Source organism: Methylobacterium sp. D48H, from assembly GCF_053345715.1.
In genome coordinates this window covers 111,160-168,830 of sequence record NZ_JBKFAP010000002.1, presented here as the reverse complement: position 1 = coordinate 168,830, position 57,671 = coordinate 111,160, and the positions used below count along the sequence as shown (strand labels likewise).

The following is a 57,671-nucleotide window of genomic DNA, read 5'->3' as shown; positions in this document are numbered from 1 at the left end:
TCGTCCTCCTCGTATCGGACCGCCCGTCCGAACGATCGGCCCTTGAGCGTGCCATCGCGCTGGTGATGAACTGCTGGGCGATCCCGCCCGGCGCGCCGCTACCGTCAGGCCGCCCGCACCTCGTCATCCTCGACCTGCCGCCGGCCCAGACCGCCAAAGTGCAGTCGACCCTCCCCCACCGCGGACCGCCAGTTCCGCGCCTCGTCCTCGTGCGTGGCGAACCCATGCCGGCTACCCGCTATCTGCGTCAGCTGCCGGCCGCCTCGCCCCGGCAACTCGTTCTGGCGAACGTCTTCGCCATGATCGAGGAGGCGACGCGGTCCGCAGAGCTGCGGCAGCGCCGGCTCCTGGAGCGCGTCTCGGGCGCGACCGCCGTCGTCGCCGAGATCTTCGACAGCGCCGCCCTCGGGGCCCGGCTGCAGCGCGCCGACGCGGATCGCGGAACCGAGCTCGTTCTGGCGGCCATCTCCGAGGTCGGGATCTCCGAGTGGCTTGCCGAGGTCTGGCGCCACGAGATCGGCGTCTATCAGCACACCCTAAGCGTCGCGGGCCATGCCGCCACGTTCGGCTCGCAGATCGGGCTCGGTCAGACCGATCTCGCACTGCTGGTGCGGTCGGCGCTCCTGCACGACATCGGCAAGGCGCGCATCCCCGTGGAGATCCTCAACAAGCCGGGGCCGCTCAACGCCGAGGAATTGCGGCTGATGCAGCGCCATCCCGACATCGGCGCCGATCTGCTCCGGGCGCACGGCGATTTCGAGGACGCGGTGATCGACGTAGTCCGCCACCACCACGAGCGTCTGGACGGGAAAGGATATCCCGATCGGCTGTCCGGCCCCGCGATCTCCGACCTCGTGCGGATCGTGACGATCTGCGACGTGTTCTCCGCGCTGACCGAGCGGCGGACCTATCGGCAGCCCGCCTCGCCCGCCGAGGCGCTGTCGATCATGACGGACAGCGCCGGGCATCTGGATCCGGATCTCCTGCGGGCCTTCGCGCCCTCCATGCTCAAAGGCAGCGCCCTGGCGGCCTGAATCCGCAGCTTGAATTCGCGGCCTGATCCGCGGCCAGGCGTGGCTCTGGCGCCACGCCGGTCGGCGGGATCCTGCCGGCGCGCCGCGCGCCGCGCTTTCGCCGCAACCGCGCCGGAGGGAAGCGATCCCGTCTCACGCAACGCCGTTCGGACCGTGCCCAAACTCAGTCGCGCCATCGCCGCCGCCCTCCTGCTGGCCCTCGCCGGGTGCGGCGGTCTCTCCGTCCTGCCCGAGTCCTCTGGCGAGAACGCGACGCACACCGCCGTGCTCGACGAGGTCGCGGCCGCCGCGGCGATCTCGGCCTACCGGGTCCAGCACGGCCTGAGCCCGGTCGTGGTCGATCCGGCTCTCGTGAAGGCGGCGGCCTTCCAGGCCGGTAACAACGCCCGCCGCGGCCAGCTCAGCCACGATGTCGGCGGCAGCTTCACCTCGCGCATGGCGTCGGCCGGTCTCGCGAGATCCTGGGCAGCCGAGAATCTCAGCGCCGGATCCGAGACCCTGGAACAGGTGCTCGCCCGCTGGAAGGCGAGCCCCGAGCACAACAAGAACATGCTGCTACCGCAGATCCGCAGGATCGGGATCGCCCGGGTCGATGCCCCCACGACGCGGTACAAGCGCTTCTGGGCGCTCGTGATGGCCGGGACCTGACGCCGGGGCGTCTCAGGGTTCGGACCGCGCGAGATCGACGATCCGGAGCTGGGCCCGCTCGGCGCCGCGCCAGCGGTCGCAGGACAGGGTCCCGGCCACGTGCATCTCTCGGCCGATCCCGTTCAGGAGGGCGAGGCCGAGCGGCCGTTCGGCCGCGCGGAAGCAGATCGCCCCGACCACCTGACCGTCGCGGCTGCGCAGTCGCGCCCTGACATGGTTCGAGCCGACCACGCCGGCATCGACGAGGCGATGCCGGCCCAGCGCGAAGAGCGGCTCCGGCGCGCCCTGGCCGAACGGGCCGGCCTGCTGCAGCAGCCGGACCGTCTCCGCGGTGGCGCCGCCGGCGCTCAGGCCGCCGTCGATCAGCAGGGCGTCGGCCGCGCGGGCCACCGCGACGCTCGCCCCGAGCAGCATCGCCAGGTGCGCCTCGAAGCGCGGGATGTCGTCGGCCCGCACGGTGACGCCGGCCGCCATGGCGTGGCCGCCGCCCTTGCTGGCGAGCCGGGCCTCGACGCAGGCGCGGACCGCGAGCCCGAGATCCGCGCCCGGGATCGAGCGCCCAGAGCCCGTGGCGGTGCCGTCCGGGCGGATCGCGAACGCGAAGGCCGGGCGGTTGAAGCGCTCCTTCAACCGCGAGGCGATGAGGCCGACGATGCCGGGGTGCCACTCGGCGCTGGCGGTCACCAGCACGGTGCGGGCCGGATCCAGCGTCAGCGCCCGGTCCATCTCGGCCTCGGCCTCCTGGACGGCCTGCGCCTCGATCGCCTGGCGCTCGCGGTTCAGACGATCGAGGTCGGCGGCGATCCGGGCCGCCTCGCTCGGGTCCGCCGTGGTCAGCAGGCGGGCGCCCAGTGCCGAATCGCCGATGCGGCCCCCGGCATTGATGCGCGGCCCGAGGACGAAGCCGAGGTGCCAGGCTTCCGGCGGCTCGCCGAGCGAGGCGGCGTCCAGCAGCGCCGCGAGCCCGGTGCGGCCGCGATGGCGCATCACCGTGAGGCCCTGGGTCACGAAGGCCCGGTTGAGGCCCGTGAGGGGCACGACGTCGGCAACGGTCGCCAGGGCGACGAGATCGAGGGCGTCGGTGAGCTGCGGTTCGGGACGATGGCCGCCGAAGAAGCCGTCCTGCCGCAGGGCGCGGTTCAGCGCGACCAGGGTCAGGAACACGATGCCGGCGGCGCAGAGATGGCCGAGGCCCGAGAGGTCGTCGAGGCGATTCGGGTTGACCACGGCGCGGGCCGGCGGGAGCACCTCGGAGGCCGCGTGGTGGTCGAGGACGATGACGTCCAGGCCGGATTTCTCGGCCTCCTCCAGGGGCGCGTGGCCGCTCGTCCCGCAATCGACGCAGACGAGGAGCGTCGCGCCCTCGGCCGCGAGCGCGGTGATCGCCGCGATGTTGGGTCCGTAGCCCTCGGTGATCCGGTCGGGAATGTGGATCGGCGCGCGCAAACCCAGCTCGCGGAGGTATCCGGCGAGCAGGGCCGCGCTCGCGGCGCCGTCAACGTCGTAATCGCCGAAGACCGCCACGGTCTCCCCGCGCTTCACCGCCCGGACGAGTCGGCGGACGGCCGCCTCCATGTCGAGCAGCGTGTCCGGATCCGGCATCAGGTCCCGCAGGCGCGGCGCGAGGTGGCGGGGCGCCGCCTCCGGTACGATCCCGCGTCCCGCGAGCACCCGGGCCAGCAGTTCCGGCAGGCCGTGGGCCTGGACCATCTTGGCGATGTGATTCTGGACGGCCGCGCCGCCGCAGCGCTCCTGCCAGCGCCGGCCGGTCACGGAGGCGGCCACACCCAGGAAGGGCGGCAATTCGGCGAGGAGCGGAGCGGACGACACGGGGCCACCCTACACCGGCCGGCGCGGGGAATCTTGCGCCCCGCCGCAACAGCGACGGCGAACCCGATCGCCACAACGAGAAAGGGCGGGCATCGCTGCCCGCCCCTCGACGCTGCCGGAGACCTGGGTCTCAGAGCGACTTCAGCACGCTGTCCACGACCTTCTTGGCGTCGCCGAACAGCATCATGGTGTTGTCGCGGAAGAACACCTCGTTCTCGACACCCGCGTAGCCGGAGCCCATGCCGCGCTTGATGAACAGCACGGTCTTGGCCTTCTCCACGTCGAGGATCGGCATGCCGTAGATCGGCGAGGCCTTGTCGGTCTTGGCGGCCGGGTTGGTGACGTCGTTGGCGCCGATCACGAAGGCGACGTCCGCCTGCGGGAACTCACCGTTGATGTCCTCCAGTTCGAAGACCTCGTCGTAGGGCACGTTGGCCTCGGCGAGCAGCACGTTCATGTGGCCCGGCATGCGGCCCGCCACCGGGTGGATGGCGTACTTCACGTCGACGCCCTCCTTCTTCAGCATGTCGGCCATCTCGCGCAGGGAGTGCTGCGCCTGGGCGACCGCCATGCCGTAGCCCGGGACGATGATGACCCGCTCGGCGTTCTTCATGATGTAGGCCGCGTCGTCGGCCGAACCCTGCTTCACGGGCCGGGTCTCGACCTGGCCGGTGCCGGCCGCGGCGGTGTCGCCACCGAAGCCGCCGAGGATCACCGAGATGAACGACCGGTTCATCGCGTGGCACATGATGTAGGACAGAATCGCGCCCGACGAGCCGACCAGCGAGCCGGTGATGATCAGCGCGAGGTTGCCCAGGGTGAAGCCGATGCCGGCCGCCGCCCAGCCCGAGTACGAGTTGAGCATCGACACGACCACCGGCATGTCGGCGCCGCCGATCGGGATGATGATCAGGCCGCCGAGCACCAGCGAGGCGATGACGATCAGCCAGAAGATCGCCTTCGACTCGGTGCCGATGAACAGGGCGATCAGCAGCACGAGGCCGGCGGCCAGCAGCGCGTTGATGAGGTGGCGCTGAGGCAGCATGATCGGCTTGCCGGACATGCGCCCGTCGAGCTTGGCGAAGGCGATCACCGAGCCGGTGAAGGTGATGGCGCCGATGGCCACGCCGAGACCCATCTCGAACAGCGACTGCTTGTGGAAGTGCCCGTTCTCGATGATGCCGAACGCTTGCGGTGCGTAGAGGGCGCCCGCGGCCACGAAGACGGCCGCGAGGCCGACCAGCGAGTGGAAGGCCGCCACGAGCTGCGGCATCGCGGTCATCGGCACGCGCTTGGCGATCACCGCGCCGGCGCCGCCGCCGAGCCCTAAGCCCAGCAGGACGAGGATCCAGGCGCCGGCACCCGCCGGCGGGTGGCCGACCAGCGTGGTCAGGATGGCGAGCCCCATGCCGACCATGCCGTACAGGTTGCCCTGCCGGGAGGTCGTGGGGTGCGAGAGCCCCCGCAGCGCCATGATGAACAGGACGCCGGCGACGATATAGAGAAGGGAGGAGACGTTCTCTGACACCGGCTCAGCCCTTCTTCTTGTACATGCCGAGCATGCGCTGCGTGACGAGGAAGCCGCCGAAGATGTTCACGCTGGCGAGCACGATGCCGATGAAGCCGAAGAACCGGGCGAGGCCCGTGCCCTTCTCGATCAGCGGAACGCCGACCGCCAGGATCGCGCCGACGATGATCACCGACGAGATCGCGTTGGTCACCGACATGAGCGGGGTGTGCAGGGCCGGGGTCACCGACCAGACCACGTAGTAGCCGACGAAGATCGCCAGCACGAAGATCGCGAGCCGGAACACGGTCGGATCGACCGCGCCGCCGGTGGCGGCGCTGAGCCCGTGGCCCATGCCGTCGGCGATGACCTGCGCCTGGTCGGCGGCGTTGCGCGCCACCGCGGCCGCGGCGCGCGCGGCGTCGGCCAGCACGCGGGCCTGATCGGCCGCCTGATCGGGAGGGACGATGACGTTTGCCATTCTGCTACTCCTCTCGGCCAGGCTTCACTGCGCGCCTGCCGGGGTGGCCGCACCGGACGCCTTGCTGGCCTCCGACTTGGCCAGCCCCACGGAGGCGGCTTCCGAGGCTGCGCCATCGGTCTTGGGCTGGAAGGATGCGTGGACGACCGAGCCGTCGCGGGTGAGGTTCGTGGCCTTCACCAGCTCGTCGTCCCAGTTGATGGCCAGCGCCTTCGATTCCTTGTCGATCAGGGTCTCGACGAAGGCGTAGAGGTTGCGCGCGTAGAGGCTCGACGAGGTGGCGGCGAGCCGCCCCGGCACGTTGACGTGGCCGACGATCTTCACGCCGCGATCGTTCGTGACGACCTCGCCGGCCTTGGCGCCGGCGACGTTGCCGCCGCGCTCCACCGCGAGATCGACGAGGACCGAACCCGGCTTCATCGACGCCACCATCTCCTCGGAGACCAGCTTCGGCGCTGGCCGGCCCGGGATCAGCGCGGTGGTGATGACGATGTCCTGCTTGGCGATGTGACCCTTGACCAGCTCCGCCTGCTTCTTCTGGTACTCGGCCGACATCTCCTTGGCGTAACCGCCGGCCGTCTCGGCCTGCTTGAATTCGTCGTCCTCGACGGCGACGAATTTGGCGCCGAGCGATTCGACCTGCTCCTTGGTGGCGGGCCGGACGTCGGTGGCGGTGACGACCGCGCCGAGCCGGCGGGCTGTCGCGATGGCCTGGAGGCCGGCCACGCCGACGCCCATGACGAAGACGCGGGCGGCCGGCACGGTGCCGGCGGCGGTCATCATCATCGGCATGGCCCGCCCGTACTCGGCGGCGCCGTCGACGACCGCGCGGTAGCCGGCGAGATTCGCCTGCGAGGACAGGACGTCCATCACCTGCGCGCGGGTGATGCGCGGCATCAGCTCCATGGCGAAGCCGTCGATCCCGGCCTCGGCCATCGCCTTGAGGGCGTCCTCGTTGCCGTAGGGGTCCATGATCGCGATCACGGTGGCGCCGCGCTTCAGCTGCGGCAGCTCCTCGGCGCTCGGGCGCCGGACCTTGAGCACGAGGTCGGCATCCCCGGCGGCATCGGCGGCGCTCCCGGCGATGCTGGCGCCGGCGGCCTCGTACTCGGAATCCAGGATGCCGGCCTTCTGGCCGGCCCCGGACTGCACCACGACGTCGGCACCGAAAGTCTTGAACTTCTTGACGGTCTCAGGAACCGCGGCGACGCGCGGCTCCGCGGAGTCCGTCTCGGACAGCACAGCAATGCGCATGCGAGGGTTCCCCTGGAAAAGCTCGGCCTTTCGAATGCGCGAACCGGCGCAGCTTTTCGAGAGGCGGATCTACGATACCGCGATGGATGCGGCCGGAATGTAACTTGCGCCCAATTTAATTGCCAACAATGTGTCAGCGTCCCGCTCGGCGAACGCGAGCGGGTTCGTCATCCGCGGCGACGCTCGACGCCGCCGCCCACGGCCCTCTCAGGCGAAGAACAGGTAGAGGACCAGGAGAATGCCGACGACCAGCGGGGCCTTCCACCCCACGGCCGGCGCGAGGGCGCCCACCGCGCCCGCGGCTCCGGAGGCGATCACGCCGACGATGGCCAGCAGCCACGCCTCGCGGATCCCGCCGATGGCGAGGGCCAGCACCCAGCAGATGACGACGCCAGTGGCGATTTCGACGAACCGGACAAATCCGCGATAGGTCTGCTCGTGCGTCGTCGCGTCCATCGCCGGGCTGTAGGTGTGCCCGGCCACCGTGTCACTCTCGGCCATCGTGCGCTCGTTTCCCTAAGACGCGACTTCTTGCGGTCGCGGTCGGATGTAGCTCAAGCGTTTACCTGCCGCAATCGGACGCACGCAAGTTGATCGCTCTCCCGGTGGATCTTCGCGTCGAATCAGGCCGGTTTCGGCAGACCGGCTTCGGTGAGTGCCCGGCCCTGGCGTTTCGTGAGTTCGTCCAGCGAGAAATGCTCGATCTCGGCCTCGAACAACCGGTGGTAGTTGAGCTCAGATCTGAGGTGGAGGAACACGGCGCCCAGCCCCACGGCCGCGCGATCCATGAAGACGAATTCCTGCGGGACAGTCACGGGCCCGCGCTCCTTCAGGGCCTGATGGACCTGGAAGGCCTGTCGGCGACCGTACTCCCCCGGCTTCACGCCGTCGGCGACGGTGCGGGTACGGTCTTCGAGCAGCGGCCCGTAGATGAAGCGGGCCCAGATGTTTAGGATCTCGATCTTCTCCTTGTCGAGATCCTTGAATCCCCAGACCTCGTAGGCGTGGACGATGCGGGCATCGTCGTTCTCCAGCAGGCCGCGGTAGAGATCCACGACGCCGCCGACGAAGCGCGGATGGAAGATCCGGACGCAGCCGTAGTCCAGCAGGTTGATTCCCGCGGCCTCGCCGGCGTCCGAGAACACGGTGTAATTGCCCAGATGCGGGTCGCCGTGGATCACCGCTGCCCGGCTGAACGGGTGCCACCACGCCTTGAACATCGCCTGGGCGATCCGGTTGCGCACCTCGACCGGCTCGTCGGCGAAGCCCAGGATCTTGTCCCCGTCGAGCCAGCCGAGCGTGAGCAGACGCTTCGTCGAGAGCTCCGGAAAGACGCGCGGCACGCGCACCGCCGCGATGTCCTTCAGCACGGCCCCGTAGAGCGCCGCGTGCTTGGCCTCGCGCTCGTAGTCGAGCTCCTCGCGCACCCGGGCGCCGATCTCCTTCGCGATCTCGCGCGTGTCGAGCCACGTGTTCATCCGGCGGTGCAGCGCGAACGCGACCTCCAGCTGCTTCAGGTCGGCCTCCACGGCCGACTGCATGTCCGGGTACTGGAGCTTGCAGGCGAGACGTTCGCCGTCCTTGGTGGTCGCGCGATGGACTTGGCCCAGCGAGGCCGCCGCGGCGGGTTTGAGGTCGAAGCTGCCGAAGCGCTCTTGCCAGCCGGCGCCGAGCTCTGACTGCATCCGGCGCCGGACGAAGGCCGCGCCCATCGGCGGGGCGTCCGCCTGAAGTTTCTGCAGCTCGGTCGCGTATTCGGGCGGGAGCAGGTCCGGAACGGTGGCCAGCAGCTGGGCCACCTTCATGATCGGGCCCTTCAGGCCGCCCAGCGCCTGCGCCAGGGCGGCGGCGTTGGTGGTGCCCTCCTTTCCGAACAGCCGTGCCACGGCCATCCGGGCGGCGACGCCGCCGACGTTGGCGCCCACGCTGGCGTAGCGCCCGGCGCGGGCGGAGAAGCGGTTGGCTTCGCGGTCGGTCTCGGCCATCACTCGATCTGCTTGTCTGACGATGATGCGCAGATAAGCCGCCCCCGGCCGCGAACCAGGGGCGTGGGTCCCTGCGCCGCGGGGGCCGACGGGGTCCGCGGCGCTCGGCTCAGGCCTGTCCTTCCATGCTCTCGAGCTCGACGATCATGCTCTCGATCATGCCGAGCCCGATCTGCCAGAAGCCCGGGTCCTTGGCGTCGAGGCCGAAGGGCGCGAGCAGCTCGCCGTATGGCTTCGAGCCACCGGCCGCGAGCAACGCGAAGTAGCGGTCCACGAAGCCGTCCTCCGCCCGGGCGTAGACGCCGTAGAGCGAGTTCACCAGGCAGTCGCCGAACGCGTACGCGTAGACGTAGAACGGCGAGTGGATGAAGTGCGGGATGTAGGCCCAGAACGGCTCGTAGCCGGAATCCAGCGTGATGGCCGGACCGAGCGATTCTGCCTGGACGGACAGCCACAGCGCGTTGATCTGATCGGTGGTCAGCTCGCCCTTGGCGCGGGCGAGATGGACCTTCCGCTCGAACGAGTAGAAGGCGATCTGGCGCACCACCGTGTTGATCATGTCCTCGACCTTGGCGGCGAGCATGGCCCGGCGCTGGGTCGTGTCCGTGGTCGCGGCGAGGAGCCGACGGAAGGTCAGCATCTCGCCGAAGACGCTCGCCGTCTCGGCCAGCGTCAGGGGCGTCGGCGCCATGAGGGCGCCGTTCGGCCCGGCGAGCACCTGGTGGACGCCGTGGCCCAACTCGTGCGCCAGCGTCATCACGTCCCGCGGCTTGCCCTGGTAGTTGACCAGCACATAGGGGTGGACGGAGGGCACGGTCGGATGCGCGAAGGCGCCCGGCGCCTTGCCGGGACGGGTCGGTGCGTCGATCCAGCGCTCGTCGAAGAAGCGCCGCGCGATCCCCGCCATCTTCGGCGAGAAGGCGTCGTAGGCGGACAGCACCGTGTCGCGGGCCTCCGTCCACGGGATCGTGCGCTGCTCGACGCGGGGCAGCGGCGCGTTGCGGTCCCAGTAGGGCAGCGCCTCCTGCCCGAACCACTTCGCCTTGAGCGTGTAGTAGCGGTGGGACAGGCGGGGATAGGCCGCCCGCACGGCGTCGACGAGGGCTTCCACCACCTCGGGCTCGACCCGGTTCGACAGGTGGCGCGCGTCTGCGACGTCCTTGAACCCGCGCCAGCGGTCGCTGATCTCCTTGTCCTTCGCCAGCGTGTTGGTGATGAGCGTGAACACCCGCAGCTGACCGCGCAGGACCGCGCTGATCGCGCCGGCCGCCTCCTTGCGGACCGCGCCGTCCGGATCCTGAAGCTTGTTGAGCGTCGGCTCCAGCGGCATCTCCTCGCCCTGCACGGTGAAGCGCAGCGCGGCGATCGTTTCGTTGAACAGCCGGTCCCAGGCGGCGTTCGACGTGACCGACTTCTCGAGGAACAGCTTCTCGGTGCGATCGTCGAGCTGGTGCGGCTTCTCCCGCCGCAGGTCCTCGATCCACGGGGCGTAGTGGGCGAGCGGCCCTTCGGCCATCGCGGCGTTCATGGCCGTATCGTCGACGCGGTTCAGCTCCAGGGCGAAGAAGAGGAGATCCGCCGAGGCGCTGGTCAGCCGCTCGCGGGTGTCGCCGTAGAACTTGGCGCGCGCCTCGTCGGTGGTGTCGCCGGAATAGACGAGACCCGCGAAGGACATGAGCTTGCCCAGCAGGTCCTCGATGCCCTCGTAGGCGCGCACCGCCTCGGCCAGCCGCGCGGACGCGTCCGGGCCTGCGGCGAGCTCCGCGATCCGGCCGGCGTAGGTCTCGGAGAAGCGGCGGCACTTCTCCTCAGCGCGGGTCATGTCGCCGGAGAAGTTCGGATCATCGAGGCCGGAATAGAGATCCGTGAGGTCCCATTCCGGAAGATGGCCGAGGTCGGCAGCCTTCGCAGCGGCGCGCGCAGCACTCACGCCCTCCGGCAGGCGGACAGTCACCGGCGAGGCGGTGTGGCTCGGCATCATGGTGTGCAATCCTCTCCAAGGGCCCCGGCCCCGTACCCTGATATCGAGCGCGCCGCCACGCGTTCAACGCGGAGGGACAGTCGGACCGGCGCGCGATCGGTGACGACGCGGCGCAAACGTCGTTAAGCGGCACTTTACGACTGTCGGTCACCCTACGGCTCGAAACGAAACAGTCGCCGAATCGGAAGGCCGCGACCGGGTCGAGCCCGCGTCGCGTGTCCGGCCTTCGCGCGCCGTTCAGGGAGCCGCCATGTCCGCCACCGTGCTCATCGTGGATGACGATCCGGTCCAGCGGCGCCTGGCCGAGGCGGCCGTGCGCCGTTTCGGCTTCGAGGCGCGGATCGCCGAGACCGGTGCGGACGCGCTGACCCTGCTGCGATCCGAGGGTGCGGATGTCGTGCTCCTCGACCTCGTGATGCCGGGGCTCGACGGGCTCGGTGTCCTGGCCGAGATGCGCAAGAGCGGCCTCGCCACGCCGGTCATCGTCCAGACCTCCAACGGCTCCATCGACACGGTGGTCAGCGCCATGCGGGCCGGCGCCGTGGATTTCGTGGTCAAACCTGCGGGCGCGGAGCGGCTCCAGGTTTCGATCAAGAATGCCCTGCGGGTCGACACGCTCGAGGAGGAGGTGCGCCGCATGCGCCGCCGCGCCTCCGGGGCGCTCACCTTCAAGGATCTCACCTCGAAGAGCCCCGACATGGAGCGGGTGATCCGCCTCGCCGAGCGGGCGGCGAAGTCGAACATCCCCGTTCTGATCGAGGGCGAGTCCGGCGTCGGCAAGGAGGTCCTGGCCCGGGCGATCCAGGGGTCCGGCGACCGGCGCGGCAAGCCGTTCGTGACCGTCAATTGCGGGGCGATCCCGGAGAACCTGGTGGAATCCACCCTGTTCGGCCACGAGAAGGGGGCGTTCACCGGCGCCACCGAGAAGCACGCCGGCAAGTTTGTCGAGGCCTCGGGCGGGACCCTGTTCCTGGACGAGATCGGCGAGTTGCCCCTCGACGCGCAGGTGAAGCTGCTCCGGGCCCTCCAGGAGGGCGAGGTCGATCCCGTCGGCGGCAAGCGCTCGGTGCGGGTGGACATCCGGCTCGTCTCGGCGACGAACCGGTCGCTGCTCGACCTCGTGAAGCAGGGCAAGTTCCGCGAGGATCTCTACTACCGCCTGAACGTCTTCCCGATGACGCTGCCGCCCCTGCGGGCGCGCCGCGAGGACATCCCGGACCTCGTCCGCTCGTTCTGCGCGCGGTTCTCGGCCGAGGAAGGCAAGCGCGTGCGGGCGATTAGCCCGGAGGCCATGGCCCTGCTCACGCGCTATCCCTGGCCGGGCAACGTCCGGCAGCTGGAGAACGCCCTGTTCCGCGCCGTCGTGCTGGCGGACGGCGACGAGCTGACCGTCTCCGAATTCCCCCAGATCGCCGCGCAGGTCGAGGGCTTCGACGTGCGGATCCCGGCAGCGCCGGTCCAGCCGCAGATGCCGGCCTACGCGCCCGAACCGGTGCGGGAGATCGTCCGCGTCGAGGTCCGCGACCCGCACGCCATGTCGCTCGTCGCCGAGGAGACCGGCGAGATGAAGCCGATGGACGTCCTGGAGGCGGAGATTATTCGCTTCGCGCTCCAGTTCTACCGGCAGCGGATGTCCGAGGTCTCGCGCCGTCTCGGCATCGGACGCTCCACCCTCTACCGCAAGCTCAAGGATCTGGGGCTTGAGGAGGACGATAAAACCGAGGACGCGGCCTGATCGAGCGCGGCGTGCGCTAGCGCACCGCGCACATTCGTTTCGGCCACGGTCGCTGAAATTCTCGGCCCTGCTGCATCGCGCCGGCAGATGATTGAGCGGATCGTAAGCTGAGCAGCATTAGAAATGACACATTCATCTGCAGGACCGAGCCTCTATTCGCGATAACTGCGGTTGCTCAAAGCCACGCTTGCGCGGATAATCACAATCTGAGCGTGCGGTCCTGCCGCCGCGCCCCGGGAGATCACGATGCGCGTCCCGCGCTCCAGCCTCATCGCGCTGGCCGCCCTTCTCGGCGGCACGCTGGCACCGGCCGGCTCCCTCCGCGCCGCGACGGCCGCGCTGGACCAGCCGGCCACCGATGTCCCCGCGACCCCGCCCGCTGCCGCGCCGGGGCCGGCGACGCCCGCGCCGGCGGACCCGTCGGCGCCCGCCGCGACCGCCCTTCCCGACTACAAGCCTGAGGCGCCGGCGGCCGAGCCGTCCCCGGCTCCCGCCGCGGCGGCCCCGGTCGCCCCGACGGACCCGCTCGGCGCCGCAATCTTCGCCCGGTTCGCGGATGCCGCGCCCCTGCTGCTCCGCCTCGCCGGCAAGGACCGCGACGCGATCCGGAGCTTCTACGAGGCCCGCAGCTTCAAGCCGCTCTGGATCTCCGGCGGGGCCTGGACCGACGCCGCGAAGGCGGTGTCGGCGCGGCTGGCGGCCGCCGCCGAGGACGGGCTCGACCCCCGCGCCTACACGGTCCCGGCGCTCGCCGACAAACCGGACGAGAAGGCGGTCGCCGACGCCGATCTGCGCCTGTCCGCGGCGGCGGTTCTCTATGCCCGGGACGCCCGCGGCGGCCGGATCAACCTGGCCTCGATCTCGAGGCTGATCACCCCGCACCTTGATCTGCCGGCCGGCAACGACGTCCTGGCGAAGCTCGACGAGGCCGGCGCGAAAGCCGGCGAGGCACTGCAGGCCTACAACCCGGCGACTCCGGGCTATCTCGCGCTGAAGGCGCGGCTCGCCAGCCTGCGGGGGCCTGCGCCGACCGCGGTGAAGCCGCTGCGCCTCCCGGCCGGGCCGGCCCTGCGCGTCGGCATGCGTGATGCCCGCGTCCCGCTGCTGCGGGCACATTTCAACCTCGAGAGCCGTCCGGCCGCGACCCTGGACAGGGGGCCCGGCGAGCCGGAGGAGTACGATTCCGTGGTCGCCGACGCGGTGGCCAAGTTCCAGCGCGGACGCGGTCTCCCTGGGAACGGCGTCCTGAACGTCCAGACGGTGCTCGCCCTCGCCGATGCCGGCCGCACGGCGCGCCCGACGGGCGGTGAGGCCGAACTCATCGTCAACATGGAGCGGTGGCGCTGGCTCCCGGGCGATCTGGGGCCGGATTACATCCTCGTCAACGTGCCGGAGTATCGCCTGCGCGCCTACCGGGGCGGTGTGATGCGCGACGAGGCGCGGGTCATCGTCGGCAAGCCGGAATCGCGCACGCCGCTGTTCTCCGGGATGATGGAGTATGCGGTCGTCAACCCGTCCTGGTACGTCCCACCGTCGATCCTGAAGACGATGGCGCCGAAGCTCGCCGGCTACGGCGGCAAGACCTGGGGCGGCTACGAGGTCGTCCGTCGCGGCGGGCACATCTCGCTGCGTCAGCCCCCGGGGGAGCGCAACGCGCTCGGCTTCATCAAGTTCATGTTCCCGAACCAGCACGCGGTCTACCTGCACGACACGCCGAACCGCTCGCTGTTCTCCGCCGCAAAGCGCGATTTCAGCCACGGCTGCGTCCGCGTCGACGACCCGTTCCGCCTCGCCGACGCGGTGCTGCCGAACTGGTCCGCGGATCGGCTGAAGAAGCTGATCGGCAAGGGCGAGCGCACCATCCGGCTGCCGGAGAAGCTGCCGGTCCACCTCGCCTACTTCACCGCCTTCGTGGACGACGGCGGCGCCTACCGCACCCTGCCGGATCTCTACGGCTACGACGCGCCGATGCGCGCGGCCCTCGGGCTGCCCGGCGGCGGCGGGCCGGCGATCGCGCGGCTCCCGGACGAGCCGCCGCGGCGCAAGGCCGAGCGCGCCCCGAAGCCGCCCGCGCCCCGGACCGTCCATCGCCGCGCGCCCGAGCGGCCGGTCGCGGATGCCGACGCGTGGCCGGGCGGGCGCTACGAGGAGGCGGAGACGCCGCGCCGCGCCCAGCGTCGCGCCGCCCGTGCCGACAGTGCGCCGGAATACGGCGAGCCCGGCCTCTGGACGCCCGCGCCGCAGCAGGCGGCGCCGCGCGGGTGGTGGTAGCCCACCCGCGCCACCAGCAACTTTCAGGTGCGCGGCCGCACAGCCGGGCACGATTTCGCCACGGTCGAGCCTTAGCCGTTTCGGTCGCGAACCCGGTTCAACAGGCGTCGGGTCAGGCTGTCGGGAGAGGATCAGGACCGTCGTGCCCAGTCTCCCGCGCGCCCTTCGCCACGTCACTCTCGCCCTGTCCGGCCTCGCGCTCGGACTGATCGCCGGGACGGCCGAGACCGAGGACGCGGTCGCCAACGGCGACACCCGCTCCCTGTCGATCTACCACACCCACACGCAGGAGAGCGCGACCATCACGTTCAAGCGCGATGGTCGCTACGATCGCGCGGCCCTCGAGCAGCTGAACTGGCTCCTGCGCGACTGGCGGGTCAACGAGCCGACCAAGATGGACCCGCGGCTGTTCGATACGGTCTGGGAGGCCTATCGCCAGGTCGGCGCGACGCAGCCGATCCACGTCGTGTCGGCCTACCGCTCCCCGGGCACCAACGCGATGCTGCGCCGCCGCTCCAGGATGGTGGCCGAGTACAGCCAGCACATGCTCGGCAAGGCGATGGACTTCTTCCTGCCGGACGTGTCGATCGACCGGATCCGGGAGGTCGGCCTCCGGATGCAGCGGGGCGGCGTCGGCTGGTACCCCCATGCCGGAACGCCCTTCGTGCACCTCGACGTGGGTTCGGTGCGGATGTGGCCGCGCATGACCCACGACCAGCTCGCCCGCCTGTTCCCGGACGGCAAGACCGTCCTGCTCCCGAGCGACAACCGCCCCTTCCCTCGCTACGAGGAGGCCAAGGCCGAGATCCTGGCCCGCGGCGGTACCGTGGCGGGCCTCACGACGCAGATGGCCAGCGGCGAGGAGGAGGACGGGCCCGGCCTGTTCGGCTTCCTGGCCAGCCTGTTCGGCGGCGGCCGGTCCGCACCGGAACCCGCGCCGGTGCCGGCCCCGGTGGAGACGGCGCGGAAGTCGCGCCGCGCGCCCGTCGTCGCCGTGGCGAGCGCCGATCCGCAGGATCCGGCGGGCGCGCGCGCGGCCCTCGCCTACGCGGCGCCCGCGGCCGACGACGCCCTGCGCGGCTCGCTCGCCGAGCGGGCACAGGCGAAAGGTGCCGAGACCAAGCCCTCCGACATCAGGCCCGCCGACGCCAAGGCGTTCCTGACCGCCAGTCAGCCGGTCGCCGTCGACGATACCGTGACCGCCGTCACGGCACCGCTCCCGCCGCGGCGCCCCGCCGATATGGCCGCCGTCGCGGCGAGCCTGAACATGCCCCTGCCGCCGCCCCGCCCTGTGCAGTTCGCGGCGCTGGAGCGCGGGATGGCCAATTTCGCGCCGGCTGCCGAGATCCGCGCCCTCGACAAGCCGGCGGCGGCGGTTCCGGCTCGCGCCCGCTCCCTCGTGGCTCCGGACGCGGATGCCAAGGCGCAACTGCGCGCCCTGTTCGACTCCGTATCGGCCGGCCCGGGCGCTGCCCCCGCGAGCCGCGCCGCGCCCGTGCACGTGGCCGCCACGCGCCTGCGCGGTGCCGCGCCCGACGCGGTGGTCGGCGCCGCGCCCGATCGGGTCACCACGCGCTTCAGTCCACGCAGCCCCGGCGACGATCTGCCGACCCGTTTCACCGGCTCGGCCGCGCGGGCCGTGTCGGGGGCGCGGTGATTCGACCGTCGTCGTCAGGACGTCCGCATCGGAGCCGCGCAGTGGACCGGGCCACCCGGGGCGGTCGACGCCGGATACGCACTCAGCGCAGAGGCTTGGACAGGTTGACCGCCAGCGCGCCGACCAGCGTGGTCGCGTAGCTGTCTTCCTGCGTCGCCGAGATGCGCTCCGCCTCGCTGCCGCTGTTGGCCGCGACCGACATCATCAGCATCACGGCCGTGACGACACCGCCGAGACCGGCGACGAGAGCGAGATAGGCGCGGACGGCGACGCTCGGAACAGCCGCGACCGCTTCGGTCTCAGCGAGGCACAGCGGCGATGGGCTGTGGGACATGGTGGCGGCCGCTTCTGACGGGCGATGCTGAACCCGACGCGGGCCGATTAGGCGCACGTAGGGCGTACCCGTTCAATCGAAGAACGCCTCAAAAAGAGGCGAGTTCGACCGAAAGGCGAATTTTTCCACTGATCCTCATACGGACGGTTGATAGCCGAAAGGGGGACGTGCTCGGCGTCCCCCGGACTGGTCTCAGCCTTCCTTGCCGGCGACCTTGCCGAGCGCCGCCTGTGCGGCCGCGAGCCGGGCAATCGGCACCCGGTAGGGCGAGCAGGACACGTAGTCGAGTCCCACCTCCTGGCAGAAGCCGACCGAGGCGGGATCGCCGCCGTGCTCGCCGCAGATGCCGAGCTTGATGTCTGGCCGGGTCTTGCGGCCGCGCTCGACGCCGATGCGCACCAGCTCGCCTACGCCTTCCTGGTCGATCGTGATGAACGGGTCGGCCGGCAGGATGCCCTTCTGGGTATAGGGGCCCAGGAAGGTGGCCGCGTCGTCGCGGGAGATGCCGAGCGCCGTCTGGGTCAGGTCGTTGGTGCCAAAGGAGAAGAACTCCGCGGTCTCGGCGATCTCATTGGCCTTGAGGGCCGCGCGCGGCAGCTCGATCATCGTGCCGACCTGATAGTCGAGGGTCGCGCCCTTCTCCTCGGCCACGGCCTTCGCCATGGCGTCGATGCGGGCCTTCACGATGTCGAACTCGGCGCGGGTGAAGACCAGCGGCACCATCACTTCGGGCGTCACCGCCTTGCCGGTATCGGCGGCCGCCTGGACGGCGGCCTCGAAGATCGCGCGGGCCTGCATCTCGGCGATCTCCGGGAAGGCGATCGCGAGGCGGCAGCCCCGGAAGCCGAGCATCGGGTTGTGCTCGGACAGCTCGCGCGTCCGGTGCCGGATCTTCTCCTCGGAGACGCCCGTCGCCTTCACGACCTCGGCGACCTCGGCGTCGGTGTGCGGCAGGAACTCGTGGAGCGGCGGGTCGAGGAGGCGGATCGTGACCGGCAGGCCGGACATGATCGTGAACAGCTCCAGGAAGTCCTGCCGCTGGTAGGGCAGGATCTTCGCCAGCGCCGCGCGCCGGCCCTCGGCGTCGTCGGCGAGGATCATCTCGCGGACCGCGATGATGCGGTCACCCTCGAAGAACATGTGCTCGGTGCGGCAGAGGCCGATGCCCTCGGCGCCGAAGTTGCGCGCGGTCCGGGCGTCGGTCGGCGTGTCGGCGTTGGCGCGGACCTTCATGCCGCGGATCGCGTCGGCCCACTCCATCAGGGTGGCGAAGTCGCCCGACAGCTCGGGCTCCAGCATCTTCACCTCGCCCTGGATCACCTGGCCGGTGGAGCCGTCGATGGTGATCCGGTCGCCGGCCTTCAGCGTCGTGCCGCCGACCGTCAGGGTCTGCGCCTTGTAGTCGATCCGGATCGAGCCGACGCCGGAGACGCAGGGCTTGCCCATGCCGCGGGCCACCACGGCCGCGTGGCTGGTCATGCCGCCGCGGGTGGTGAGGATGCCCTCGGCGGCGTGCATCCCGTGGATGTCCTCGGGCGAGGTCTCGATCCGGACGAGGATGCACTTGCGCTCGGCCTTGCGGTGGGCCTCCGCGTCCTCGGAATTGAACACGATCTCGCCGGTCGCCGCGCCGGGCGAGGCCGGCAGGCCGGAGGCGATGACCTTGCGGTCGGCCTTCGGGTCGATGGTCGGGTGCAGGAGTTGGTCGAGGGCGCCGGGCTCGACGCGGCCGATCGCCTCCTCCTTCGAGATCAGCCCCTCGCCCGCCAGATCAACGGCGATGCGCAGGGCGGCCTTGGCCGTGCGCTTGCCGTTGCGGGTCTGGAGCATCCAGAGCTTCCCCTTCTCGATGGTGAATTCCATGTCCTGCATGTCGCGGTAGTGCGACTCTAGGATCCCGTAGATCCGGGTCAGCTCCGCGAAGCTCTCCGGCATGGCCTTCTCCATGGAAGGCTTGTCGCTCTCCGCCTCTTCCCGCGCCTTCTCGGTGATGTTCTGCGGGGTGCGGATGCCCGCCACGACATCCTCGCCCTGCGCGTTGATCAGGAACTCGCCGTAGAGCGCCTTCTCACCGGTGGAGGGGTTGCGGGTGAAGGCGACGCCGGTGGCCGACGTGTCGCCCATGTTGCCGAACACCATGGCCTGCACGTTGACGGCCGTGCCCCAGCTCTCCGGGATGTTGTTCAGCTCCCGGTACTTCTTCGCGCGGGGGATCATCCACGAATTGAACACGGCGCCGATCGCGCCCCAGAGCTGGTCGTCCGCGCCCTGCGGGAAGTCCGAGCCGTGCTCGTCGCGCACGATCTTCTTGTAGGTCTGGATGAGGGTCTTCCAGTCGCCGGCGCCGAGCTCGGTGTCGAGGTCGAAGCCCTTGCCCTCCTTGTACTGCTCCAGCGCCTCCTCGAAGGCGTGGTGCTCAACGCCGAGCACCACGTTCGAGTACATCGTGATGAACCGCCGGTACGAATCGTAGGCGAAACGCTCGTCGTCGGCCTCCTTGGCGAGGGCCAGGACGGTCTCGTCATTGAGGCCGAGATTGAGGACCGTGTCCATCATGCCGGGCATCGAGGCGCGCGCACCCGAGCGGACCGACACGAGCAGCGGGTTCGTCGCGTCGCCGAACTTGCGGCCGGTGAGCTTGCCCACCTGGGCGAGCGCTTCCGCGACCTGATCCTTGAGCTCCGGCGGATAGGATTTGCCGTGATCGTAGAAGTAGGTGCAGACCTCGGTGGTGATCGTGAAGCCCGGCGGGACCGGCAGGCCCAGGTTGGACATCTCGGCGAGGTTGGCACCCTTGCCGCCGAGCAGGTCGCGCATCTGCGACTTGCCCTCCGCCTTGCCGTCGCCGAAGGCATAGACCCACTTCGCGCTGCCGGTCGCCATGTCGATCCCGTCCGTATCTGGTGCCCGGCGCCGGCCGAGCTGATGGGCGGGGTTGGACCATCCCGCAGCGCAACGCAAGATGAACGCGCGATGGCCCTGTGCGTGCACGGCTGACGGCTCGAGCGGTCTGTCAGGTCCGCGCCGTCGCGGCGCGGGCGCGGCCCGTCAATGCAGGATTCCGAGCCCGATCACGCCGACGACGATCAGGTAGATCGCGACGATGTAGTTGAGCAGCCGCGGCATCACCAGGATCAGGATTCCGGCGAGGATCGCGATCAGCGGCTGGAGGTTCGAGATGGTGATGGTCACGGACGCCTCCTGAGGGCCGAGCTTGGCCGCCGGTATCGACGCCTCTACCCCACGGAGGTTCCCTGTAGCTTGGGCGGGGCGGCCGGTCGTCCGGCCGCCCCGGGGCGGATCAGGGCTTCGGCGTCGGGGTCTCGGTCCCGGGGATCGGGTCCTTGGCCTCGCCGGTCGGCAGGCTCACGGCGATCGTCGGGTGCGACAGCTCCGGATAGGGCTCGATCACGTTGGCGCCGTTGAGCGGCTTGTTGGCGCCGTTGTGACAGGTGGCGCAGTTGATCTTCGGCACGTCGCCCAGGATCCCGAGCCGGTTCCGCGGGAACGTCGATTTCAGCGGCTCCATATAATCCTGGTTCAGGTCACGCACCATCCGGATGCCGTACCAGGCATGGACGCGGTTGGGCGTGCTGGTGTCCCACTGCGCCACCGATCGGGTGTTGTGGCAGAAGGTGCAGTTGACCCCGAGAGACTGCGACATGCTGATCATGATCGCGAAGGTCTTCTCGGCGTCCTGGATCGGCTTGCCCTTGGTCTCCGGCAGCGCCGTGGTGGCGTTGACCCGGACCGCGTCCTCCGACGTTTCCTTGTGCTGATAGAAGGCCTGATAGACGTCGTAGGGCAGCGAGGTGTTGCCGACTTCTGCGGAGGCGAGGTTCTGGCTGTTGTTGCGCGGGATGAAGCGCCCCGCCCCCTGGACCGGATGATCGAACCAGATATTGGCCGGCACCGGATTGCCGCGGTGACAGGTGTAGCAGGTCACGCCCGCCTGATGGACGTGGTTCTCCTTCCAGGACGAGTTGATGTACTGGGTCATCTGGAGCATCCGCCGGGCGACGCGCTTCTGGTAGAGCTCGTCGGACGCCATGTTCTCGGTGCTGTGGCAGTAGGTGCAGCCCTGCTGCGGGGCCACCCACTCGGTGATCGACACCATCAGCCGGTTGAACTGCTCGGCCGAGAGATCGCCCAGAACCTGGACGTTCTGGTAGACGGCCGAGGCCTTGTCGCCGCCCGCATCGGCCGGATCGGCCGGGGTCGGGGCGACGTTCGCGGCGGCGAGCGCCTCGTTGCCGGCGCGGGTGCGGATGAGGTCCATGCCCGTCCCGCGGAAGCCGGTCTGCTTGTTCGCCATCGGCGGGTGGGTCCAGCCGGCGCCGCCGAACATCGCGATGGTGAGGAAGAGGGCCAGTGCGCCGCCGGCCACCGCCAGAATCGTCTTCATGACGGCCTCCTCACGGCTTCATGCCGGGTGCGAGATGGGCGGGATCCACGATCGGGCCGTAGACCTGCGGGTACGAGGGCGCGACGCCGTGCTTGACGGCCCAGAGGTACCAGTTGTCGACCACGGTCCCGGTGAGCAGGATGCCGATGCCGCCGGTCAGCGTCGTCAGCACGGCGAACCACCACGCCCAGCGGTGGATCGACTCCATCGTGGCGTTGAAGCCCATGGTCCAGCGCCAGAACAGGGCGGCGCGCTCGGTGGCCGTGCCGCGGTCGACGATCTGGTCGATCTCGCGCTCCGCGCCGTAGCGCGAGCAGGCCAGGATCGTGCCCCCGTGCATCGCGAACAGCAGCGTCGACCCGTAGAGGAACGTGATCGAGAGCATGTGGAACGGATTGTAGAAGAGGTTCCCGTAGCGGAGCGAGAAGGCCGCGGTCCAGTCGAGGTGCGGGAAGATGCCGAACGGCACGGCTTCCGACCACGAGCCCATCAGCACCGGCCGGATGAAGCCGAGGACGAGGTAGAGCCAGATCGCCGACGCGAAGGCCCACGGTACGTGCAGGCCGAGGCCGAGCGCCCGCGCCCGCTTGTAGAGATGGACCCACCACAGCAGGATCGAGGCCGTCAGGAAAAAGCCGGCGATGAGCCACCACCCACCCTCGTTCAGGGGCGGGAGGACCTTCAGGCCGTACTTCGGGAGAGGCGGCTCGAGGGCGAGCCACGGCAATTGCCGGACGAACTGGACCGGGTCCCAGTTCACCGAGGCCCACATGTTGAGCCCGATGATCTCGAAGGCGATCACCCCGCATGTGATCGACAGAGCCGCGATGTAGCCGATGTAGATCGGCCCGACCTGGCTGTTGCCGATCAGCCCGAACAGGTAGCTGTTGAACGGCTTGCCGACCCGCTCGTCGACCGCGACCGGGACGCCCTGATCCGGCACGAGCGGGCGCACCTGAACCTGCGTGAAGATGTTCTGGTAATAGGCCATGGCCTGCCCTCCCCCGGAGTGCCGCGCACTGGGCGGCGGCGACCCACGTTAGTCCCCTCGTTCCGATCGCGTCCGATCGCGTCCGATCCGTCACCGCCAGACCGGCAGGTTGAGCCACCAGCCCCACCATTGCGGCCAGCCCTGCGTCCAGAACGGCCCGCTGATGACGATGCAGACCGCGCTCCAGAACCCCGCAGAGAGGGCCAGAAACAGGCCGAGGCGGTGGATGCCGAGCGTGCCGATCGAGTAGCCGATCGTGTCGCGGAAGAAGGTGTCCTCGTGCTCGGGCGTCTTCACGGTCTCGCCCTTCTTCGGGTTGGTCGCCGACAGGATCAGGCCGCCGTGCATCGCCAGGGCCAGCGTCGTCGTGAAGAAGAACGTCACGGCCAGCATGTGAGCCGGATTATAGTGGAAGTGGAGATACTGGTATCCGGTGTTGGACACCCAATCGAGATGGCTGAGGATGCCGTACGGGAAGCCGTAGCCCCAGGCGCCCATCAGCAGCGGCCGGATCACCACGAGGGTGAAGTAGGCGAAGATCGCCATGCCGAAGGCCGCGGGGACGTGGTAGCCGATCCCGAGCTTGCGGCAAATCTCGACCTCGCGCAGCGCCCAGGAGACGAACGAGCCGAGCGCGCACATGGTGATGATCTGCCAGAGCCCGCCATCCTTCAGCGGCGCGAGTCTCAGGCCGTAGCTGACATCGGGCGGCGCGATGTTGATCTGCCAGATGTTCCAGGTCGGTCCGATCGCGGCGCCGTAGATGACGAGCGCGGTGCCCAGCACCGTGAAGAACATGCCGACGACGCCGAAGAAACCGACGAAGAACGGCCCGACCCAGAAGTCGAACAGGTCGCCTCCGAGCAAGGTGCCGCCGCGAACCCTGTATTTGCGCTCGAAGCTCAGCATCGCCATGGCGGCTGCTCCTCAGTCAGGCCGGAGAAGAGGAAATATGGGTGGACCGCGGCCCTCGCGCGCCGCGGTCCGGACCGGCACTCAGGCCGGCATCTGCGGCAGCGCGAGCGTGATGGTGTTCTGGGCCGCCTTGTTGTTTCTCGGGCCGTCCAGCCAGTTGAACCGGTCGGTCGAGAGCAGGATGAAGTGGATCAGCAGCGCCAGGATAAAGAGGAAGGTGAACAGAGCCACCAGCGTGCGCCGCGGATCGAAGAGCAACCAAACCTTGTGCATCCGATCCTCCTCAGCCGATCATCGTGACGAGGGCGTGGGCCGCATCGCGAACGCCCTCGAGAGAGGCGTAGCCCTGCGGTCCGGGGAGCCACGGACGCCACAGCCAGACAAGGATGTGGGCGACCACGGCGATCGCCGTGAAGATGAGGAAGCTCGTCAGGAAGATCGCGTGGAACTCCTTGGCTTCCGGTTCCGTCAGCCCGGACAGGCTGCTCGGTCTTTCTGTTGTGACGGGTCCACTCGCCATCGTTCAGACCTCCGTGTGTTGGCCGCGCCTCTGGCGAGGCGCGACGGGTTCAGCCGCGATGCCTTTCGGCTGTCACGGCCCGACTTCCCCCGCGTGACCGGACGGAAGCGTCTCGCTCAGGGGCGTTTCAGCCCATGAAGGCGAAGGGGATCGCCTGAACCGCCATGGCGCGGGCTTCGCCGAAGACCGAGCGGCGCGCCGGCGCCAGGCCCGGGCGGGCCGTCTCGCGGCTGGGCCGGAACCGGTTCAGCGCCGCGGCGGCGAGGAAGAACGGGTAGGTCGCCGCCAGGATCAGCCGGAACTGAAACGCTTCCTGGTGCTGGCGGCCGGTCGGGACCATCGTTCGCATCGTCAGGTCTCCTCTGGGTGAAACGGAAAGGCGGCTCATGCGGGCACTCCTCCCGCGAGGGCGGCCCGGGCCCGCGCCACGTGAGCGGGCGCTACCGCGGCGGCCTCGGTGTCCCGGGCAGCCCGCTCGGCGGCGTCGCGCAGGCGCTTGGCCGCGGAGATCCGGGCGAGCACCGGCTGGGCCTCGACCAGGGCGTCGAGCGCCTGCCGGGCGGCCTCGTCCCACGGCAGCTCGGCGTGGCGCCGGGCCGGCGTCGCCTCGACCTTGTCCATGTCGCGGGCGAGCGGCAGGATGTGGAAGAGGGTGTCGAACAGGGCGTTGCAGACCTCCTGGACCAGGTAGGTCGCCCCGGCGTAGCCCATGAAGGGCGTCCCGGTGTGGCGCCGGATGATCGCGCCGGGGAACGAGGCCGGCACGTAGGTCGCCCGGGCTCCGCACTCGGCGAGGTACATCCGCTCGTTGAACGAGCCGAACAGCACCAGCGGCGGCTTGGCCGCGACGGCGGCGCGGACGGCCGCGTTGTCGGGCTTCAGACCGGCCGAGCGCCCGAAGGCGAAGTGGCAGGGCAGGCCCATCTCGTCTTCGAGGAAATGGCGCACGCCGCGCGCGTAGGTCTCGGTCGCGACGATGCCGAAGCTGGCGGTCCCGAAGAAGTCCTGCGTCACCGAGCGCCAGAGATCCCATACCGGCTTGATCGTCGTGTGCCGCTCCCGCTCGATGAACGGCTCGGGATCGAGGCCCAGGATCGCGCCCAGCGAGCGCAGGAACTTGGTCGTGGACAGGATGCCGATCGGCGCCTGCAGGTACGGGCGCTCCAGATCCTCGCAGAGCAGCCGCCCGAACTCCCGGTAGAGGCAGATATTGGCGTCGGCGTTGACCAGCTTCGGCACGTCGGCGAGGTGCGCGCCGAGCGGGAAGGTGAGGTTCACCTCGGCGCCGATCCCCTCGACCAGCCGCCGGATCTCGGAGAGGTCGGACGGCATGTTGAAGGTGCCGTAGGCCGGGCCGATGAGGTTCACTCGCGGCTTCTCGCCGGGCTTCTTCTCCGGCCGGGCCGGGATGCCCTTCTTGGCGAACTTCTTCGCCCCGTACTCCTGCCAGAGCCAGCGCATCGCCCGGTCGGCGGCCTGCCACTGGTCCTCGTCGATCGTGCGCGGCAGGAAGCGCTGGAGCCCCGTGCCCTCCGGCGTCACGCCTCCGCCGATCATCTCGGCGATGGAGCCGGTGACCACGACGCTGGGCTGGCCCGGATCGAGGGTCGCGTGGGCGCGCTTCATGGCGCCCTCGGTGCCGTGCCGGCCGAGTTCCTCCTCGGCGAGCCCGGTGACCACGATCGGCAGCTCGTGCGGCGGCAGCGCGTCGGTGTAGTGCAGCACCGAGGTGACCGGCAGGTTCTCGCAGCCGACGGGGCCGTCGATGACGACCTGCAGGCCCTTGATCGCCGTGAAGACGTAGACCGCGCCCCAGTAGCCCCCGGCCCTGTCGTGATCGAGGATGAGCATCAGGCCATCTCCCCGATCGGCTTCTTGGGGCCCTCGATCTTCGGGCCCTGGCGCTTCTGCGGCACCTCCTGCCAGACGCCCGCGGCGTGGCCGGTGCCGACGCCCTCGAAGAAGTCGCGCATGGCGTCGAAGCGCGCCCTGTTGCCGAGGGCGGCGTTGATCACCGTGGCGAGCGACCCGGCGCCGGCCGCGCCCATCAGCGGGCGCGCCGAGATCAGGTTGGTGAAGTAGAGCGCCGGGGTGCCGCGCTCCTTGGCGCGCTGCACCACCGGCGTCGTGCCGATGGCGAGATCGGGCTTCAGCGCTTCGAAGGCGAACAGATCATCCTCGAGGGAGGCCCGGTAGCGGACCTCCGTTCCGCGAGACTCGAGCCAGTCGCGATCCGCCTCCGACCAGGGCGTGCGCGGGCAGGCGGTGCCGACATAGGGGACCTCGGCGCCGCTCTCGACGAGGAGGCGCGCCACGAGCAGCTCCGATCCCTCGTAGCCCGAGAGCGTGATCCGCCCCTTGATCGGCATCGCGCCGAGCGCGCCGCGGATGCCGGGCAGGATGCGGTTCTTGGCCGCCTCGACGGTGGCGCGGGGCACGCCGCAGGCCTCGCCGATCCGGTCGAGCCAGTCGGCGGTCCCGTCGACGCCGACGGGAGCGGAGCCGACGATCGGGCGGCCGGCCGCCTCGAACTCGCGGATCGAGGCCGTGTAGAACGGGTGAATCGCCGCGACCGCCGCGCAGTCGAGGGCCGCGTAGAGCTCGCGCCATTCCCGGGTCGGCACGACCGGGCCGGCCGAGAGTCCCAGCGGCTCCAGGAGCGATCCGATCAGCACCGGGTCGGCCGGGAAGATCTCGCCCAGCAGCGCGACGCTCGGGCGCTCGGAACGGCCACCGCGGGGGGCGGCGACGGGCCCCTGCTCGGCCTCCGCGCGGGCGACCTTGAGCATGGCGCCGGCGAGTACGTCCTTGGCTTCCGCGTGGGTCGGGACTCCGAAGCCCGGCACGTCGATCCCGATCACCCGGACGCCGTCGATCGCCTTCGGCAGCAGGCGCAGCGGCACACCGGAGGCCGTCGGGACGCAGAGGTTGATGACGACGACGGCGTCGTAATCTTCCGGCTTCGCAGTCGCGTGGACCGCCTCGCGGATGTCCTCGAACAGCTTGCCGGTGACGAGCGTCTCGGAGTTAAACGGCACGTAGCCGACGCTGCGCCGCGCCCCGTAGAAATGCGACGTGAAGGTCAGGCCGTACACGCAGCAGGCCGAGCCCGACAGGATCGTCGCCGTGCGGCGCATCCGCAGACCGACCCGCAGCGAGCCGAAGGCCGGGCACATGCTCTGCGGCTGGTCGTGCGGGCCCTGGGGATAATCCTCGCGCAGCTGTGCCAGGGTCTCCGACATGCCGGCGGCTTCCGCGGCCGCCACCATCGCGTCCTTGCCGGCGTGGCAACCCAGGCCGTCGCTCTGCGCCGCGGCGAGGTCGACGGTGGCCGGCGCCTTGCGGGCCCGCAGATCGGCGATGTCGAGGGAGACGGCCATGCGCGTCAGACCTCGTCGTACACGACTTCGAGGGACGGCTTGGACACGTGGGCGACGCCGCACATGTCCTCGTGGGTCGCCGGAACCAGCACGACGTCGCGGCCGGTGGTCTCGCTGGAGAACAGGCCGAGCAGCCCGTCCTGCGAGAGCGGCGTCGGGCGGTGCGGCGCGGCCTCCGCGACATTGGCGGCGAGTTCCGCGAACAGGGTGCCCCAGCGCCCGTCCGGCTTGCCGATGATCTCGTAATTCGCGCTCTTGCGGCGGATGTCCTCGTCGGCCGGGATCGAGGCCAGGACCGGGATGCCGGCCGCCTCCGCGAAGGCCTGGGCCTCGCCGGTGCCGTCGTCCTTGTTGATCACGAGGCCGCCGACGCCGACATTGCCCCCGAGCTTGCGGAAATACTCCACCGCCGAGCAGACGTTGTTGGCGACGTAGAGCGACTGCAGGTCGTTCGAGCCGACGACGATGACCTTCTGGCACATGTCCCGGGCGATCGGCAGGCCGAAGCCGCCGCAGACCACGTCGCCGAGGAAGTCGAGGAGGACGAAGTCGAAGCCCCACTCGTGGAAGCCCAGCTTCTCCAGAAGCTCGAAGCCGTGGATGATGCCGCGGCCGCCGCAGCCGCGCCCGACTTCGGGACCGCCGAGCTCCATGGCGTAGACGCCGTCGCGCTTGAAGCAGACGTCGCCGATCGCGACCGACTCGCCCGCGAGCTTCTTCCTGGTCGACGTCTCGATGATGGTCGGGCAGGCCTTGCCGCCGAAGAGGAGCGAGGTGGTGTCGCTCTTCGGGTCGCAGCCGATCAGCAGGACCTTCTTGCCCTGCTGGGCCATCATGTAGCTGAGATTGGCGAGGGTGAACGACTTGCCGATGCCGCCCTTGCCGTAGATCGCGATGATCTGCGTCTCCTTCTTGGCCGGTGCGGTGGACACGGCATCGGGCTCGATCGCGGCCTCGGCGCGGAGCTGGGTCGCCTGGGACAGGGCAGCCTTATTGAGCTGAACGTTCACGCGGCGTCCCTCCAGTCGAGGATCATCTTCAGGCAGCCCGGATCCGCGAACGCGGTGCGGTAGGCGTCCTGGGCCTGTGCCGCCGGGGCACGGTGGGTAATCAGCCCGTCGAGGGAGAGCCGGCCGCTCTCGATCATCCGCGTCACCGCCACCGTGTCCTCGGGCCTGAACTCGGCCGAGATCCGGATCCGGGCCTCGCGCATGAAGGCGGGCGGGAAAGCGAAGCTGAGGGGCGCCTCGTAGAACCCGGCGAGGACGATCTCGCCCCCCGGTGCGAGCCGGGCGATCAGGTCGTCGAGGCCGGCGGCGTTGCCGCTGACATCCGTGATCGTCGCGTAGTCGCGCCGGGGATCCGCGTCGGGTGCGACGACGGTGTATCCGTGCTCGCCGGCTGCGCGCACGGGGTCCGTCTCCCAGACGGTGGGCGCGGCGCCCGCCGCCAGGGTCAGCCGCGCGAGCAGCCGGCCGAGGACGCCGTGCCCGACGATGAGCGGAGCCGCGCCGGGGGCGAGGCGCCCGAGGGCGCGATGGGCGGTCGCCGCGAGGGCCAGGAGGCAGGCCTGCTCGCCGAGGGCCTCGTCCACCGGCACGAGGCGGGCGGCCGGTGCGACCAGATGGGACGCGGCGCCTCCGAACAGGCCGCGAACGGCGCCGAAGCACCGGGCCCCCGGGACGTAGACGGTCTGGCCGACCCGGACCGAAGCGCCGGCATCCGCCTCCACGACCGTCCCGACGGATTCGTAGCCCGGCACCAGGGGGTAGCCCATACCCGGGAAGGGCGGCATCCGCCCCGACCAGAGCAGGCGCTCGGTGCCGGTGCTGATCCCGCTCCAGGACACCGCCACGACCGCGTCCGCGTCAGTGGGCGGCGTCAGGGCCAGGCGCTGAACCGAGAGGTGCTCCGGGTTTTCCAGAATGACGGCCAGAGCGTCCATGGCTGGAAGTGTCCACCCTTTGCGTTGCGACTCTCTCTGGTGCGAAGCCGCTATGTGTCATCCTAGATAGACACCGATCAGCGTCAAGTCACACTTACTTGGCTCGGCCTGTTTTTTGAGCTCTCAGCACCCGCGCGAGCAGGGGGCGACGTGTCGGATGCTCGTGCGTGGCGGTGAAACCTGCGGCCGCGAGCATCGCGCGCAGCTCCTCGGCCCGGCGCGGCCGGCCGGAGCCCATCGCCAGGAGGTAAAAGCCGAAATAGGCGTCGCCGACCGGCTCCGCGCCGGGCGTCCCGGCCATCGGCTCCGCGATGAGCAGCGTGCCACCCGACGGCAGCGCCGCGTAGGCCGCCCGCAGCAGTGCCTGGGCCGGCGCGTCGTCGTGATCGTGGACGATCCGCACCAGGGTGATCGTGTCGGCGCCCGCGGGCAGCCCGCCGTGGAAGTCGCCTCCGCGGCAGGCGATCCTGTCGCCGAGGCCGGATTGGTCGAGGCGCGCTCGGGCGCGGTCGGCGACGGCCGGCAGGTCGAACAGGGTCAGGCGGGGGCCGGCGTGCCGCGCCGCCACGGCCTGCAGGAAGGCGCCCTCGCCGCCGCCGACATCCATGAGGTGCCGGACGCGCGACAGGTCGCAGGCGTCGAGCACATCCTCGGCGATCAGCGCCTGCGAGGCACCCATCAGGCCGCTGTAGGGAGCCACCGTGCGCGCGTCGCCCGTCGCCCCGGCCGCGTAGGGCCAGTAGCCCGCGAGGCGGGTCGGCTGGGCCTGTCCGCGCAGCAGGGCGACCGGATCCGCGAGATCCGCGTAGAGCAGCGCGTGATGCTCGATCATGGCGGCGATGCCGGGATTGCCGACGAGGGCCGCGCCCAGGTCGGCCAGCCCGAATCGGTCATTCGACAGGGCGCGCAGCAGACCGAGGGACTCGGCGGCGCGCAGCAGGCGTCGTGCCGCGTCGGGCGTGAGGTCGAGCCGCCGCGCCAGCGCGTCGACCGTCTGCGGGCCCTCCGCGAGGATCGCGAACAGGTCGAGGCGGATGCAGGCGGTCAGGATCTGCGCGTAGACGAAGCCGGCACAGAGGTCGAACAGCGCCCGCGTGTTGCGCTGCGCGATGCGGCGCGTCAGCGGAAAACCCGCTGCCCAGCGCTGGAACCGGGGGCTGGCGACGAGGCGGTTGCGCCACGCGAGCCACCTGTCCGCCCACGCGGGCGGAACGGGCGGCACCGTGCCGGTTCCGGGGAGCGATCCGGCGCTCAGACCGCCACCGCGCGCAGGCTCGCGGGCAGGAATAGCCGCGCCTGCGCCTCGATCTCGGCGGTGAGCGCGGCCACGCCCGGACAGGGCGGGATCGCCGCGATCGCCTCGCGGGTCAGCCGGGACAGGCGCTCCATCGCGCCGCCGGTACCCAGCAGGGCGGCGGCGTTGGGGCGGCCCAGCGTCGCGTCGCGCCCGGCGGGCTTGCCGATCTCCTCCTGCCGGCAGGCGACGTCGCGCAGGTCGTCGGCGACCTGATAGGCCTCGCCGAGGCACTCGCCGAGGCGGCGCCAGGGCTCCGGCTCCGCGCCCGCCGCCGCGGCGCCGGCCACGGTCGCGGCGGCGAACAGGGCGCCCGTCTTCGCCTGCTGATAGTCGCTGAGGCTGATATGCGCCTCCGATTCCCAGGCCTGCCCGGCCGCGATGCCGGACGGCGACCCCGCTGCGCGACCGAGGAGTCCGACGAGGCGCCCGAGGCGCGCCGGATGAGGCCCGACGGACCGCGCGAGGGTCTCGAAGGCGAGGACGATCAGGGCGTCGCCGGTCAGGACGGCGATCGGCTCGCCGAAGGCGACGTGGACGGATGGCTTCTGCCGCCGCATCGGCGCGTCGTCGAAGCACGGCAGGTCGTCGTGGACCAGTGAGGCGCAGTGCAGGAGCTCGATAGCGGCGGCGGCCGCCACGGACCCCGCCGGGTCGTCGTCGCCGCAGGCGCGGGCCACCGAGAGGCAGAGGCGCGGCCGGATCCGATGGCCGCCGGGAAACACCGCGTAGCGGAGAGCCTCCGCCAGAAGGGGCGGGGCGCCGGGCGCCTCCGCGTGCGCAACGGCGCGATCCAGCGCCATCTCGATCCGCCGACCGGACTCCATATCGTTGCCTCCCGTGTTGTATGCGGTTGTCAGCAACAGGTGTCATTTCTTATTGACACTTTGCGGAGGGTAGATCAATCCCGTGGTGGGGGAGTTCGGAGCGGCCGTGGCGCAGGAGCGCGTCGTCGTGATCGGTGCCGGGATCGGTGGCCTCGCCGCCGCCCTGCGGCTCGCCCATGCCGGCTTCGAGACGACAATCCTCGAGCGCGCGCCGCAGCCCGGCGGGAAGATGCGCGCCGTCCCGGTCGGGGACCGCGCCGTCGAGGCCGGTCCGACCGTCTTCACGATGCGCTGGGTTCTCGAGGAGCTGTTCGCCGAGTGCGGGGCGGATCTCGGCGACCGGGTCGCCCTGTCACCGGCAAGGCTCCTCGCCCGTCACGCCTGGAGCCGGGACGAGCGTCTCGACCTCTTCGCCGATATCGACGCGTCGGCGGACGCGATCGCGGCCTTCGCGGGACCGCGCGAGGCGGACGGCTACCGGCGCTTCTGCGCCCGCTCGGCCGAGGTCTACCGCACCCTCGAAGGGCCGTTCATCCGCGAGGGCCGGACGGGTCCCGCCGGCCTCGCGCAGCGGGTCGGGCTCTCGGGCCTCGGCGATCTCTGGCGAATCCAGCCCTTCACGACGCTCTGGTCGGCGCTGGGGGCGTACTTTCGCGACCCGCGACTGCTCCAGCTGTTCGGCCGCTACGCCACCTATTGCGGCGCCTCGCCCTTCACGGCACCGGCGACGCTGATGCTCGTCGCCCACGTGGAGCAGGCCGGCGTCTGGACCGTCGCGGGAGGGCTCAGCGGCCTCGCGCGGGCGGTGGCCGATCTGGCGGCGGAGCGCGGCGCGACCTTCCGGTACGGCGCGGAGGTCGCGCGGATCCTCACGGACGGCGGCCGCGTCACCGGCGTGCGCCTTAGCGACGGCACGACTGTGGCTGCCGACTACGTCGTCTGCAACGCGGACTGCGCGGCCCTGGGGGCGGGGCTGCTCGGGCCCGAGGCGGCCGCCGCCGGCGAGCGGCTCGCGCCCGGCGAGCGCTCGCTCTCCGCGGTCACGCTCTGCGCGGAGGCGGTGCCGGCGGGTTTCCCGCTGGCGCACCACACGGTGTTCTTCTCGCGCGACTACCGGGCCGAGTTCGACGCGCTCCTGCGCGCCCGCCGCCTGCCCGACGACCCGACCGTCTACGTCTGTGCCCAGGACCGGGACGCGGCGGGCGCCGCGCCGCGGGGGCCGGAACGCCTGCTCCTGCTCGTCAACGCTCCGGCGGATGGCCGGGAGCGCCCCCTTCAGCCGCCGGAGATCGAGAGATGCGAGAGGAACCTGATCCGCCGGCTGGAGGCCTGCGGGCTCACCCTGGATTTCACGTCGTCGGCGGTCACGACGACGCCGCGGGACTTCGACGCCCTCTTCCCCGGGACGGGCGGAGCCCTCTACGGTCGGGCGGCACAGGGATGGGCGACGACCTTCAAGCGCGCGGGCGCGCGGACGGCGGTGCCGGGCCTCTATCTCGCGGGGGGCTCGATCCATCCCGGCCCGGGCGTGCCGATGGCGGCGCAGTCGGGGCGGCTGGCAGCGGCAGCGATCCTGGACGACCGCGATTCGATGGCGCGGTCGCGCGGGGCGGCTACGCGTGGTGGTACGTCGATGCGGTGAGCGACGACGGCCGCCAGGGCCTCACGATCATCGCGTTCATCGGCAGCGTGTTCTCGCCCTACTACGCCTGGAGCGCCGAGAAGGACCCCTTCGCCCACTGCGCCATGAACGTGGTGCTCTACGGCGACCGCGGCCGCTTCGCCATGACCGAGCGCCGCGCCGCCAGCCTGTCGCGCAGCGCCGACCACATCGCCGTCGGACCCAGCGCCATGCACTGGGACGGCACGGCGCTGACGGTGCGGATCGACGAGCGCGGCGCGCCCCTGCCCCGGAGGATCCGCGGCACCGTGCGCCTCGAGCCGCGCGGGTTCACGGGCGGCCCGTTCCATCTCGACCGGGCCGGGCGCCACCGCTGGTGGCCGATGTCGCCCTCCTCGCGGGTCGAGGTGGATTTCGACGCGCCGGACCTTCGCTGGAGCGGGAGCGGCTACTTCGACACCAACGACGGCGACGAGCCGCTGGAGGCCGCCTTCTCGCGGTGGACATGGTGCCGGGCCGACCTGCCGGACGGCGCGGCGATCCTCTACGACGTCCATCACCGCGACGGCGGCGGCCAGAACCTGTCGCTCCGGTTCTCCGCGGACGGCAGCCGCCGCGAGATCCGGCCGCCGCCCGGCGCGGCGCTCCCGGCGACGCGCTTCTGGCGGATGCCGCGCGAGACCCGCAGCGACGGTGGCCGCTCGCGGGTGCTCGCGACCTACGAGGACACGCCGTTCTACGCCCGCTCGCTGCTCGCCTCGACCCTGGGCGGCGAGCCGGTCCGGGCCATGCACGAGAGCCTGTCGCTCGACCGGTTCCGCAACCCGATGGTGCGACTCATGCTGCCCTTCCGGATCCCGCGGCCGCTGGCTCCGTGAGGGCCTCGGCGGCGCCCGTCCCGGATCGCCGTCGGCTCGGGGTGACGCTCCGCGGCATGACGCGCTCCGCGATGCAGGCGAAGGTCGCCATGCTCAGCACGAGGCCGAGGGAGAAGCCGGTCAGCGCCGCCGCCTCCCGGACGACCGCGAAGAGCGGCACCGCGCAGAGCAGGGCCCGCTCGCGCGGCCGCAGGCCGCCGGCGCGGTGCGCGGCGAGCGCCAGGAGGAGCACGGCTGGCACGAGGGGCGCCAGGTCGTAGACCGGGAGGTACGGCGACAGCAGCGGCGCGGAGACGAGGAGCGCGGCCGCGCGCAGCGTCGGGTCTGTGGGCCGGGACCAGGCGCGGCAGGCGAGGCCGAGCGCCAGTACGGCGACGAGACCCTGCGCCGTCCAGGCGGCGGCCATCGAGCCGCCGAGCAGGCGCACCGCGCCGAACGCGCTGGCGTTGAGGTTGAGGCTCGCCGCCGCGTTCTGCAGGATGATCCGGTTCGTGTCCCCGAGCGTGCCGAGAAAGCCGGTCCAGGGCGCCGTCCCGAACAGCGCCAGCGACGCGAGGCAGAGGGCCAGCACCGTCGACGCGCAGGCGGCCAGGCACGCGCGCCGTCCCGTCACCAGCAGCAGCAGGGGGGCGAGCGCCGCGAAGTGCGGCTTGTAGGCCAGCAGGCCGAAGCAGAGCCCGGCGAGCCACGGTCGGCGATCGACGAGCACCGCGCCGAGGGTGAGCAGCGACGCGGTGAACAGGCCGTTCTGGCCGTAGACGAGGTTGCAGAGCACGAGCGGGTGCGCGAGCGCGACGAGGGCCGCGTCCCGCCGGCCGGCCGCGACCCGCATCGCGAGCGCGAACAGGGCGAGGGAGAGCGCGGTCCAGAGCAGGTAGGCCGGCTGCAGATCCAGCAGTGCCATCGCGGCCGCCGGCAGGAGGAACACCGGGGGATAGTGCCACGCGAACCGGCACGCCTGCCCGCAGGCCGCCTTCAGGTTCGCCAAGTGCACCGGCAGGTCGTAGGGGTCCGCCCCCCGCCCCTCCAGCGCCGAGCGGCCCGCCACCCAGACCTGGACGAAGTCGTTGCCGAGGGGGTCGCCGTACCAGTTGCGCCGCGGGTCCGGGCCGGTCCCGTAGACGAGGAGGACCATGGCGAGGCCGAACGGCAGCAGCACCCAGGCCGCCCGCCTGCCGAAGGCGAACAGCCGGTCATCGCTGCTCAGGAGATGCGCGAGATCTGACCGGAGCGCGGCGGCGCGTGCTGTCGGTGAGCCCGGCACGCGGGTCTCGATGGGCGCTGGCATGACGGAGGATTTCCGCGTCCGGATTCCGCGGCAGCCTAGGCGCGCGCGGTTCCGGGCCCGTTAACAGGGGTGTTTGCGGCCCGGCCCGGCTTGTGCAAGAGGGCGGCGGCTGCGATCCTCGCGCCGTCAAACCGGGGCGATCACATCGATGCGACTGGACGAGGCGTCTCCGGCCCCGCGCGTCCTGATCTACAGCCACGATACCTTCGGGCTCGGCCATCTGCGCCGCTCGCGGGCGATCGCCAACGCGATCGTGGCGTGCAACCGCGGCGCCCGGGCGATGATCGTCTCGGGCTCCCCGGTGGTCGACCGCTTCGCCTTCGCGGCGGGCGTCCGGACGGTCAGGCTGCCGCCGGTGACCAAGTTCGCCGACGGCGGCTATGCCAGCCTCGACGGCGCGACCCCGCTGGCGCGCACCGTCGCGCAGCGTTCCGCGATCATCGCCCAGGCCTGCGACGCCTTCCGGCCCGACCTGATCATCGTCGACAAGGAACCGGCCGGCTTCCACGGCGAGCTGCTGCCGGTGCTGGAGCGGGCGGCGGCCGGCGACATCCGCCTCGTCCTGGGCCTGCGCGACGTCCTCGACGACGCCGACCGCCTCGTCCCCGAATGGGAGCGCAAGGGCGCGGCCGAGACGATGGCGCGTTTCTACGACGAGATCTGGGTGTACGGGCTGAGCCGGATCCACGAGCCCCTGGCGGCGCTGCCGATGGAGCCCGAGATGGCCGCCCGCATCGACGGGCGCCTGATCTACACCGGCTATCTCCGCCGCGACCTCCCGGAGCGCCGCGCCGGCCGCGAGGAGCCCCCGATCGCGAACGGCCCCTTCATCCTGGTGACGCCGGGCGGCGGCGGCGACGGGGCGGCCCTGATCGACTGGGTGATCGCCGCCTACGAGGCCGATCCCGCGATCCCCCTGCCCGCGCTCATCGCCTTCGGTCCCTTCCTCGATGCCGGCATCCGCGACGGGTTCATGGCGCGCATCCGCCGCCTCGGTGACCGGATCGCGGCCATCACCTTCGACAGCGAGATCGAGTTCCTGATGCGCAAGGCCGCCGGCGTCGTCGCCATGGGGGGCTACAACACGTTCTGCGAGATCCTGTCCTTCGACCGCCGGGCGATCCTCGTGCCCCGGACCGAGCCGCGGCGGGAACAGGCGATCCGGGCGCTGGCGGCCGAGCGGCTCGGCCTCGCGCGGGTGCTGATGGAGGCGGAAGGCCGGGCGCCCGGGCGCATGGCGGCGGCGCTTCGCGACCTGCCGGGACAGGACCCGCCGTCGCGGGTCCTGGTGCCGGGTCTCCTCGACGGCCTCGACGCGGTCGCGCGCCGCGTCCGGGCGCTGACCGCCCGCGGCGGCGCGGACGTCGCGGCCCGGCCGTACCTGCAGGCCTATTCGTGAGCGCCAAGCGGGTCGCCGTGGTGCTGAAGGGCTATCCGCGGCTCTCCGAGACCTTCATCGCGCAGGAGTTGCTGTCGCTGGAACGGTGCGGACTGGCTCTCGAGATCTGGTCCCTCCGGCGCCCGACCGATCGGGCCCGCCATCCGATGCACGCGCAGATCCGCGCGGAGGCCGCCTACCTGCCCGAGTACCTGCGCGACGCGCCGCTGCGGGTGCTCCGGGGCCTCGGCGCCGCGCTCCGGCGGCCGAACCTGCCCGCGCTCCTGGCGCTGTTCGCCCGCGATCTCCGGCGCGACCCGACGGCGTCGCGGCTGCGGCGCCTCGGGCAGGCCCTGGTCCTCGCCCGGGAATTGCCGGCCGAGGTCGCCCATATCCACGTGCACTTCCTGCACACGCCGGCCAGCGTCGCCCGCTACGCCGCGCTCCTGACCGGGCGCCGGTGGAGCTTCTCGGCGCACGCCAAGGACATCTGGACCACGCCCGACTGGGAACTGGCCGAGAAGCTGCGCGACGCCGAATGGGGCGTGACCTGCACCCGTGATGGCCTCGCCCGACTCGACAGCGTCGCCCCGGGCCGGACGCTGCTCGCCTATCACGGGCTCGATCTCGCCCGGTTCCCCGACGCGCCGCCGCCGCGCGAGCCGCGCGACGGGACGGACCCGGACCGCCCCCTCCGGCTCCTCTGTGTCGGCCGGCTCGTCGCCAAGAAGGGGCACGACGACCTCATCGACGCCCTCGCCGCCCTGCCCGCGCACCTGCACTGGCGGCTCGACCTGATCGGCAGCGGCGAGCGGCGCGAAGCCCTGGAGGCCCGGGTCGCTGCCTGCGGCCTGGCGGAGCGGGTCCGCTTCCGCGGCGCCCTGGCGCAGCCCGCGGTGATCGAGGCCATGCGCGCGGCGGACCTCTTCGTCCTGCCGACGAAGCCCGCCCCCGGCGGCGATCGCGACGGCCTGCCGAACGTGCTGATGGAGGCCGCGAGCCAAGCGCTGCCGATCCTGGCGACCGCCTTCGCCGGCACGCCGGAATTCATCACCGACGGTGTCCACGGCGTCCTGACGCCGCCCGGCGAGCCGGCGGCGCTGGCCGAGGCCCTGGTCCGTCTCGCGGGCGATCCGGGCCTCCGTCAGCGACTCGGCGCGGCTGCCCTGGCCCGGCTCGTGCAGGACTTCTCCGAGGAAGCGGCGATCGCGCTGATCGCCGGCCGGCTGCGCGCGTCCGCGGGTCTGCCGCAGGGCGCGGTCGCCCGCGAATCGGAGTTGTCCGCGTGCGCGTCCTGATCGCGGTCACGCATCTGCTCGGCGCGGGGCACCTCACCCGCGCGGCCGCCATCGCCCGCGCCTTCGCGGCGGCCGGCCACGAGACGATGCTGGTCTCGGGCGGCGTCCCGGCACCGATGGTCCGACAGGACGGGTTGCGCCGCGTGCAGCTGCCGCCGCTCCGGATCGCCGGCACGGACTTCTCGACGCTGCTGGACCCCGACGGACGCCTGGCCGGGCCGGCGCTCCTCGAACGCCGCCGGGCCCTGATGGTCGACACCCTGGCGGCCTTCGAGCCGGACGCGGTGATCACCGAGCTGTTCCCGTTCGGCCGGCGCGCCCTGGCGGCCGAGTTCCTCGCCCTGGTGGACGCGGCCCGCGCCCGGCGGCCGCGCCCGCTCGTCCTCGCCTCCGTGCGCGACGTCCTCGTGGCCTCGACCAAGCCGGAGCGGATCGCCCAGGCGCACGCGCGGGTGGCGGACCTCTACGACGCCGTGCTGGTGCACGGCGACCCGGCCCTGATCCCCCTCGAGGCCTCGTGGCCCCTCGACGCGGCCATTGCCGCGAAGGTGCGTTACACCGGATACGTGGACGAGGGGACCGTGCCCGCCCCGGCCTCGCGCCGCTCCGGCGTGGTGGTCGCCGCCGGATCCGGACCGGCCGGGCTGGTCCTGCTGCGCGCGGCCGCAGGCGCGGCCCGGCTTCGGCCGGATCTCGGCTGGCGGATCCTGGCCGGCCACGGCGTCCCCGAGGCCGAGCTGTCCGAGATCGGTCACGGTCTCGCGCCCGGCATCCTCGGTCGCGCCCAGCCGGACTATCGCGCGCTCCTGGCCGGCGCCGCCCTGTCGGTCAGCCAGTGCGGCTACAACACGGCCGTCGATCTCCTCGCCACCGGCACACCCGCTGTCCTCGTGCCCTTCGAGGCCGGCGGCGAGACCGAGCAGCGCCTGCGCGCCGAGCGCCTCGCCGCCCGGGGACTCGCCCGGGTGCTGCCGGAATCGGAGCTGACGCCCGGGACCCTGGTGGAGGCCATCGCGTCGCGGGGCGTCCTCCCCGCGCCCGGCGATCCCGGGATCGATCGGGACGGCGCAGCGCGCACGGTCGCGCTGGTCGAATCCCTCCGCGGGGGCGAGCGATCGCGCCCCGTCCGGGCTAAGCCCTCCGAGCCGGCCCTCGACGCTCTCCGCCGTGCTCTCGACGCCGTCGCGGCGCGGGGCCTGCGCGTGCCGCTGTTCTGGCGCGATGACGACGCGGTCGCGGGCGGTCCGGACCTCGACCGCCTCATCGGTCTCGCCGAGCACCACGGCGTCCCGCTCCTCCTCGCCGCGATCCCGGCCGGCATCGACGCCTCGCTGCCGCGGCGGCTCGAAGCGGCTGCCGGTGTATCCGTCGCCGTCCACGGCCTCGCCCACCACAACCACGCCCCGCCGGGCGAGAAGCGGGCCGAGTTCGGCGCGCACCGCCCTCTCGACACCCTGGTTGCCGACGCCGCTGCCGGCCTCCGGATCGCCCGGCAGCGTCTGCCGGAAGGCTCGCTGCTGCCTGTCTTCGTACCGCCGTGGAACCGCGTCGCGCCGGAACTTGCCTCCGCCCTGCCGGATCTCGGCTATCGCGGCCTCTCGGCCATGCCCGGCCCGTCGATCCCGGGTCTGCGCCGGCTCGATGCCACCCTCGATCCGATCGATTGGCGGGGCAGCCGGTCCCTGCGCGATCCGGAGGCCCTGCTGCGCGGCCTCGCCGCCGACATCGCGGGCGCGCCGGAGCGGCCGCTCGGCCTTCTGACGCACCACCGCGTCCACGACCAGGCCGTCTGGGACTTCGTCGGCGCGCTCGTGGCCAACCTCCTGCGGCACCCGGCGATACAGGTCGTGGATGTTCGGGCGCACTTCGGCGCGTCCGCGATGGACAAGGGGCCGGCGGCATCTAAGTCTCAGGTCTCACAGATCGCGAGGACGGGTTGAGCCCGCTATTGTCCATCCGCGACCTCGCGGTCGCGTTCCGCACGGAGAGCGGTCCGTTCGAGGCGCTGCACGGCCTGTCCCTCGACGTTCACCGCGGCCGCACCCTCGCCCTGGTCGGCGAGTCCGGTTCGGGCAAGTCGGTGACCGCCCAGGCGATCCTGCGGATCCTGCCGCCCTCCGCCGCCATCACCCGCGGTCAGATCCTGTTCCGGGACGGCGAGGTCGAAGCCGACATCGCGCGGCTCCCCTCCGAAGGCGAGGCGATGCGGGCGATCCGTGGCCAGCGCATCGCCATGATCTTCCAGGAGCCCATGACCTGCCTGTCACCGCTCCACACGGTGGGCGACCAGATCGGCGAGGCGCTGCGCATCCACACCGGGGCCGACCGCAAGGAGGCCGATGCCCGGACGGAGGGGGCGCTGGCCCGGGTCGGCTTCCCGGACCCGCACCGCGCCCTGCGGACCTACCCGTTCGAGTTGTCCGGCGGCCTGCGCCAGCGCGCCATGATCGCCATGGCGCTGATCCTGAAACCCGCCCTCCTCGTCGCCGACGAGCCGACCACCGCGCTGGACGTCACCACCCAGGCCCAGATCCTCGCCCTGCTGGCCCGGCTCCAGGAGGAGACCGGGATGGCGATCCTGCTGATCACCCACGACCTCGGCGTGGTCGCCAACATCGCCCACGACGTCGCCGTCCTCTATCGCGGACGCCTCGTCGAGGCAGGCCCGCGCGACACGGTGATGCGCGCGCCGGGCCACGCCTATCTCCGCGCGCTCCTCCACGCGGTCCCGCGCTTCGACATGGCGCCCGGCGAGCGGCTGACGCCGATCCGCCCGGCCAAGGCCGAGATCCCGCCCGGCCAGGCGCCCGCGCCCCTGGCCGGGCCGATCCTGCAGGTGAAGGGGGTGAGCAAGAGCTTCACGCTGCGCGCCGGTCGGCTGTGGCAGAAGCCGCGGATCGTCCACGCCGTGTCCGACGTCTCCTTGAGTTTGGCGGCGGGCCAGACGCTGGGGCTCGTCGGAGAGTCCGGGTCGGGCAAGACCACGGTCTCGAAGATGATTATGCGGGCGCTCCGGCCGGATTCCGGGCGGATCCTGTTCGACGACGGTAGCGGCCCGCGGGACGTCCACGGCCTGAGCGGCGACGCCCTCTTCGCCTATCGCCGCACGGTCCAGTTCGTGTTCCAGGACCCCTACGCGTCCCTCGATCCGCGCATGACCGTCCGGCAGATCCTGTCGGAGCCGATGGAGATCCACGGCGTCCCGGCGGCGGAGCGGCGGGAGCGCTGCCGCGCCCTGATGGCCATGGTCGGCCTGGAGCCCAGCGGTCTCGGCCGGTACCCGCACGCCTTCTCGGGCGGGCAGCGGCAGCGCATCGGGATCGCCCGGGCGCTCGCCCCGAAGCCGCGGCTGCTGGTGCTCGACGAGCCGGTCTCGGCCCTCGACGTCTCGGTCCAGGCGCAGATCCTGAACCTGCTCAAGGATCTCCAGGCCGCGCTGGGCCTCTCCTACCTCATCGTTTCCCACAATCTGGCAGTGATCGACTACATGGCGGACACCATCAGCGTGATGTGCCGGGGCCGCATCGTCGAGGAGGCGCCCCGCGCGGCCCTGTTCCGCCGGCCCGTCCATCCCTACACGCGGGCGCTGCTCGCTGCCGTGCCCGATCCGAGCCTGGACCATCCCCTCGACTTCGCGGCCGTCGCCTCCGACCGCAACGACCCGACCCGCTGGGAGGAGCCGTTCCGCCTGGCCCCCGACGAGGCCGGGGCGATGCGCCCGGTCGAGACCGGACACCGGGTGCGCTTCAGCGCCGCCCACAGTGCGGAGGCCGCGTGATGCAGGCCCGGCCGCCCGTCATGCTGGAGCGCCTGCGCCGCAAGGTGCTGTCGCCGTTCTTCGACCGACTGGGCTACGACCTCGTCCCGGCCGCCCCCGACTGGACCCACCGGCCGACCTCGCCGCGGGAAGTCGCCACCCTGCTCGAATCGGCCGCCGCCATCCTGGAACGCGATCTCGCCGCCGCCGGCCTCATCCCCGACGGCGACGTGCTGGAGCAGGTCCGGGCATTCTGGGCGCTGATACCCACCGCCCCCGTCCGGCAGCGGCGCGGCGGCAGCGGCTTCAACGGCGCGCTGCAGCTCTACGTTGCCATGCGGGCGCTGAAGCCCGACTTCGTGATCGAATCGGGCGTGTTCCGCGGGCTCACGACCTGGGTGATCCGGCAGGCCCGCCCGCAAGCGCAGATCTTCTGCCACGATCCGGACCTGTCGGGCCTGCAGTACCGCGACCGGCAGGCCCGCTACAGCACGGCGGATTGGTCGACCGCCGACTGGTCCATGCTCGACCCGGCGCGGACGGTGGCGTTCTTCGACGACCACGTCGCCCAGGGTCGACGGGTCGTGGAGGCGCGGGCGCGCGGTCTGACCCGGCTGCTGTTCGACGACGACGCGGCCGGGCACCGGATCCACGCCCATGGCGGCCCCGCGCACCCGACCATCGCGATGATCACCGGGCCCGAGCGCAGCCCGGAGCCGATCCGGTGGACGCGGAACGGCCGCCATTTCGAGCAGCCGGCCGACGACGCCCTGGTGCGGCAGGCCGCCGGGCTGATCACACGGTCCCACGCCTTCGACGACCTGCACAGGGCGACCGGCTACTCGCCCGCGCGGCTCACCTCCGTGACGTTGCGGGGCAGCTCATGAAGGCCTCGGACATCCGGGACGGCACCGCGTCCGCTCTCCCGCTGCGGCGCGGGAACGACAGCACCGTGTCCCGCCGCGCCCTGCTCGCCGGGCTCGGCGCCAGCCTGATCTGGTCGCGCGCGCCGTTGCGGGCCTTCGCCGACACCCCGCCGGCCGACGCGCCCGGCCCGCCGACCACCCCCTACGTGGCCGACCTCGCCGCCCACGGACGCCGCCTCGGCAGCGCGGGCGGTACCATCCGCACGCTGATCGCCAGGGCGCGGGACGTCCGGTACCTGTCGGTCTACGGCTACACCCGCCTCGTGGGCTACGATGCCGACCTCAACCTGCGGCCCGACGTGCTGGAGCGCGTCGACGTCGAGGGCGGCCGCTTCACGTTCACGCTCCGCCGGGGCCACCGCTGGTCGGACGGGCACCCGTTCACCGCGGAGGATTTCCGCTACTACTGGGAGGATGTCGCCAACGAGAAGGCCCTGAGCCCCGACGGGCCAGCGGCCTTCTTCCGGGTCGACGGCAAGCTCCCGGTGGTGGAGTTCCTCGATCCGGTCACCGTCCGCTACAGCTGGGACCGGCCGAACCCGATGTTCCTGCCGGCCCTGGCGGCGCCGCGCGACCCGCTGATCTACCGGCCGTCGCACTATCTCAAGCCGTACCACGCCCGCTACGTCGGCAAGGAGGCGGCCGACGCGAAGGCCAAGGCGCTGAAGCTCCGCAGCTGGGCGGCCCTGCACAATCGCCTCGACGACAATTACGAGCTCAACAACCCGGACTGCCCGACCCTGCAGGGCTGGGTGCCGCGGACCCGCTCGCCGGCCACCCGGTTCCGGTTCGAGCGCAACCGCAGCTACCACCGGGTCGACACGGCCGGCACGCAGCTCCCCTACGTCGATTCCATCGTGATGGACGTGGCCTCGCAGGGCCTTCTGGTCGCCAAGACCAATGCCGGCGAGGCCGACCTGATGTTCCGCGGGCTGATGATGCCCGACATCCCGAGCCTCAAGGAGGGTGAGGCGGCGCATCGCTACCGCACCAACCTGTGGCCCGTGGCCCGCGGCTCGGAGATCGCGCTCTACCCGAACCTGACCACGACGGATCCGGCGTGGCGGCAGCTCAACCGCGACGTGCGTTACCGGCACGCCCTGTCGCTCGCCATCGATCGGCGCACCCTGAACAACACGCTCCTGTTCGGCCTGGGCACCGAGGGCAACGACACGATCGTGCCGGAGAGTGCGCTGTTCGAGCCCGAGATGCGGACCCTCAACGCCGCCTACGACCCGGCCCGGGCCGCCAAGCTTCTGGACGAGATCGGGCTGACGGCCCGCGACGGGTCTGGCACGCGGCTGCTCCCGGGCGGTCGCGCCCTGGAGCTGGTGGTGGAGAGCGACGGCGAGGCCGAGATGGTCCTCGACGCGCTGCTGCTCATCACGGAGTTCTGGCGCGAGGTCGGGATCCGCCTGATCACCAAGCCGCAGGAGCGCACGAACCTGCACCGGCGCTCGATCGCGGGCGTGACCGTCATGGTCGCCGCCCAGGGCCTCGACCTCGCCGTCCCGACCGCGATCATGCCCCCGACCGAGCTGAGCCCGGCCCAGCCGGAGCATTATTCCTGGCCGCTGTGGAGCATGAACGTCGAGAGCCGCGGCAAGAGCGGCGAGCCCTGCGACGTACCGGAGGTCCAGCGCCTCATCGAGCTCGACCGGGAGTGGCGCCACACCGACGATGCCGGCCGGCAGGCCGCGATCTGGCGCGAGATGCTGATGAACCACGCGCACAACACCTGGGTGATCGGCACGGTGGCGGGCGCGCTCCAGCCGGTGGTCGGCGCCGATCGCCTGATCAACCTCCCGAAGCGCGCCCTCTATTCCTGGGAGCCCACCGCGATGATCGGCGTGCAGCGCCTCGACGAGCTGTTCTGGGACAAGGGCACCGAGACCGGCGCCGACAAGCGCGCGGAGGCCCGGTGATCGTCCAGATTCTCCGCCGCGTCGTCACGATGGCGGTGACGCTGCTGGTCATCTCGGCGCTCGTCTTCGTGATCATCAAGCTGCCGCCGGGCGACTACCTGACCAACCGGATCATGGAGCTGCGGGCCACCGGCGACGCGAGCTCCGTGGCGAAGGCCGAGCTGCTCATCAAGCAGTACGGGCTCGATCGGCCGGTCTGGCAGCAGTACCTGATGTGGATCGGCGTGCTGCCAGGATCGGTCGGGTTCTCCGGGCTGCTCCAGGGCGACTGGGGCTGGTCGTTCGAGTACGACAAGCCGGTGGCGGACGTCGTCGGCGACGCCCTGTGGCTGACCCTGCTGATCAATCTGACGGCGGTGGTGTTCGTCCACCTCGTGGCGATCCCGGCGGCGATCTACTCCGCGACGCACCGGAACACGCTCGGCGACGCCGTCGTCACCCTGCTGGGCTATGTCGGCCTCGCCGTGCCGGGCTTCCTGCTCGCCCTGATCCTGCTGTTCTACGCCAACCGGTGGTTCGGGCTGTCGATCGGCGGCCTCTACGATTCGGCCCTCACCAACCAGCCCTGGACCTGGGAGAAGGTCCGCTCGCTCCTGGCGCACCTGATCGTGCCGACGCTGGTGATCGGCCTCGGCGGCACCGCGGCCATGATCCGGCGCATGCGCGCCAACCTGCTCGACGAGCTGGCCAAGCCCTACACGGTGACCGCCCGCGCCAAAGGCCTGCCGCCCCTGCAGGCGCTGCTGAAATACCCGTTCCGGATGTCGCTCAACCCGTTCGTCGCGGATATCGGCAACCTGCTCCCGCACCTCGTCTCGGGGTCGGTGCTGGTCTCCCTGGTGCTCAGCCTGCCGACTGTCGGGCCGCTGCTCCTCGAGGCCCTGCGCAGCCAGGACCAGTTCATGGCCGGGTTCATCCTGATGTTCGTCGCGGCCCTCACCCTCGTCGGCATGCTGATCTCGGACCTGATCCTGGTCTGGCTCGATCCGCGCATCCGCATGGGCCTGCGATGACCGGCCCCGCGATGACCGACGCGCTGCCCGCATCCGGACACTTCGTCGATCCGGCGCCCTTCGAGCCGGAGGCCCGGACCGAGAGCCCGGTCGCCACGGCCTCCGCGTGGCGGCTCATCCTCCGCAAGTTCCTGCGCCACCGCCTCGCCGTGGCCTCGGCCCTGATCCTGCTCGCGCTCTACGCGACCGTGCCGTTCGTCGAGCAGCTCGCGCCCTATGGACAGGCCCGCCGCAACGGCGACTTCCTCTACGCGCCGCCGCAGGGCGTGCACCTGTTCCACGAGGGCCGCTTCGTCGGGCCGTTCGTCTATCCCTACCGGGCCCATCTCGACCTCGACACGTTCCGCCGGGACTACAAGGTGGACGCCGCCGCCCCGCAGCCGCTGCGCTTCCTCTGCCGGGGCGACGGCTACGACTGGCTGGGGCTCGTCCGCACCGACCTGCACCTCGTCTGCCCGCCGGAGAACGGCACGCTGTTCCTCCTCGGCACCGACAAGCTCGGGCGTGACCTGTTCTCGCGCATGATCTACGGGGCCCGGATCTCCCTCACCATCGGCCTCGTGGGCGTCGCCATCTCGTTCGCGCTCGGGCTCTTCTTCGGCGGCATCGCGGGCTATTTCGGCGGCGTCGTCGATGCCGGGGTGCAGCGGCTGATCGAGGTGGTGCGCTCCCTGCCGGAGCTGCCGCTCTGGCTCGCCCTGTCGGCGGCGCTGCCGCCGAACTGGAGCCCGCTGCTGATCTTCTTCGGCATCACGGTGATCCTCGGCCTGCTCGACTGGCCGGGGCTCGCGCGGGCGGTGCGCGGCAAGCTCCTGGCGCTGCGGGAGGAGGATTTCGTCCAGGCCGCCGAACTGATGGGCGCCTCGCCGACCCGGGTGATCGGCCGCCACCTGATCCCGAACTTCATGAGCCACCTGATCGCGTCGGCGACGCTGTCGATCCCGACCATGATCCTCGGCGAGACCGCCCTGTCGTTCCTGGGCCTCGGACTCAGACCGCCGGTGACCAGCTGGGGCGTGCTGCTCAACGAGGCGCAGAATCTCGCAGCGGTGCAGCTCTACCCCTGGCTGCTCCTGCCGGTCCTGCCCGTGCTGGTGACGGTGCTCGCCTTCAACTTCATGGGCGACGGCCTGCGCGACGCTGCCGATCCGTACCACTGACGGGCGCGCGCCGCGCCGTGTGGCCTACCCGGCGAGCGGCAGCGGCGCGATCCGCGTCGGGGCGGCGACGCCCTTGCGCTCGAGGAGGCCCGGCGGCGGCACCGGGGCGTCGATGGTGCACACCACGCCGGTCGGCTCGTAGCTCAGCACCACCTCGCCGGCGAGCTCGCGCGCCAGACTGCGCTCGATCAGGCGCGAGCCGAATCCGGTCCGCGTCGGCTTCTTCACCGGCGGCCCGCCGCGCTCGGACCAGCGGAGCGAGAGCTGCATCTCGTCCAGGCGCCGCACCGTCCAGGAGATCTCGACCGTGCCGCCCTCGGTCGAGAGCGCGCCGTACTTCACGGCGTTCGTGCCGAGCTCGTGCAGGGCCATGGCGATGGACAGCGCGAGCCGCGGCGGCAGCCGCAGGGCCGGTCCCTGCACCTGGAACCGCGAGGCCCGGCCGTCGCCGGCCTCCAGAGGCCGGATCGCGTCCGCCACGACGGCGGAGAGTTCCGCCCCTTCCCAGCTCTCCCGGGTCAGCACGTCGTGCACCCGCGCCAGGGCGAGGAGGCGCGCCTCGAAGGCGGCGCGCGCCGCGTCGGCCTCGGCGCCTTCCAGCCCGCGCAGCGACTGGGCCGCGATCGACTGCACCGTCGCCAGGGTGTTCTTCACCCGGTGGTTCAACTCGTGGATCAGGAGCAGGAGGTGCTCCTCGGCGTTCTTCGTGTCGGTGATGTCGATGTTGCAGCCGGTGTAGCCCAGGAAGTTCTGGGCGTCGTCGAGCCGCGGCACGCCCTCGCACTGGAGCCAGCGCACCGCGCCCGTCCGGTCGATCACCCGCGCCTCCGTGCGGAACGGGATCCGGGCCTCGAACGCCTCCGTGAAGGCGCTGCGGAAATTCTCCAGGTCGTCGGGATGCACGATCTGGTGCCAGCCGTCGTCGTTGAACCGTGCGGCCGGCAGCCCGAACAGGTGCTCGAAATGGAGGTTGGCGAAGCTGACCGCGCCGGTCTCGTCGGTCATCCAGATCAGGGCCGGCGCCGAATCGGCCATGTGCCGGAAGCGCGCCTCGGACTCGCTCAGGGCGCTCAGGCCGCGCTTTGTCTCGGCGAGCGCCCGGTCGCGCTCCTCCTCCCGGGTGCGCAGCCGGAGAGACGCCTCCGACAGCACGACGCCGAGCCGCTGGATCTCGTGGACCGGCGACGACACGCGCGGGATCGCCTCGCCCCGGGCCAGGGACGGCCCCGAAGCGGCCAGCAGCCGGAGGGGGCGCGAGACCCGCGACCAGAGGTTCACCGCCAGAAGCGACGAGGTGGCCAGCACCAGCAGGCCGAAGCCCGCGAAGGCCCAGATCCAGCGCCGCACCCGCGCGTCGACGAGGGCCTGCGGGATGCTGGTCGCGACCATCCAGCCGGTGAGCCGCGAGCGCGCCTCGATGACCACCACCGGCTTGTGCTGGCGATCCTGGCCCTCCCAGACCCCGGGCGTCGACGACTGCACCTGGCGGAGGCTGGCGAGGCGCTGCTTGCCGACCACCGCCTCGGGATCGGGCAGGCGCGCCAGGACGATGCCCGACCTGTCGCTGATCCCCGTCGTCCAGCCCGGTACGACCTCCCGGGACAGGATGCCCTGCAGGCGCGACAGGGGGACGGTGAAGCTCAGAATATAGCCGACCTCGCCGTCGACCATCACGGGCACGCCGACCGCGTAGGTGGCCTCGCTCGGCGTCGGGCCCGGCACGTAGCCGCTCACCATGGCGCGCTGCGTCCCGCGGGCCAGATCCTGGTCGAAGGGTAGCGTCACGACCGGCATCGGCGCGCCGCGCGGCACGCCGGTATTCACCATCTCCTGCCCGTTGGGCCGGCGCAGGAGCACGTCCAGGTCGATCGATTCGCGGACGAGGCGCGCCTGGGCGTCGAACGCCTCGAAGTCGCCCTGCCTGATCCGCGGTGAGGTCGCCAGAGTCTGCAGCACCGACACGAGACCGGCGGTGTCGCGGTCCAGGGACAGGCCGATGCCGCGCACGTTCTCGCGGGCGTCCTGCTCGAACCGTGCCCGCTCGGCGGAGGCGTAGCGCATCAGCAGGATGCTGGTGAACAGCAGGCCGGGGCCGATCAGCGCGATCACCAGCGCGATCAGGTAGACCTGAGTCGAGAAGCCGTTTCGCCCGAAGCGGTGCAGCCGCCGCGACAGCCAGGAACGGCGCGCGGGAATCACCGCGGGGACGCCCGCGCCCTCGGCGTGATGGTCCGGACTCAAGCGGGGTCCGTCCCCGGCCCGCGGTGCCACGCGGGCTCGTCGCCGTTCCCTCGCCTCATGACCGGTCGATATGACCGAGATCGCGTGTCGGGTCGAGGTGGTCGCGCACGCGCTGCTTCAGCGCTCTCACGTCTGGGAAACCGCCGTCGCGCACCCGTTCCCACAGGAGCACCCCGTCCAGTTGGATGTTGAAAGCGCCCCCCGTGGCCGGGACGAGGGCGACCTCGCCCAGATCATCGCGAAACGTCGAGAGGAGTTCCTGCGCCATCCAGGCGGAGCGCAGCAGCCAGTTGCATTGGGTGCAGTACGTGATCGCGACGCGCGGCCGTCCTGGCCTCGCCGCGCCCTCCACCGTCACGTCGCTGCCGGGCTTCGCGCCCGCTGGCCCATCGTGCATGCCCGCACAGCGCACCGGGCCGGCGCCCTTGTCAACCTCACGCGCGCGCACGTCGGCGTGCCCCGGGCCGGCGACGGCGGCGCTCAGCCGAGTGCGGTGCATATCTGGACGCCTGCTCGAACGCTCGTCCGGCTGTCGGCCAACATCGCCGGCCGCGCTTGACGTCGCGGCCCGCCGCGCTCTAGAAGGCCCGCCACCGGGTCGCGGCGCCCCCACGGGCGAGCGGCGATGGCGTGCGCTCAGGCGGCACGCCGGTACGGACGGTTAGCACAGCGGTAGTGCGTTCCCTTCACACGGGAAAGGTCGCAGGTTCGATCCCTGCACCGTCCACCATCATCCCCTATCCCCCGAAGGTCTGATCCCGCGGCTCCCCGCGTCGGTTTGCCACCCGAAAAGCGCGTGCTAAGGGCGCTCGATCGGTGAACGCATAAGCTTGGACCCGGCCCGATCCGGGTCGCAGGTCACAGGCAGGGGAAGGGCGGGAACAGCCATGAAGGACATCCTCGACAAGCTCGAAGAGCGGCGGGCGCAGGCCCGGCTCGGCGGCGGTGAGAAGCGCGTCGAGGCCCAGCACAAGCGCGGCAAGCTGACGGCGCGCGAGCGCATCGAACTCCTCCTCGACCACGGGTCGTTCGAGGAGTTCGACATGTTCGTGCAGCACCGCTCCACCGATTTCGGCATGGAGAAGCAGAAGATCCCCGGCGACGGCGTCGTGACCGGCTGGGGCACGATCAACGGCCGCACGGTCTTCCTCTTCTCGAAGGACTTCACGGTATTCGGCGGCTCGCTGTCCGAGGCGCATGCCCAGAAGATCGTGAAGGTTCAGGACATGGCGCTGAAGATGCGCGCCCCGATCATCGGTATCTTCGACGCCGGCGGCGCGCGCATCCAGGAGGGCGTCGCGGCGCTCGGCGGCTACGGCGAGGTGTTCCGCCGCAACGTCATGGCCTCGGGCGTCATCCCGCAGATCTCGGTGATCATGGGTCCCTGCGCGGGCGGCGACGTCTACTCGCCGGCCATGACCGACTTCATCTTCATGGTTCGCGACACGAGCTACATGTTCGTGACCGGCCCCGACGTGGTGAAGACCGTCACCAACGAGGTCGTGACCGCTGAGGAACTCGGCGGCGCCAAGGTCCACACGACCAAGTCGTCGATCGCCGACGGGTCCTTCGAGAACGACGTCGAGGCGATCCTCCAGATCCGCCGCCTCCTCGACTTCCTCCCGGCGAACAACATCGACGGCGTGCCGGAGCTGGAGAGCTTCGACGACGTCAACCGGATCGACGCGTCCCTCGACACGCTGATCCCCGACAACCCGAACAAGCCCTACGACATGGGCGAGCTGATCCGCCGCGTGGTGGACGAGGGCGACTTCTTCGAGATCCAGTCCGCCTACGCGCGCAACATCATCACCGGGTTCGGCCGGATCGAGGGCCGAACCGTCGGCTTCGTGGCCAACCAGCCGCTGGTGCTCGCGGGCGTGCTCGATTCGGACGCCTCGCGGAAAGCCGCGCGCTTCGTGCGCTACTGCGACGCCTTCGAAATCCCGATCGTCACATTCGTGGACGTGCCGGGCTTCCTGCCGGGCACGGCGCAGGAATACGGCGGCCTGATCAAGCACGGCGCCAAGCTGCTCTTCGCCTACTCGCAGGCGACGGTGCCGCTAGTCACGATCATCACCCGCAAGGCCTTCGGCGGCGCCTACGACGTCATGGCGTCGAAGCACGTCGGCGCGGACGTGAACTACGCGTGGCCGACGGCGCAGATCGCCGTGATGGGCGCGAAGGGCGCGGTCGAGATCATCTTCCGCAGCGAGATCGGCGACCCGGAGAAGATCGCGGCGCGCACCGGCGAGTACGAGGACCGGTTCCTCTCGCCCTTCGTGGCGGCCGAGCGCGGCTACATCGACGAGGTGATCATGCCGCACTCGACCCGCCGCCGGATCGCCAAGGCCCTCGGGATGCTCCGCACCAAGAAGATGGAGCAGCCCTGGAAGAAGCACGACAACATCCCGCTCTGAGGCGGGCGCACGGGCCGGCGGCCGCGCCGCCGCCGGTCTCAGCTGCGGTTGCTGTTCTCGATCACCGCGCACAGCGTCAGCGGGCCCTTGTCGGGCGACACCATCGCCGAGCAGGTGACCCGCGCCCCGCCGAGATCGACGTTGCTGTGCCTGAGCTTCGTGGCCGTCGCCTGGGCCCGGTGCGCGGCCTCGGTGATCACGGCGGCGTCGATGCCGGTCACCGCGTGCCCGGCCTGCCCGAACAGGTCGTAGTAGCGGTCGGGCGGGTTCGCCCCGCGAAACTGCGCGCCCACAGACGACAGGTCTGGCCCGCCGCAGGCCAGCGTCAGGGTCATGTCCGGACCGGCCGTGAAGCTCGCGTAGTCGCTCCGGCGCTCGGCCGTCTTGGCCGCCGTCTCGGCCGTGACCTTGTCGACGAGCGCGTCGCAGGACTGTGCCCGGACGGGGCCGGCGCCGGCCGAGAGGGCGGTGAAGACGAGGAGAGGCAGGAGCGCGCGCATGCCCGCGAGGTAGCGCGGCGGTCCGGAAAGGCGAGCGGCGCGGCGTTCCGGCGCGCCGCGCCCCACCCCGATGCGGATCAGGCGGATTCGCCCCGTCCCCTGACCAAGACGGGTCCCTCGCCGACGAGGAGGCGCCGCTTGAGGCGGGCGATGCCCTCCCGCTGCAACTCGCTGGGCGGGGAATGCGCGCTGGCCACCTGGGTCAGCATCGCGATCAGCTCGCCCCGCTCGGACACCGTCAGCGCGTCGCGCAGCAGCGGCGCCAGGGCGTCGGCGACCTGCGAGAACGGGAGACGCGCCTGCGTGTAGCCCCAGGCTCGCTCGAAGGTGGCCGAGATCCGATCCACCTCGAGCGGACGCTCCATGTATTCGAGGATCCGCGTTTTCTCGCTGGCGGTGAGGGGGCTGCCGGTCCGGACCAGCTGGATCATCAGGATCACCGCCGCCAGGCGCGGGTCGCGGACGCGCTGCAACGGCGTCCCCACGAGGTTCTGGAAGGTCGAGACGGCGCGGCGCTGAAGCCCCTTCGTGTCCCGGTTGACCTCCTGCAGGCCCTTGACGGTCCCGTGCGTCCGCAAGATCCAGAACAGTCCCGCGACGATGATCCCGATGAGGCCGAGCAGGATCGGCATGAGCGTCCCCAGATCGAATCGACGCGGGACGCTCTCACGCACATCTCGGTGTGTCAAACCCGCGTCAATGCCTGCGAATGACCGCTGTGACTTGCGGGATCGCGCGCGCAGGCGACACATCCATTGCGCGCGACCTGGATCTACTTCACCGATGCGGCGACCGTCGGCATCCGCGTGACGCTCTGGCGCGCTCAGCTGGCGGTCGCGGAGGCGTCCGACGTGCCGAGTTCGAGGAGGACGATCTCCGGCGGGACGCCCATCCGCACCGGGATCCGGCTCATCCCGAAACCGCCCGAGACGATCATGTGGCGGCCGTCCTGAACGATGTGGCCGTAGGAGTAATCGTGGCCGCGCACCTTCCGGATGGCGGGGGCGTGGCCGAACAGCCGGACCTGGCCGCCATGGGTGTGGCCGGCGAGGGTCAGCGAGACGCGGTCGGGCACGGAGACGAAGATGTCGGGTTCGTGGGCCATCAGGATCACGGGCGCCGAGTCCGTGACCGCTCGCAGCGTTCGCGGCAGGTCGGCCAGGCTGAACGTGCTCCACGCGTTGAGGAACGGCAGCTGGTCGCCGAGCCCGGCCAGCCAGAACGGCCGCCCGTCCTTCACGAGGCGCACGGCCTGATTCTCCAGGACCGGGATGCCCTGCGCCTCCAGTAGGCGCCGCACCGCCGGAACGCCGCGGCCGGCCCGCTGGACGGCGTGGTCGTCCCACCAATCGTGGTTGCCGAGAATCGCGTGCGTGCCGAGGGGCGCCTTCAGCTCGGTCATCATCCGGGCGAACTGGTCGAGCGGCAGCTTGCGCCACGCGATGCGCCCGGCCGGGTAGTCGCCGAGCAGCAGGACCAGATCGGGCGCGAGGGCGTTGGTGGCCGCGACGATCTCCGCCACCCGGTCGAACGGCATGTACGGCTCGCAGATGTGGAAATCCGCCAGCACCGCCACCCGCAGGCGCAGCGCCGGATCCCAGCGCGGCAGGGACGGCGCGTAGGACGTGACCACGAGCCGGTGCAGCGGCTCGACGTCGAAGGCGTAGACGCCCGTCGCGGCGGTGAGGCCGGCGCCCACGCCGAGCCCGGTCAGGAACTGCCGGCGGCTCGGCATGATCAGCATCGCGATAAGACCTGTAGGCTCCAGAACCCGCCGGGGTCCCGCTAGGCGCGCAGTCCGGCGAAAGCGGGGCGGGCCGCCTTCACGGCCGCGAGACCCTGGCCCGAAACCGGTTGACGGAATGTGGCCTGCCGCCGCGCTCGGTCTATAAGGCAGTGTCTCGTCCAGCGAAGCGATCCGGAACAGATGTTGAACCGCCCCCTGCGCATCGGCACCCGCGGCTCTCCGATGGCGCTCGCGCAGACCGGGATGGTGCGGGACCGGATCGTGGCGGCCAATCCGGGCCTCGAGACCGAACTGGTGGTCGTGACCACCGTGGCCGACAAGATCCTGGACCGGCCCCTGTCCGAGATCGGCGGCAAGGGCCTGTTCACCAAGGAGCTGGAACAGGCCCTGTTCGCCGGCGAGGTCGACGTCGCCGTGCATTCGATGAAGGACGTGGAGACCTGGCTCCCCGACGGCCTCACCATCGCCTGCATCCTCGCGCGCGACGACCCGCGGGACGCGTTCCTGTCGCCGCACGCCGACGGATTGGCGGGGCTGCCGGCCGGCGCTCGGGTCGGGACCTCGTCGCTCCGCCGCGGCGCGCAGGTGCTGATGCGGCGGCCCGATCTCCGAGTGGTCCCGCTGCGGGGCAACGCCAACACCCGGATGCGCAAGCTCGAGGCCGGCGAGTGCGACGCGACGCTCCTCGCCATCGCGGGCCTGGAGCGCCTCGGCCTGGAGAGCATGGCGCGCAGCGTCCTGTCGGTCGAGGAGATGCTGCCGGCCGTGGCGCAGGGCGCCCTCGGCATCGAGTGCCGCTCGGACGACGCGGCGATCCGCGACCTCCTGGCGCCCATCGCCTGCGCGCGGACCACCATCGCGGTCTCGGCCGAGCGGGCGCTGCTCGCGGAACTCGACGGGTCCTGCCGGACGCCCATCGCCGCCCTGGCGCAGATCGACGGGGACACTCTGCGGATCGACGGGCTGCTCTTCCTGCCCGACGGCAGCCGCCACTGGGCGGCGTCCCGGCAGGGGCCCGTCGCGGAGGCGGAGCGGATCGGCCGCGAGGCGGGCGCGGCGCTCAAGGCGGCGGCCGGCGACACCTATACCCGCCACCTCCAGTGAGGGCCGGCCGATGCCCCGCGTGACTGTGGTCGACGTCTTCACGCACGCCGGCACGGGCGGCAATCCCTGTCCCGTCGTCTCCGACGCGCGGGCCCTCGACGCGGAGGCCATGCGGGGCGTCGCCCGGCGGTACGGCCACGAATCGGGCTTCGCGCTGCCGGCCGATGACCCGGCCCACGATCTGCACCTCCGCTTCTTCGTGCCGAACCACGAGATGGAGATGTGCGCCCACGCCACGATCGGCGTCCTGTGGGTGCTCGCCCGCGAGGGGCGCCTCCCGGAGGGGTCGGTCCGCATCGCCACCGGCAGCGGTTCCGTAACGGGGTTCGTCAGCCCGCGCGGCGCGGATGCTTGGAGCGTCGCGATCACGCAGTCGGTCGGCCGCGTGCGGCCCCTGGCGGACGAGCAGAGCGCCGCAGCCCAAGCGGCGCTCGGAATCGGGCGCGACGCCCTCGCTGCGCGGCCGGTCCACAACGCTGTGACGTCCCGGATCAAGACGCTCGTGCCGATGCGCGACGCGGCGGCGCTGAACGCCCTCGCGCCCGCCAGCGATGCCGTCGAGGCTGCCTGCACGCGGATCGGGTCGACCGGGCTCTACCCCTACGCCGTGCTCGACGGCCCGGCCCGGCTGTTCGAGGCGCGGCAGTTTCCCCGCGCCTCCGGCTATCCCGAGGACGCCGCCACGGGCATCGCGGCCGCCGCCCTGGCCTTCGGGCTGTTGCAGGACGGCCTCATCGAGCCGGACGACCGTCCGATCCGGATCCTGCAGGGTCGGGCTATGGGCCGCCTGTCCGAGATCCGGGTGCGGCTCGGCTTCGTGGACGGCCGCCCGGTCGGGTGCCTGCTGGAGGGCGACGTCGCGCTCGCCGAATCCGCCGACCGCGTGACCGCGACGGATGAGGGCGGCCGGATCGCGGGGTAGTGGCTCACCGCGCCGTCACGGCCCGGAGGCCGCCGTCGGTAACCGTGGTCTCAATCCACCTTGCCGTCCCGGTCGCGGCGGATGCTGCGGCGGACCGCGATGAGCTGCCAGGCCCCGACACCCAGCGCCAGGGCGAAGACGAGTCCGATATCGAGGGCGGCGAACAGCCCGTCGCGCACCGATGAGCCTCCGCCGCGCCGATCAGGACGGTGCGGAGCGGCCGAACGCCTCGCGCTCGCGCATCCGCTCGATCAGGTCGAGGACGTGCACGACCCGGCCGCCGACGTCCCACCAGGGCCGCAGCGCCGGGCGCGCGCGCATCGGCAGGACCGGCTCGGCCGCCACGGCCTCGATCAGGAACGCCGTCTCGGGAAGCGGGGCCGCGCCGAGGCCGGCCGCGTCCGCGGGCGTTCGGATCGCGCGGACGATCAGGGCGAGCTTCCGCGCCGTCGTGACCCGGGCGCGGTGGCGGACCGAATCGTAGCCCTGCGCCGCAACGACCCGGCCGATCTCGGCGTAGATCAGCCCCGCCGCCCGGATCGAGGGCCGGCAGCCGCGTGGCAGCACCGCGATGCCCGCCTCGGCGCGCGCGTAGAGGCTGTCCGCCTCGGCGAGGAGGCGGGCCACCACGCCGGCCAGGGCCGGGCTCGGCCGCGGACCGGCGAGGAACGCGTCCGGATCGAGCCCCGCCTCCCGCATCCAGTCCAGCGGCAGGTAGAGGCGGCCCATCCGCGCGTCCTCGCCGACGTCGCGCGCGATGTTGGTGAGCTGCATCGCGGCGCCGAGATCGCAGGCGCGGGCCAGCGCGTCGGGACAGCGGGTCCCCATGATCAGGGCCATCATCGCCCCGACCGAGCCCGCGACCCGGGCAGCGTAGGCGTGGAGCGCCCCGAGATCGCCGTAGCGCCGGCCCTCGGCGTCCCAGGCGAAGCCCTCGATCAGCGCGCGCGGCAGCGCTTCCGGGATCGCGTGGGCCGCGACGATCTCCGCGAAGGCGCGGTCCGCCGGGGCGTCGGCGGGACGGCCCGCATAGGCTTGGCCGATCCGGGTCTCGAGACGCGCCACGGCGCCGCGCCGGTCAGCCGGGCTCGCCGCATCGTCGACGAGATCGTCGGACAGCCGGCAGAAGGCGTAGAGGCCGTAAGCCGCCTCGCGCATGTCGGCCGGCAGCAGCTGGCCGGCCGCGAAGAAGCTCTTCGAGCCGGCCCGGATCGCCATCCGGCAGGCGGTCCGGTCGGCCGCGGCGGCGAATTCAGGCGGTAACGCGGGCATCGGGGACCACGCTGTCGAGGATGCGGGCGGAGGACAGCACCCCGGGGAGGCCGGCCCCCGGATGCGTGCCGGCCCCCACGAGGTAGAGGTTGCGGACTGCGCTCGACCGGTTGTGCGGACGGAACCAGGCCGATTGCGTCAGCACCGGCTCCAGGCCGAATCCGGAGCCCCGGTAGCTCAGGAAATCGTCCTGGAAATCCAGCGGCGTCGTCACCTTCGAGGTCACGATGGCCTCCGACAGGCCGGGCATCACGCTCGCCTCGAGCAGGGCGGCGATCCGGCGCCGGTACGGTTCGGCGAGGGTCTGCCAATCCTGGCCGCCGGCGAGGTTCGGCACCGGGGCCAGCACGTAGAAGGCGTCGCATCCCGGCGGGGCGAGGCTCGGATCGGTGGCGGTCGGACGGTGCAGGTAGAGGCTCGCGTCCTCGGCCAGCACCTTGCGGTCGAAGATGTCGGCGAGCAGGCCGCGGTATCGGGGCCCGAGCAGGATCGTGTGGTGATCCACCGCCGGGTAGCGCCGCTTGGTGCCGAAGTACCAGACGAACAGTCCCATCGACGAGCGGGCTCGCTGGAACCGCCCCGGGCTCCAGCGCTGCGCCTCCGGAAGCAGGCGCGCGTGCGTCACGGCCGAATCGGCATTGGACACCACGACGTCGGCCGCGATCGTCTCGCCGCTGGTCAGGTCGACGCCGGTGGCCGCCCCCGCCTCGACCCGGATGCGCGCGACCTCGACGCCGAGGCGCAGGCGGCCGCCCTGCGACCGGATCAGCCGCACCAGCCCGTCGACCAGCTGCCCCGTACCGCCCATCGCGAAGTGAACGCCCCAGCGCCGCTCGAGGTCGGCGATCAGGCAGTAGATGGCGCTGGCCCGGAACGGGTTGCCGCCGATCAGGAGCGGATGGAAGCTGAAGACCGTGCGCAGCCGCTCGTCGCGGATGAAGCGCGCCACCACGTCGTGCACCGAGCGGTGTCCCGAGAGGCGCAGCAGGTCGGGCGCGATCTTGAGCATCGCGCCGACGCTGCCGAACGGCACGTGTCCGAGCTGCTCGAACCCGATCCGGCAGACGGCGCGGCTGTGCGCCATGAAGCGCTCGTACCCCGCGACGTCGTCCGGCGCGAAGCGGGCCACCTCGGCGCGCATCCGGTCCACGTCGCCGCTGTAGGCGAAGGACGTGCCGTCGGCGAAGCGGATCCGGTAGAACGGATCCATCGGCACCAGCGTCACGT

49 protein-coding genes and 1 tRNA gene (2 of these 50 only partly in view) are annotated in these 57,671 nt (G+C 71.5%); 19 read left to right on the top strand and 31 right to left on the bottom strand.

What is annotated here, in order from left to right:
* Together ACLBX8_RS06905 and ACLBX8_RS06900 are read left to right on the top strand one after the other, a co-directional pair.
* Positions 1-1,034, top strand: partial view of an HD-GYP domain-containing protein gene (locus ACLBX8_RS06905; RefSeq protein ID WP_447714806.1) — the 3' portion only. Its footprint begins 40 nt before the window's first position; the window shows 1,034 of its 1,074 coding nt (coding positions 41-1,074); the start codon falls outside the window, past its left edge; the stop codon is at positions 1,032-1,034.
* Positions 1,035-1,187: 153 nt separating this feature from the next.
* Complete coding sequence (locus ACLBX8_RS06900; RefSeq protein ID WP_091676903.1) at positions 1,188-1,682, top strand: CAP domain-containing protein; 495 nt, start codon at positions 1,188-1,190, stop codon at positions 1,680-1,682.
* Positions 1,683-1,694: 12 nt separating this feature from the next.
* On the opposite strand, the gene recJ is transcribed toward ACLBX8_RS06900, so the two are convergent.
* The 7 genes from recJ to ACLBX8_RS06865 form a co-directional block, all read right to left on the bottom strand.
* Complete coding sequence (gene recJ, locus ACLBX8_RS06895; RefSeq protein ID WP_447714805.1) at positions 1,695-3,512, bottom strand: single-stranded-DNA-specific exonuclease RecJ; 1,818 nt, start codon at positions 3,510-3,512, stop codon at positions 1,695-1,697.
* 130 nt (positions 3,513-3,642) lie between these two features.
* Entirely contained in the window at positions 3,643-5,040 is a 1,398-nt protein-coding gene (locus tag ACLBX8_RS06890; RefSeq protein WP_020092007.1) for an NAD(P)(+) transhydrogenase (Re/Si-specific) subunit beta, read from the bottom strand.
* A gap of 4 nt (positions 5,041-5,044) precedes the next feature.
* Positions 5,045-5,500, bottom strand: coding sequence for a proton-translocating transhydrogenase family protein (locus ACLBX8_RS06885; RefSeq protein WP_020092006.1), 456 nt, complete (start codon positions 5,498-5,500; stop codon positions 5,045-5,047).
* 24 nt (positions 5,501-5,524) lie between these two features.
* A complete protein-coding gene (locus tag ACLBX8_RS06880) occupies positions 5,525-6,754 on the bottom strand; it encodes a Re/Si-specific NAD(P)(+) transhydrogenase subunit alpha (RefSeq protein WP_447714804.1) in 1,230 nt (409 codons plus the stop codon).
* Between the two features lie 207 nt (positions 6,755-6,961).
* Positions 6,962-7,255, bottom strand: a complete 294-nt coding sequence (locus ACLBX8_RS06875) for an aa3-type cytochrome c oxidase subunit IV (protein WP_020092004.1) — start codon at positions 7,253-7,255, stop codon at positions 6,962-6,964.
* A 122-nt stretch (positions 7,256-7,377) separates the two neighbouring features.
* Positions 7,378-8,739 (bottom strand): ABC1 kinase family protein, encoded by a 1,362-nt coding sequence (locus tag ACLBX8_RS06870; protein WP_020092003.1) that lies wholly within the window; start codon positions 8,737-8,739, stop codon positions 7,378-7,380.
* 109 nt (positions 8,740-8,848) lie between these two features.
* Positions 8,849-10,720 (bottom strand): M3 family oligoendopeptidase, encoded by a 1,872-nt coding sequence (locus tag ACLBX8_RS06865; protein ID WP_447714803.1) that lies wholly within the window; start codon positions 10,718-10,720, stop codon positions 8,849-8,851.
* Positions 10,721-10,970: 250 nt separating this feature from the next.
* On the opposite strand from ACLBX8_RS06865, the gene ACLBX8_RS06860 reads away from it, so the two are divergent.
* The 3 genes from ACLBX8_RS06860 (at position 10,971) to ACLBX8_RS06850 (ending at position 16,383) form a co-directional block, all read left to right on the top strand.
* Positions 10,971-12,455, top strand: coding sequence for a sigma-54-dependent transcriptional regulator (locus tag ACLBX8_RS06860; RefSeq protein WP_020092001.1), 1,485 nt, complete (start codon positions 10,971-10,973; stop codon positions 12,453-12,455).
* Positions 12,456-12,701: 246 nt separating this feature from the next.
* Positions 12,702-14,726 carry a L,D-transpeptidase family protein gene (locus ACLBX8_RS06855; protein ID WP_447714802.1) on the top strand — a complete coding sequence of 675 codons (2,025 nt, stop codon included), beginning with the start codon at positions 12,702-12,704 and terminating at the stop codon, positions 14,724-14,726.
* 142 nt (positions 14,727-14,868) lie between these two features.
* Positions 14,869-16,383 (top strand): DUF882 domain-containing protein, encoded by a 1,515-nt coding sequence (locus tag ACLBX8_RS06850; protein WP_447714801.1) that lies wholly within the window; start codon positions 14,869-14,871, stop codon positions 16,381-16,383.
* Positions 16,384-16,465: 82 nt separating this feature from the next.
* Here ACLBX8_RS06850 and ACLBX8_RS06845 read toward each other — a convergent pair whose 3' ends face one another.
* From ACLBX8_RS06845 to ACLBX8_RS06775, 15 genes are all read right to left on the bottom strand, one after another.
* Entirely contained in the window at positions 16,466-16,717 is a 252-nt protein-coding gene (locus ACLBX8_RS06845) for a hypothetical protein (protein ID WP_020091998.1), read from the bottom strand.
* Between the two features lie 192 nt (positions 16,718-16,909).
* On the bottom strand, positions 16,910-19,600 hold the full coding sequence (gene ppdK / locus ACLBX8_RS06840; protein ID WP_447681352.1) for a pyruvate, phosphate dikinase: 2,691 nt from the start codon (positions 19,598-19,600) through the stop codon (positions 16,910-16,912).
* 165 nt (positions 19,601-19,765) lie between these two features.
* Positions 19,766-19,909: a DUF3096 domain-containing protein gene (locus ACLBX8_RS06835; protein WP_012319762.1), complete on the bottom strand. Its 144-nt coding sequence runs from the start codon at positions 19,907-19,909 to the stop codon at positions 19,766-19,768.
* A 109-nt stretch (positions 19,910-20,018) separates the two neighbouring features.
* On the bottom strand, positions 20,019-21,122 hold the full coding sequence (gene pufC, locus ACLBX8_RS06830; RefSeq protein ID WP_056528659.1) for a photosynthetic reaction center cytochrome PufC: 1,104 nt from the start codon (positions 21,120-21,122) through the stop codon (positions 20,019-20,021).
* A gap of 10 nt (positions 21,123-21,132) precedes the next feature.
* Positions 21,133-22,113, bottom strand: a complete 981-nt coding sequence (gene pufM, locus ACLBX8_RS06825) for a photosynthetic reaction center subunit M (RefSeq protein WP_447681350.1) — start codon at positions 22,111-22,113, stop codon at positions 21,133-21,135.
* Positions 22,114-22,203: 90 nt separating this feature from the next.
* Entirely contained in the window at positions 22,204-23,028 is an 825-nt protein-coding gene (pufL, locus tag ACLBX8_RS06820) for a photosynthetic reaction center subunit L (protein WP_020091994.1), read from the bottom strand.
* 81 nt (positions 23,029-23,109) lie between these two features.
* Positions 23,110-23,301 (bottom strand): light-harvesting antenna LH1, alpha subunit, encoded by a 192-nt coding sequence (gene pufA / locus ACLBX8_RS06815; RefSeq protein WP_020091993.1) that lies wholly within the window; start codon positions 23,299-23,301, stop codon positions 23,110-23,112.
* 10 nt (positions 23,302-23,311) lie between these two features.
* On the bottom strand, positions 23,312-23,548 hold the full coding sequence (gene pufB, locus ACLBX8_RS06810) for a light-harvesting antenna LH1, beta subunit (RefSeq protein ID WP_012319767.1): 237 nt from the start codon (positions 23,546-23,548) through the stop codon (positions 23,312-23,314).
* A 127-nt stretch (positions 23,549-23,675) separates the two neighbouring features.
* Entirely contained in the window at positions 23,676-23,897 is a 222-nt protein-coding gene (locus tag ACLBX8_RS06805) for a hypothetical protein (RefSeq protein WP_026604760.1), read from the bottom strand.
* 35 nt (positions 23,898-23,932) lie between these two features.
* On the bottom strand, positions 23,933-25,399 hold the full coding sequence (bchZ, locus tag ACLBX8_RS06800; RefSeq protein WP_447681349.1) for a chlorophyllide a reductase subunit Z: 1,467 nt from the start codon (positions 25,397-25,399) through the stop codon (positions 23,933-23,935).
* Positions 25,399-26,928 (bottom strand): chlorophyllide a reductase subunit Y, encoded by a 1,530-nt coding sequence (bchY, locus tag ACLBX8_RS06795; RefSeq protein WP_447714800.1) that lies wholly within the window; start codon positions 26,926-26,928, stop codon positions 25,399-25,401. Before bchY ends, bchZ begins: the two co-directional genes overlap by 1 nt.
* A gap of 5 nt (positions 26,929-26,933) precedes the next feature.
* Positions 26,934-27,938: a chlorophyllide a reductase iron protein subunit X gene (locus ACLBX8_RS06790; RefSeq protein WP_042669531.1), complete on the bottom strand. Its 1,005-nt coding sequence runs from the start codon at positions 27,936-27,938 to the stop codon at positions 26,934-26,936.
* Positions 27,935-28,873: a chlorophyll synthesis pathway protein BchC gene (gene bchC, locus ACLBX8_RS06785; protein WP_091976542.1), complete on the bottom strand. Its 939-nt coding sequence runs from the start codon at positions 28,871-28,873 to the stop codon at positions 27,935-27,937. Before bchC ends, ACLBX8_RS06790 begins: the two co-directional genes overlap by 4 nt.
* Before the next feature lie 94 nt (positions 28,874-28,967).
* A complete protein-coding gene (locus ACLBX8_RS06780) occupies positions 28,968-30,095 on the bottom strand; it encodes a methyltransferase (protein WP_447714799.1) in 1,128 nt (375 codons plus the stop codon).
* A 29-nt stretch (positions 30,096-30,124) separates the two neighbouring features.
* Entirely contained in the window at positions 30,125-30,994 is an 870-nt protein-coding gene (locus ACLBX8_RS06775) for a polyprenyl synthetase family protein (protein ID WP_091676932.1), read from the bottom strand.
* 106 nt (positions 30,995-31,100) lie between these two features.
* Here ACLBX8_RS06775 and crtD point away from each other — a divergent pair, with 106 nt between their 5' ends.
* Positions 31,101-32,636 carry a 1-hydroxycarotenoid 3,4-desaturase CrtD gene (gene crtD / locus ACLBX8_RS06770; RefSeq protein ID WP_447698699.1) on the top strand — a complete coding sequence of 512 codons (1,536 nt, stop codon included), beginning with the start codon at positions 31,101-31,103 and terminating at the stop codon, positions 32,634-32,636.
* Entirely contained in the window at positions 32,633-33,493 is an 861-nt protein-coding gene (locus ACLBX8_RS06765; protein WP_447681344.1) for a carotenoid 1,2-hydratase, read from the top strand. The genes crtD and ACLBX8_RS06765 overlap by 4 nt, the downstream gene beginning before the upstream one ends.
* Here the strand turns inward: ACLBX8_RS06765 and ACLBX8_RS06760 are convergent.
* A complete protein-coding gene (locus ACLBX8_RS06760; protein WP_447698700.1) occupies positions 33,453-34,781 on the bottom strand; it encodes a glycosyltransferase family 87 protein in 1,329 nt (442 codons plus the stop codon). The two genes, ACLBX8_RS06765 and ACLBX8_RS06760, sit on opposite strands and share 41 nt — an antisense overlap.
* 148 nt (positions 34,782-34,929) lie before the next feature.
* Here ACLBX8_RS06760 and ACLBX8_RS06755 point away from each other — a divergent pair, with 148 nt between their 5' ends.
* From ACLBX8_RS06755 to ACLBX8_RS06720, 8 genes are read left to right on the top strand one after another with little or no spacing between them, the layout of a single operon-like run.
* Positions 34,930-36,180 (top strand): glycosyltransferase family protein, encoded by a 1,251-nt coding sequence (locus ACLBX8_RS06755; protein WP_447714798.1) that lies wholly within the window; start codon positions 34,930-34,932, stop codon positions 36,178-36,180.
* Positions 36,177-37,457, top strand: a complete 1,281-nt coding sequence (locus ACLBX8_RS06750; RefSeq protein ID WP_447714797.1) for a glycosyltransferase family 4 protein — start codon at positions 36,177-36,179, stop codon at positions 37,455-37,457. Before ACLBX8_RS06755 ends, ACLBX8_RS06750 begins: the two co-directional genes overlap by 4 nt.
* On the top strand, positions 37,445-39,397 hold the full coding sequence (locus tag ACLBX8_RS06745; protein WP_447714796.1) for a glycosyltransferase: 1,953 nt from the start codon (positions 37,445-37,447) through the stop codon (positions 39,395-39,397). Before ACLBX8_RS06750 ends, ACLBX8_RS06745 begins: the two co-directional genes overlap by 13 nt.
* Positions 39,394-41,235, top strand: a complete 1,842-nt coding sequence (locus ACLBX8_RS06740) for an ABC transporter ATP-binding protein (RefSeq protein WP_447714795.1) — start codon at positions 39,394-39,396, stop codon at positions 41,233-41,235. The genes ACLBX8_RS06745 and ACLBX8_RS06740 overlap by 4 nt, the downstream gene beginning before the upstream one ends.
* Positions 41,235-42,101, top strand: a complete 867-nt coding sequence (locus tag ACLBX8_RS06735; protein WP_447714794.1) for a hypothetical protein — start codon at positions 41,235-41,237, stop codon at positions 42,099-42,101. Before ACLBX8_RS06740 ends, ACLBX8_RS06735 begins: the two co-directional genes overlap by 1 nt.
* Positions 42,098-44,065 (top strand): ABC transporter substrate-binding protein, encoded by a 1,968-nt coding sequence (locus tag ACLBX8_RS06730; protein WP_447714793.1) that lies wholly within the window; start codon positions 42,098-42,100, stop codon positions 44,063-44,065. Before ACLBX8_RS06735 ends, ACLBX8_RS06730 begins: the two co-directional genes overlap by 4 nt.
* Positions 44,062-45,078 (top strand): ABC transporter permease, encoded by a 1,017-nt coding sequence (locus ACLBX8_RS06725; protein WP_056528616.1) that lies wholly within the window; start codon positions 44,062-44,064, stop codon positions 45,076-45,078. Before ACLBX8_RS06730 ends, ACLBX8_RS06725 begins: the two co-directional genes overlap by 4 nt.
* Positions 45,079-45,089: 11 nt before the next feature.
* Positions 45,090-46,238: an ABC transporter permease gene (locus ACLBX8_RS06720; RefSeq protein ID WP_020091975.1), complete on the top strand. Its 1,149-nt coding sequence runs from the start codon at positions 45,090-45,092 to the stop codon at positions 46,236-46,238.
* Positions 46,239-46,262: 24 nt separating this feature from the next.
* Here the strand turns inward: ACLBX8_RS06720 and ACLBX8_RS06715 are convergent, their stop codons facing one another.
* Both ACLBX8_RS06715 and ACLBX8_RS06710 read right to left on the bottom strand, forming a co-directional pair.
* Positions 46,263-48,479, bottom strand: a complete 2,217-nt coding sequence (locus tag ACLBX8_RS06715; RefSeq protein ID WP_447714792.1) for a sensor histidine kinase — start codon at positions 48,477-48,479, stop codon at positions 46,263-46,265.
* Between the two features lie 55 nt (positions 48,480-48,534).
* Positions 48,535-48,876, bottom strand: a complete 342-nt coding sequence (locus ACLBX8_RS06710) for a SelT/SelW/SelH family protein (RefSeq protein WP_447681449.1) — start codon at positions 48,874-48,876, stop codon at positions 48,535-48,537.
* A gap of 258 nt (positions 48,877-49,134) precedes the next feature.
* Between ACLBX8_RS06710 and ACLBX8_RS06705 the strand changes: the two genes are divergently transcribed.
* Positions 49,135-49,209 (top strand) — tRNA-Val (locus ACLBX8_RS06705).
* A gap of 157 nt (positions 49,210-49,366) precedes the next feature.
* Positions 49,367-50,899, top strand: coding sequence for an acyl-CoA carboxylase subunit beta (locus ACLBX8_RS06700; RefSeq protein ID WP_447714791.1), 1,533 nt, complete (start codon positions 49,367-49,369; stop codon positions 50,897-50,899).
* Between the two features lie 38 nt (positions 50,900-50,937).
* Here ACLBX8_RS06700 and ACLBX8_RS06695 read toward each other — a convergent pair whose 3' ends face one another.
* The 3 genes from ACLBX8_RS06695 to ACLBX8_RS06685 all read right to left on the bottom strand — a co-directional run bounded on the left by ACLBX8_RS06695 (position 50,938) and on the right by ACLBX8_RS06685 (position 53,143).
* The gene (locus tag ACLBX8_RS06695; RefSeq protein WP_020091971.1) at positions 50,938-51,399 is read right to left on the bottom strand and encodes a hypothetical protein; all 462 of its coding nucleotides are present in this window, start codon (positions 51,397-51,399) and stop codon (positions 50,938-50,940) included.
* Positions 51,400-51,476: 77 nt separating this feature from the next.
* Positions 51,477-52,031: a tellurite resistance TerB family protein gene (locus ACLBX8_RS06690; RefSeq protein WP_091676961.1), complete on the bottom strand. Its 555-nt coding sequence runs from the start codon at positions 52,029-52,031 to the stop codon at positions 51,477-51,479.
* A gap of 191 nt (positions 52,032-52,222) precedes the next feature.
* A complete protein-coding gene (locus tag ACLBX8_RS06685; RefSeq protein WP_020091969.1) occupies positions 52,223-53,143 on the bottom strand; it encodes a metallophosphoesterase in 921 nt (306 codons plus the stop codon).
* Positions 53,144-53,326: 183 nt separating this feature from the next.
* Here ACLBX8_RS06685 and hemC point away from each other — a divergent pair, with 183 nt between their 5' ends.
* Both hemC and ACLBX8_RS06675 read left to right on the top strand, forming a co-directional pair.
* On the top strand, positions 53,327-54,250 hold the full coding sequence (gene hemC / locus ACLBX8_RS06680; protein ID WP_020091968.1) for a hydroxymethylbilane synthase: 924 nt from the start codon (positions 53,327-53,329) through the stop codon (positions 54,248-54,250).
* Between the two features lie 10 nt (positions 54,251-54,260).
* Positions 54,261-55,172: a PhzF family phenazine biosynthesis protein gene (locus tag ACLBX8_RS06675; RefSeq protein ID WP_447714790.1), complete on the top strand. Its 912-nt coding sequence runs from the start codon at positions 54,261-54,263 to the stop codon at positions 55,170-55,172.
* Between the two features lie 50 nt (positions 55,173-55,222).
* Here ACLBX8_RS06675 and ACLBX8_RS06670 read toward each other — a convergent pair whose 3' ends face one another.
* The 3 genes in view from ACLBX8_RS06670 to ACLBX8_RS06660 are tightly spaced (at most 22 nt apart) and all read right to left on the bottom strand, a layout consistent with a single transcriptional unit that may run on beyond the window.
* Positions 55,223-55,351 (bottom strand): hypothetical protein, encoded by a 129-nt coding sequence (locus ACLBX8_RS06670; protein WP_447714789.1) that lies wholly within the window; start codon positions 55,349-55,351, stop codon positions 55,223-55,225.
* A 22-nt stretch (positions 55,352-55,373) separates the two neighbouring features.
* Positions 55,374-56,444 carry a phytoene/squalene synthase family protein gene (locus ACLBX8_RS06665; protein WP_447714788.1) on the bottom strand — a complete coding sequence of 357 codons (1,071 nt, stop codon included), beginning with the start codon at positions 56,442-56,444 and terminating at the stop codon, positions 55,374-55,376.
* Positions 56,425-57,671: the 3' portion of a phytoene desaturase gene (locus ACLBX8_RS06660; protein ID WP_020091964.1), read on the bottom strand. It continues 277 nt past the right edge of the window; 1,247 of the gene's 1,524 nt are visible here — the last part of the coding sequence; its start codon lies off the right edge, out of view; it ends in the stop codon at positions 56,425-56,427. Before ACLBX8_RS06660 ends, ACLBX8_RS06665 begins: the two co-directional genes overlap by 20 nt.

Bases quoted from the DNA above. Each gene is read 5' to 3' on its own strand.
- ACLBX8_RS06690 (WP_091676961.1), bottom strand. From the start codon at position 52,031: ATGCCGATCCTGCTCGGCCTCATCGGGATCATCGTCGCGGGACTGTTC.
- ACLBX8_RS06685 (WP_020091969.1), bottom strand. From the start codon at position 53,143: ATGCTGATCATGCCGAGCCGCCGGCAGTTCCTGACCGGGCTCGGCGTG.
- ACLBX8_RS06875 (WP_020092004.1), bottom strand. From the start codon at position 7,255: ATGGCCGAGAGTGACACGGTGGCCGGGCACACCTACAGCCCGGCGATG.
- ACLBX8_RS06760 (WP_447698700.1), bottom strand. From the start codon at position 34,781: ATGCCAGCGCCCATCGAGACCCGCGTGCCGGGCTCACCGACAGCACGC.
- ACLBX8_RS06675 (WP_447714790.1), top strand. From the start codon at position 54,261: ATGCCCCGCGTGACTGTGGTCGACGTCTTCACGCACGCCGGCACGGGC.
- ACLBX8_RS06845 (WP_020091998.1), bottom strand. From the start codon at position 16,717: ATGTCCCACAGCCCATCGCCGCTGTGCCTCGCTGAGACCGAAGCGGTC.
- ACLBX8_RS06755 (WP_447714798.1), top strand. From the start codon at position 34,930: ATGCGACTGGACGAGGCGTCTCCGGCCCCGCGCGTCCTGATCTACAGC.
- ACLBX8_RS06860 (WP_020092001.1), top strand. From the start codon at position 10,971: ATGTCCGCCACCGTGCTCATCGTGGATGACGATCCGGTCCAGCGGCGC.
- ACLBX8_RS06885 (WP_020092006.1), bottom strand. From the start codon at position 5,500: ATGGCAAACGTCATCGTCCCTCCCGATCAGGCGGCCGATCAGGCCCGC.
- pufB (WP_012319767.1), bottom strand. From the start codon at position 23,548: ATGGCGAGTGGACCCGTCACAACAGAAAGACCGAGCAGCCTGTCCGGG.
- ACLBX8_RS06695 (WP_020091971.1), bottom strand. From the start codon at position 51,399: ATGCGCGCGCTCCTGCCTCTCCTCGTCTTCACCGCCCTCTCGGCCGGC.
- ACLBX8_RS06700 (WP_447714791.1), top strand. From the start codon at position 49,367: ATGAAGGACATCCTCGACAAGCTCGAAGAGCGGCGGGCGCAGGCCCGG.
- ACLBX8_RS06735 (WP_447714794.1), top strand. From the start codon at position 41,235: ATGCAGGCCCGGCCGCCCGTCATGCTGGAGCGCCTGCGCCGCAAGGTG.
- hemC (WP_020091968.1), top strand. From the start codon at position 53,327: ATGTTGAACCGCCCCCTGCGCATCGGCACCCGCGGCTCTCCGATGGCG.
- ACLBX8_RS06865 (WP_447714803.1), bottom strand. From the start codon at position 10,720: ATGATGCCGAGCCACACCGCCTCGCCGGTGACTGTCCGCCTGCCGGAG.
- ppdK (WP_447681352.1), bottom strand. From the start codon at position 19,600: ATGGCGACCGGCAGCGCGAAGTGGGTCTATGCCTTCGGCGACGGCAAG.
- ACLBX8_RS06665 (WP_447714788.1), bottom strand. From the start codon at position 56,444: ATGCCCGCGTTACCGCCTGAATTCGCCGCCGCGGCCGACCGGACCGCC.
- pufL (WP_020091994.1), bottom strand. From the start codon at position 23,028: ATGGCGATGCTGAGCTTCGAGCGCAAATACAGGGTTCGCGGCGGCACC.
- ACLBX8_RS06720 (WP_020091975.1), top strand. From the start codon at position 45,090: ATGACCGACGCGCTGCCCGCATCCGGACACTTCGTCGATCCGGCGCCC.
- bchC (WP_091976542.1), bottom strand. From the start codon at position 28,873: ATGGACGCTCTGGCCGTCATTCTGGAAAACCCGGAGCACCTCTCGGTT.
- bchZ (WP_447681349.1), bottom strand. From the start codon at position 25,399: ATGCTCATCCTCGATCACGACAGGGCCGGGGGCTACTGGGGCGCGGTC.
- ACLBX8_RS06855 (WP_447714802.1), top strand. From the start codon at position 12,702: ATGCGCGTCCCGCGCTCCAGCCTCATCGCGCTGGCCGCCCTTCTCGGC.
- bchY (WP_447714800.1), bottom strand. From the start codon at position 26,928: ATGGCCGTCTCCCTCGACATCGCCGATCTGCGGGCCCGCAAGGCGCCG.
- pufC (WP_056528659.1), bottom strand. From the start codon at position 21,122: ATGAAGACGATTCTGGCGGTGGCCGGCGGCGCACTGGCCCTCTTCCTC.
- ACLBX8_RS06730 (WP_447714793.1), top strand. From the start codon at position 42,098: ATGAAGGCCTCGGACATCCGGGACGGCACCGCGTCCGCTCTCCCGCTG.
- pufM (WP_447681350.1), bottom strand. From the start codon at position 22,113: ATGGCCTATTACCAGAACATCTTCACGCAGGTTCAGGTGCGCCCGCTC.
- ACLBX8_RS06880 (WP_447714804.1), bottom strand. From the start codon at position 6,754: ATGCGCATTGCTGTGCTGTCCGAGACGGACTCCGCGGAGCCGCGCGTC.
- pufA (WP_020091993.1), bottom strand. From the start codon at position 23,301: ATGCACAAGGTTTGGTTGCTCTTCGATCCGCGGCGCACGCTGGTGGCT.
- ACLBX8_RS06710 (WP_447681449.1), bottom strand. From the start codon at position 48,876: ATGCACGATGGGCCAGCGGGCGCGAAGCCCGGCAGCGACGTGACGGTG.
- ACLBX8_RS06870 (WP_020092003.1), bottom strand. From the start codon at position 8,739: ATGGCCGAGACCGACCGCGAAGCCAACCGCTTCTCCGCCCGCGCCGGG.
- ACLBX8_RS06805 (WP_026604760.1), bottom strand. From the start codon at position 23,897: ATGCGAACGATGGTCCCGACCGGCCGCCAGCACCAGGAAGCGTTTCAG.
- ACLBX8_RS06775 (WP_091676932.1), bottom strand. From the start codon at position 30,994: ATGGAGTCCGGTCGGCGGATCGAGATGGCGCTGGATCGCGCCGTTGCG.